General features: G+C 71.4%; 49 protein-coding genes and 1 tRNA gene (2 of these 50 running past the window's edge). 21 read left to right on the top strand and 29 right to left on the bottom strand.

Annotation, left to right across the window (positions count from 1 at the left end):
• A protein-coding gene (locus tag EDF63_RS12525) for a hypothetical protein (RefSeq protein ID WP_123313361.1) crosses the window boundary here: on the top strand, nt 1–209 show its 3' portion. It extends 94 nt beyond the left edge of the window; 209 of the gene's 303 nt are visible here — the last part of the coding sequence; its start codon lies off the left edge, out of view; the stop codon is at nt 207–209.
• 17 nt (nt 210–226) lie between these two features.
• Here the strand turns inward: EDF63_RS12525 and EDF63_RS12520 are convergent, their stop codons facing one another.
• The 5 genes from EDF63_RS12520 to EDF63_RS12500 all read right to left on the bottom strand — a co-directional run bounded on the left by EDF63_RS12520 (nt 227) and on the right by EDF63_RS12500 (nt 6479).
• A complete protein-coding gene (locus tag EDF63_RS12520) occupies nt 227–1459 on the bottom strand; it encodes a hypothetical protein (RefSeq protein ID WP_123313360.1) in 1233 nt (410 codons plus the stop codon).
• A 48-nt stretch (nt 1460–1507) separates the two neighbouring features.
• Nucleotides 1508–2449, bottom strand: a complete 942-nt coding sequence (locus EDF63_RS12515; protein ID WP_260233097.1) for a glycosyltransferase family 2 protein — start codon at nt 2447–2449, stop codon at nt 1508–1510.
• Nucleotides 2446–3267 carry a CDP-alcohol phosphatidyltransferase family protein gene (locus tag EDF63_RS12510; RefSeq protein WP_123313359.1) on the bottom strand — a complete coding sequence of 274 codons (822 nt, stop codon included), beginning with the start codon at nt 3265–3267 and terminating at the stop codon, nt 2446–2448. Before EDF63_RS12510 ends, EDF63_RS12515 begins: the two co-directional genes overlap by 4 nt.
• A 5-nt stretch (nt 3268–3272) precedes the next feature.
• Nucleotides 3273–4316, bottom strand: coding sequence for a glycosyltransferase family 2 protein (locus tag EDF63_RS12505; RefSeq protein ID WP_123313358.1), 1044 nt, complete (start codon nt 4314–4316; stop codon nt 3273–3275).
• 183 nt (nt 4317–4499) lie between these two features.
• A complete protein-coding gene (locus tag EDF63_RS12500; protein WP_260233096.1) occupies nt 4500–6479 on the bottom strand; it encodes a S1C family serine protease in 1980 nt (659 codons plus the stop codon).
• A 191-nt stretch (nt 6480–6670) separates the two neighbouring features.
• Between EDF63_RS12500 and EDF63_RS12495 the strand changes: the two genes are divergently transcribed.
• Entirely contained in the window at nt 6671–7873 is a 1203-nt protein-coding gene (locus EDF63_RS12495; RefSeq protein ID WP_123313357.1) for an aminotransferase class I/II-fold pyridoxal phosphate-dependent enzyme, read from the top strand.
• Nucleotides 7874–7927: 54 nt separating this feature from the next.
• Here the strand turns inward: EDF63_RS12495 and EDF63_RS12490 are convergent, their stop codons facing one another.
• From EDF63_RS12490 to EDF63_RS12475, 4 genes are all read right to left on the bottom strand, one after another.
• The gene (locus EDF63_RS12490; RefSeq protein WP_123313356.1) at nt 7928–8827 is read right to left on the bottom strand and encodes a carbon-nitrogen hydrolase family protein; all 900 of its coding nucleotides are present in this window, start codon (nt 8825–8827) and stop codon (nt 7928–7930) included.
• Between the two features lie 110 nt (nt 8828–8937).
• Nucleotides 8938–9014 (bottom strand) — tRNA-Met (locus tag EDF63_RS12485).
• Nucleotides 9015–9077: 63 nt separating this feature from the next.
• Nucleotides 9078–12056 (bottom strand): UPF0182 family protein, encoded by a 2979-nt coding sequence (locus tag EDF63_RS12480; protein ID WP_185021412.1) that lies wholly within the window; start codon nt 12054–12056, stop codon nt 9078–9080.
• Between the two features lie 165 nt (nt 12057–12221).
• Nucleotides 12222–13331 carry a PDZ domain-containing protein gene (locus EDF63_RS12475; RefSeq protein WP_260233095.1) on the bottom strand — a complete coding sequence of 370 codons (1110 nt, stop codon included), beginning with the start codon at nt 13329–13331 and terminating at the stop codon, nt 12222–12224.
• A gap of 152 nt (nt 13332–13483) precedes the next feature.
• Here EDF63_RS12475 and EDF63_RS12470 point away from each other — a divergent pair, with 152 nt between their 5' ends.
• Together EDF63_RS12470 and EDF63_RS18430 are read left to right on the top strand one after the other, a co-directional pair.
• Nucleotides 13484–14941 carry a zinc-dependent metalloprotease gene (locus EDF63_RS12470; RefSeq protein ID WP_123313354.1) on the top strand — a complete coding sequence of 486 codons (1458 nt, stop codon included), beginning with the start codon at nt 13484–13486 and terminating at the stop codon, nt 14939–14941.
• Between the two features lie 75 nt (nt 14942–15016).
• Nucleotides 15017–15874: a hypothetical protein gene (locus EDF63_RS18430; RefSeq protein ID WP_148061776.1), complete on the top strand. Its 858-nt coding sequence runs from the start codon at nt 15017–15019 to the stop codon at nt 15872–15874.
• Here the strand turns inward: EDF63_RS18430 and EDF63_RS12460 are convergent.
• Nucleotides 15765–17606 carry an ATP-dependent helicase gene (locus EDF63_RS12460; protein WP_260233094.1) on the bottom strand — a complete coding sequence of 614 codons (1842 nt, stop codon included), beginning with the start codon at nt 17604–17606 and terminating at the stop codon, nt 15765–15767. The genes EDF63_RS18430 and EDF63_RS12460 overlap by 110 nt on opposite strands.
• On the bottom strand, nt 17603–18538 hold the full coding sequence (nudC, locus tag EDF63_RS12455) for an NAD(+) diphosphatase (RefSeq protein ID WP_123313352.1): 936 nt from the start codon (nt 18536–18538) through the stop codon (nt 17603–17605). The genes EDF63_RS12460 and nudC overlap by 4 nt, the downstream gene beginning before the upstream one ends.
• Nucleotides 18539–18655: 117 nt before the next feature.
• Between nudC and EDF63_RS12450 the strand changes: the two genes are divergently transcribed.
• A complete protein-coding gene (locus tag EDF63_RS12450; RefSeq protein WP_123313351.1) occupies nt 18656–19654 on the top strand; it encodes a phosphotransferase in 999 nt (332 codons plus the stop codon).
• 155 nt (nt 19655–19809) lie between these two features.
• On the opposite strand, the gene EDF63_RS12445 is transcribed toward EDF63_RS12450, so the two are convergent.
• Both EDF63_RS12445 and EDF63_RS12435 read right to left on the bottom strand, forming a co-directional pair.
• Nucleotides 19810–23100 (bottom strand): ATP-dependent DNA helicase, encoded by a 3291-nt coding sequence (locus EDF63_RS12445; protein ID WP_260233093.1) that lies wholly within the window; start codon nt 23098–23100, stop codon nt 19810–19812.
• Nucleotides 23097–26252: a UrvD/REP family ATP-dependent DNA helicase gene (locus EDF63_RS12435; protein WP_185021411.1), complete on the bottom strand. Its 3156-nt coding sequence runs from the start codon at nt 26250–26252 to the stop codon at nt 23097–23099. The genes EDF63_RS12445 and EDF63_RS12435 overlap by 4 nt, the downstream gene beginning before the upstream one ends.
• A gap of 127 nt (nt 26253–26379) precedes the next feature.
• On the opposite strand from EDF63_RS12435, the gene EDF63_RS12430 reads away from it, so the two are divergent.
• Together EDF63_RS12430 and EDF63_RS12425 are read left to right on the top strand one after the other, a co-directional pair.
• Nucleotides 26380–26604, top strand: coding sequence for a DUF3107 domain-containing protein (locus EDF63_RS12430; protein WP_111084998.1), 225 nt, complete (start codon nt 26380–26382; stop codon nt 26602–26604).
• Nucleotides 26605–26608: 4 nt separating this feature from the next.
• Nucleotides 26609–26905: a hypothetical protein gene (locus tag EDF63_RS12425; RefSeq protein WP_123313349.1), complete on the top strand. Its 297-nt coding sequence runs from the start codon at nt 26609–26611 to the stop codon at nt 26903–26905.
• Here the strand turns inward: EDF63_RS12425 and EDF63_RS12420 are convergent.
• Nucleotides 26902–27615, bottom strand: a complete 714-nt coding sequence (locus tag EDF63_RS12420) for a ferritin-like domain-containing protein (protein WP_260233092.1) — start codon at nt 27613–27615, stop codon at nt 26902–26904. The genes EDF63_RS12425 and EDF63_RS12420 overlap by 4 nt on opposite strands.
• Before the next feature lie 93 nt (nt 27616–27708).
• Here EDF63_RS12420 and EDF63_RS12415 point away from each other — a divergent pair, with 93 nt between their 5' ends.
• Nucleotides 27709–29211, top strand: coding sequence for a DEAD/DEAH box helicase (locus EDF63_RS12415; protein ID WP_123313348.1), 1503 nt, complete (start codon nt 27709–27711; stop codon nt 29209–29211).
• 189 nt (nt 29212–29400) lie between these two features.
• Here EDF63_RS12415 and EDF63_RS12410 read toward each other — a convergent pair whose 3' ends face one another.
• Entirely contained in the window at nt 29401–30273 is an 873-nt protein-coding gene (locus tag EDF63_RS12410) for a PHP domain-containing protein (RefSeq protein WP_123313347.1), read from the bottom strand.
• Nucleotides 30274–30342: 69 nt separating this feature from the next.
• Between EDF63_RS12410 and EDF63_RS12405 the strand changes: the two genes are divergently transcribed.
• Nucleotides 30343–31827 (top strand): aminopeptidase P family protein, encoded by a 1485-nt coding sequence (locus tag EDF63_RS12405; protein ID WP_123313346.1) that lies wholly within the window; start codon nt 30343–30345, stop codon nt 31825–31827.
• A gap of 9 nt (nt 31828–31836) precedes the next feature.
• Nucleotides 31837–32325, top strand: coding sequence for a GNAT family N-acetyltransferase (locus EDF63_RS12400; protein ID WP_123313345.1), 489 nt, complete (start codon nt 31837–31839; stop codon nt 32323–32325).
• Between the two features lie 32 nt (nt 32326–32357).
• Here EDF63_RS12400 and EDF63_RS12395 read toward each other — a convergent pair whose 3' ends face one another.
• Nucleotides 32358–33275: a general stress protein gene (locus tag EDF63_RS12395; protein ID WP_123313344.1), complete on the bottom strand. Its 918-nt coding sequence runs from the start codon at nt 33273–33275 to the stop codon at nt 32358–32360.
• 84 nt (nt 33276–33359) lie between these two features.
• Between EDF63_RS12395 and EDF63_RS12390 the strand changes: the two genes are divergently transcribed.
• From EDF63_RS12390 to EDF63_RS19070, 5 genes are all read left to right on the top strand, one after another.
• Nucleotides 33360–34679 carry a magnesium transporter MgtE N-terminal domain-containing protein gene (locus EDF63_RS12390; RefSeq protein ID WP_123313343.1) on the top strand — a complete coding sequence of 440 codons (1320 nt, stop codon included), beginning with the start codon at nt 33360–33362 and terminating at the stop codon, nt 34677–34679.
• A gap of 52 nt (nt 34680–34731) precedes the next feature.
• Nucleotides 34732–35232: a DUF1003 domain-containing protein gene (locus EDF63_RS12385; protein WP_111085044.1), complete on the top strand. Its 501-nt coding sequence runs from the start codon at nt 34732–34734 to the stop codon at nt 35230–35232.
• Nucleotides 35225–36385, top strand: coding sequence for an Mrp/NBP35 family ATP-binding protein (locus EDF63_RS12380; protein WP_123313342.1), 1161 nt, complete (start codon nt 35225–35227; stop codon nt 36383–36385). The genes EDF63_RS12385 and EDF63_RS12380 overlap by 8 nt, the downstream gene beginning before the upstream one ends.
• 10 nt (nt 36386–36395) lie before the next feature.
• Nucleotides 36396–37244, top strand: a complete 849-nt coding sequence (locus EDF63_RS12375; RefSeq protein ID WP_123313341.1) for a bifunctional 2-polyprenyl-6-hydroxyphenol methylase/3-demethylubiquinol 3-O-methyltransferase UbiG — start codon at nt 36396–36398, stop codon at nt 37242–37244.
• Nucleotides 37245–37414: 170 nt separating this feature from the next.
• Entirely contained in the window at nt 37415–38701 is a 1287-nt protein-coding gene (locus tag EDF63_RS19070) for a carbohydrate-binding protein (RefSeq protein ID WP_221180562.1), read from the top strand.
• Between the two features lie 94 nt (nt 38702–38795).
• Here EDF63_RS19070 and EDF63_RS12365 read toward each other — a convergent pair whose 3' ends face one another.
• Complete coding sequence (locus tag EDF63_RS12365; protein ID WP_123313339.1) at nt 38796–39170, bottom strand: twin-arginine translocase TatA/TatE family subunit; 375 nt, start codon at nt 39168–39170, stop codon at nt 38796–38798.
• A gap of 64 nt (nt 39171–39234) precedes the next feature.
• Between EDF63_RS12365 and EDF63_RS12360 the strand changes: the two genes are divergently transcribed.
• Nucleotides 39235–39867: an O-methyltransferase gene (locus EDF63_RS12360; RefSeq protein ID WP_123294100.1), complete on the top strand. Its 633-nt coding sequence runs from the start codon at nt 39235–39237 to the stop codon at nt 39865–39867.
• A 27-nt stretch (nt 39868–39894) separates the two neighbouring features.
• Here the strand turns inward: EDF63_RS12360 and EDF63_RS12355 are convergent, their stop codons facing one another.
• Entirely contained in the window at nt 39895–40623 is a 729-nt protein-coding gene (locus tag EDF63_RS12355; protein ID WP_123313338.1) for an AAA family ATPase, read from the bottom strand.
• A 77-nt stretch (nt 40624–40700) separates the two neighbouring features.
• Entirely contained in the window at nt 40701–40871 is a 171-nt protein-coding gene (locus tag EDF63_RS12350; protein ID WP_017887054.1) for a DUF3117 domain-containing protein, read from the bottom strand.
• A gap of 127 nt (nt 40872–40998) precedes the next feature.
• On the opposite strand from EDF63_RS12350, the gene EDF63_RS12345 reads away from it, so the two are divergent.
• Nucleotides 40999–42225 (top strand): AI-2E family transporter, encoded by a 1227-nt coding sequence (locus tag EDF63_RS12345; protein WP_260233090.1) that lies wholly within the window; start codon nt 40999–41001, stop codon nt 42223–42225.
• Here EDF63_RS12345 and EDF63_RS12340 read toward each other — a convergent pair.
• Both EDF63_RS12340 and dapE read right to left on the bottom strand, forming a co-directional pair.
• Nucleotides 42204–43448: a hypothetical protein gene (locus EDF63_RS12340; protein ID WP_123313624.1), complete on the bottom strand. Its 1245-nt coding sequence runs from the start codon at nt 43446–43448 to the stop codon at nt 42204–42206. The genes EDF63_RS12345 and EDF63_RS12340 overlap by 22 nt on opposite strands.
• Entirely contained in the window at nt 43433–44515 is a 1083-nt protein-coding gene (gene dapE / locus EDF63_RS12335) for a succinyl-diaminopimelate desuccinylase (protein WP_123313337.1), read from the bottom strand. Before dapE ends, EDF63_RS12340 begins: the two co-directional genes overlap by 16 nt.
• A 132-nt stretch (nt 44516–44647) precedes the next feature.
• Between dapE and dapD the strand changes: the two genes are divergently transcribed.
• The gene (gene dapD, locus EDF63_RS12330; RefSeq protein ID WP_123313336.1) at nt 44648–45631 is read left to right on the top strand and encodes a 2,3,4,5-tetrahydropyridine-2,6-dicarboxylate N-succinyltransferase; all 984 of its coding nucleotides are present in this window, start codon (nt 44648–44650) and stop codon (nt 45629–45631) included.
• Nucleotides 45632–45709: 78 nt separating this feature from the next.
• On the opposite strand, the gene EDF63_RS12325 is transcribed toward dapD, so the two are convergent.
• The 7 genes from EDF63_RS12325 to typA all read right to left on the bottom strand — a co-directional run bounded on the left by EDF63_RS12325 (nt 45710) and on the right by typA (nt 53790).
• Nucleotides 45710–47008 (bottom strand): citrate synthase, encoded by a 1299-nt coding sequence (locus tag EDF63_RS12325; protein WP_123313623.1) that lies wholly within the window; start codon nt 47006–47008, stop codon nt 45710–45712.
• A 107-nt stretch (nt 47009–47115) separates the two neighbouring features.
• The gene (dapC, locus tag EDF63_RS12320; protein ID WP_123313335.1) at nt 47116–48270 is read right to left on the bottom strand and encodes a succinyldiaminopimelate transaminase; all 1155 of its coding nucleotides are present in this window, start codon (nt 48268–48270) and stop codon (nt 47116–47118) included.
• A gap of 13 nt (nt 48271–48283) precedes the next feature.
• Nucleotides 48284–48601, bottom strand: a complete 318-nt coding sequence (gene fdxA, locus EDF63_RS12315) for a ferredoxin (protein WP_123313334.1) — start codon at nt 48599–48601, stop codon at nt 48284–48286.
• Nucleotides 48602–48636: 35 nt separating this feature from the next.
• Entirely contained in the window at nt 48637–49827 is a 1191-nt protein-coding gene (locus EDF63_RS12310; RefSeq protein WP_123313333.1) for a PIG-L family deacetylase, read from the bottom strand.
• A 19-nt stretch (nt 49828–49846) separates the two neighbouring features.
• On the bottom strand, nt 49847–50389 hold the full coding sequence (locus EDF63_RS12305; protein ID WP_123313332.1) for a hypothetical protein: 543 nt from the start codon (nt 50387–50389) through the stop codon (nt 49847–49849).
• A 218-nt stretch (nt 50390–50607) separates the two neighbouring features.
• Nucleotides 50608–51801 carry an amidohydrolase gene (locus EDF63_RS12300; protein WP_185021410.1) on the bottom strand — a complete coding sequence of 398 codons (1194 nt, stop codon included), beginning with the start codon at nt 51799–51801 and terminating at the stop codon, nt 50608–50610.
• Nucleotides 51802–51867: 66 nt separating this feature from the next.
• Nucleotides 51868–53790, bottom strand: a complete 1923-nt coding sequence (typA, locus tag EDF63_RS12295) for a translational GTPase TypA (RefSeq protein WP_123313330.1) — start codon at nt 53788–53790, stop codon at nt 51868–51870.
• A gap of 121 nt (nt 53791–53911) precedes the next feature.
• Here typA and EDF63_RS12290 point away from each other — a divergent pair, with 121 nt between their 5' ends.
• From EDF63_RS12290 to EDF63_RS12280, 3 genes are all read left to right on the top strand, one after another.
• Nucleotides 53912–54661 (top strand): CPBP family intramembrane glutamic endopeptidase, encoded by a 750-nt coding sequence (locus tag EDF63_RS12290; protein ID WP_123313329.1) that lies wholly within the window; start codon nt 53912–53914, stop codon nt 54659–54661.
• 21 nt (nt 54662–54682) lie between these two features.
• Nucleotides 54683–55162 (top strand): peroxiredoxin, encoded by a 480-nt coding sequence (locus EDF63_RS12285; protein ID WP_123313328.1) that lies wholly within the window; start codon nt 54683–54685, stop codon nt 55160–55162.
• Nucleotides 55163–55378: 216 nt separating this feature from the next.
• Nucleotides 55379–55930 carry a PH domain-containing protein gene (locus EDF63_RS12280; protein WP_123313327.1) on the top strand — a complete coding sequence of 184 codons (552 nt, stop codon included), beginning with the start codon at nt 55379–55381 and terminating at the stop codon, nt 55928–55930.
• 91 nt (nt 55931–56021) lie between these two features.
• Here EDF63_RS12280 and EDF63_RS12275 read toward each other — a convergent pair whose 3' ends face one another.
• Nucleotides 56022–57671, bottom strand: partial view of an ABC transporter family substrate-binding protein gene (locus EDF63_RS12275; protein ID WP_123313326.1) — the 3' portion only. The gene runs 69 nt beyond the window's last position; only the last 1650 of its 1719 coding nucleotides appear in the window; its start codon lies beyond the right edge, outside the window; it ends in the stop codon at nt 56022–56024.

Raw genomic sequence — 57671 nt, 5'->3', positions numbered from 1 at the left:
CGGTCGACGGACTCACCCTCACGCACCTGGGCACCGGCTACAGCCCACCACTGGCGGTCCGCCGGCTCGAGCCCGGTCGACACCTGTCCGTCGCCGTCTTCGGCGCCGATCCGCAGGACACCGGCGTCGTCATCGTCCGCTGGCGTCGCCCGGACCGGTCCGAGTACCTCTGGCGGATGTCACTCGTCGGCCCCGGCCTGCACCCGTGACCACGTCGAGACGGGGGTCAGCGCTCTCCGCGCTCGGCGGCGACGGTGCGCCAGCGCTCGAGCAACCACTCGACGGCGGCGTGGAACCGGGCCGTCGCGGCGCCGGGCGTGGTGTCGCCGAAGTACTGCGCCACCCAGTGCTGCAGCTTGGCGAGCTCGGCGGCGTCGCCCACGGCTGCGTCGATCCGTGCGAGCACCGACGACGCATCGCCCGCGGTCAGCCAGTTCGCGTCGCTCAGGTACCCGCGCTCGTCGACGTCGGCCTCCGGCGACACCGGCCGGGTCACGATGAGCGGCTTGCCGACCGCCAGTCGGTCGTAGATCATCGCGCTGATGTCGGTGATCGCCACGTCGGCGTCCGCCAGCTGCCAGCCGAGTTCCCCGCCGGTGTCGTGGACGTGGTGGGCGGACGGGTCGGCCGTGTTCGCCGCCGTGATCGCCGCGACGATGCGCTCGTGCGCGGCGCGGTAGGTCGGCTCGAGCACGCCGCTCCGCGGGTGGGGTCGGTACACCAGGCGGTGCCGGGGCGATGCGAGCACCTGCTCGGCGATGGTGGTGCCGTGGGACGCGATCGACCCGTAGGCAGCGGCGCCCCGGTCGCCCTCCCACGTCGGCGCGTACAGCACGACGGTGCGTTCGTCGTCGGGGTAGGGGGCAGCGCCGGCGAAGTGGTCGGCCTGGGGACGACCGATCGCGATGGTCCTGGCGTCGAGGTCGTAGTCCCACAGGGCCTCGGCGAGCCGACCACGCGCGGCGTCACCCGCGATCAACGCGTAGTCGTACGCCTTGAACTGGTTCGTCGTCATGTACATCTTGTCGCTCTCGCCGTGGTTGACGAAGACGTGCCACATGCGCCCGTACCGCATCATCTGGAAGTTGCGGGCGTTCTGGTTGACGTACAGCACCACCTTCGGCGCCTGCGTCTCGACGAAGTGCTCGAGGTCGACGACCTGGCGGGCGTACACGGCGGGGACGGGCGACTCGTCGATCAGCGTCGTCATCGTGCCGGGGCTGCGCGCGATGATCGCGACCGGGTGGGTCTTCGCCAGTTCGGCCAGCGGTGCGTACCACTGGCGCACCTGGTACATGTTCACGGGGCCGTCGGCGAAGTACACCGCGATCTCGATCGTGCCGGGTGCCGGCACCGCGACCGAGGGCAGACGACGCGCGAGTTCGCGGCGGCTCCGGCGCGAGGCGAGCAGCCGCTGGGCCAGGCGCACTGCGGTCCGCAGGTCACTGGTGATCGGCATGCTCTGTCTCCCGTTCTGCGGTGGCGGTGGCGGTGTGGGTCGGGGTGGTCAGACGACCGGCGGGCGGCCGGCGATGGTCATCCGTGCGACCGTCAGCCAGCTCATCGGCCGGGTCGGTCCGCAGTCGGTGGTCCAGCCCTCGCGGATCCCGGCGAACCACGTCGCCAGGCGTCGCGGGTGCCGCCACCAGCGTGCGACCTGGATCACGGCCCACGAGCCGACGTACAGCGGCCGGAGCGGCGCCGGCAGGTTCCGTCGGGCCAACCAGACGCGGTTGCGGGCGTTCAGGCGGTAGTACTCGGTGTGCCGCGCCGGGTCGATGGCCGGGTGGTGGGCGACCAGGTCGCCCGCGTACCAGGCACGTCGACCGGCGTCCCACACCCGCCACGCGAGCTCGATGCCCTCGTGGGCGTAGAAGTACTCGGCACCCCAGCCACCGACGACCCGGTAGACGTCCATCGGCAGCACCACGGCGCCCTCCCACACCGAGAACACCGGCGACGAGTGGTCCGGCTCACCCTTGCGGATGCGCGGGACCCAGCGACGCGGGTTCGCGGCGCCGGTCGGGTCGACCACGCGTGGCTGGAGCAGTCCGAGCGAGGGGTCGCGCTCGAACCGGGCGACGGCGTCCTGCAGGAACGTCACCGACGGGATCGAGGCGTCGTCGTCCAGGAAGAACACGTAGTCCCCGTCGACGATCTCCGCGCCGGCGTTCCGTCCGGCCGGGATCCCGAGGTTCTCCGGCAGCGCCAGCGTCCGGACCCCGTCCGGCAGACCGGTCGGCTCCCAGCCGTTGCCGACGCAGACCACGTCGAGCTCGACGCCCTGCTGCGCGAGCACACTGTCGAGCCCGCGGCGGAGGTCCTCCGGCCGGGTGCCCTGCGACAGGCTCACGACGGCGACGCGCGGCCGCCCACGGTGCTGCGGGACCGCATGGCGACGCACCGTCCCCGGCGTCACCGGGTCTGCGGTCTCCGCGTCGTCGGTCATGCCTTGACCCGCTTCGACGCGATGATCGCCAGGAAGTGCCCGACGGTCGCCAGCACGGCGAGGGGCAGCAGCGCACCGACCAGGATCCGGCTGGCGAGCGTGTCGCCGATCGCCAGTCCGATGAGCGCGAACAGGAACGCCAGCATGCTCAGCTCGACCGAGTGGTACAGGCGGTGGAACGGCAGGAACCGGGCCAGGCGGCGCAGCGAGGCGAGCTTCCGGCCGGACGGCGCCGTCGAGGCGTCGCGTCGGTCGACGAGCTTGTCGAGCCCCGCGTTCGCGCGGGCGACGTGCACCATGTCGTTGAGTGCCTTGTTCAGAACGATGACCAGACCGAGGGCGCAACCGATCGTCGTCCACATCCAGTCGGCGCCGTGGATCGGCCAGGTGGCCGCACGGATGCCCAGCGCGACCGGGATCAGCCCCTCGGTCGTGTAGTGCCCGACCTTGTCCAGGAACACCCCGGCGGGCGACCGGGTGCCACGCCACCGGGCGACCTCGCCGTCGCAGCAGTCCACGAGCATCTGCAGCTGCCCGAGCACCAGGGCGAGCGCTGCGCCCCAGATGCCCGGGATGAGCAGGGCCGCGGCGATGCTCCACCCGACCAGGATCATCAGACCGGTCACCTGGTTCGCGCTGACGCGGGTCTTCAGCAGCACCCAGGTCAGGTACGGCGAGACGTCGCGCAGGTACAGCGACGCCGTCCAGTGCTCGGCGTTGGCGCGGGCACGGACCTCGTCCGGCTGGGCGACGGCCCGCAGCTCGGCGATCGACGTCGGGCGTGCGGATCCGCGGCCGGGGGTGGCGTGGTCGGTCATGCGTGTCACCGTCCGGTGTGGGTGGTCAACTGGGAGGTGCGGGTGAGGAACCCGATGACGAAACCGAGCCCCCAACCCACGTGGATGCAGGGCAGCACCACGAGCAACCAGAGGAAGGTCGCCACCCCGGACCGACGCGCGACGGCGACCGACCCGACGATGACGAAGAGCAGGTACACGGCGGGCACGGCGAACCCGAGCAGTGCCCAGGCGACCGGGCTGCCGAGGGCCGCACCGATGATGCCGACGATGCCGGCGAGGATCCCGACGGCCATCGCCGCGACCATCGCCGGTGGCACGAAGTACCGCAGGCCGTTGTTCGCGGGGAACCGGCGGGCGAGTTCCCCGCGCCACAACCCGGTCGCGACGAACTGCCGCACCAGGCGCTTCAGGCTCGGTCGCGGGCGGTAGGTGACGACCAGCTCGGGGGTGAACCAGACGGTGCCGCCGGTCTGGCGCAGGCGTCGGTTGAGCTCCCAGTCCTGACCACGCTTGATGCCCTCGTCGAACAGGCCGACCTCGAACAGGCGGTCGCGACGGAACACGCCGAGGTACGCCGTCTCGGCGGGGCCAGCGGTCCCGCCGACGTGGTGCGGGGTCCCGCCGAGCCCGACGCGGCTGCCGTACGCCAGCGCGACGGCCCGCTCGAACGGGCTGCGGCCCTCGGCGCGCATGATGCCGCCGACGTTGTCCGCGCCGGACTCGAGCAGGGTGCGGACGGCGATGCGCGTGTAGTCCGGCGGCAGGACCGAGTGTGCGTCGACACGGACCACGACGGGGTGCACCGACGCCCGGATCGCGACGTTCAGACCCGCCGGTGTGGACCCGACCGGGTTGTCGATCGCCCGGATGCGCGGATCGGCCGCACTCATCTCGGCGACGAGCTCGTTCGTGCCGTCGATCGAGGGGCCGAGCGCGAGGATGACCTCGAACACGCCGGAGTAGTCCTGGTCGAGCAGGCTGGCGACCGCAGCGCGGACCTCGGTGACCTCGTTGAGCACGGGCATCACGTACGAGACGCCCGGCAGGGGCTGTCCGTCTGTCTGCATGCGTACCTCGGGGTGCTGGCTGGGTGCACGGGACGCACCGGGGCGGTGCCGCCCCGCAGAGCGACCATGAGCCTATCAAGACCCGAACCCGGAACCTGCGGTGCGCCCGCGACGCGGCCCGCAGACGGACGGGAGGCCCGGCGCACGTCGTGCACCGGGCCTCCCGTCCTGTCCGTGGTGGCGTCAGCCCTTGCTGTCGTACGTGCCCAGGGTCACGTCCGCCTCGTGGGACTGGCCGTTCCGGATGTAGCTGATCGTCGTCGACGCGCCGCCCGCGAAGTAGCGGACCTGCGCCGTCAGGTCGGTCGCGTCGGAGACGGTCGCCGAACCGATCTTCGTGACGACGTCGCCCTTCTGCAGACCGGCCTTCGCGGCCGCCCCGCCGGACGAGACCGACTTGATGAGGGCACCCATCTGGGTCGCGCTCGCGTCTTCGGATGCATCGCCCACGGTCGCGCCGAGCAGACCGTGCGTGGCCGAGCCCTTGTCCTTGATCTCGTTCGCGACGCGCTCCACCAGGTTCGACGGGATCGAGAAGCCCACGCCGATGCTGCCGGCCGCCGAGTCCGACGACGACGAGCTGCCGGCCGACGCGATCGCGACGTTGATGCCGATCAGCTTGCCCTTCGCGTCGAGCAGCGCACCACCGGAGTTGCCGGGGTTGATCGACGCGTCGGTCTGGATGACCGGCAGCGAGACCGTCGTGTTCGCGGACGAGCTGCTGCCGTTGTCGCCGTTGCCCCAGAAGTCGAAGGGACCGCTGCCGCCGTTGCCGCCCTCGTTGGAGTCGCCGCCCTCGCTGGGAGCGCTCGACGTGACCTGGATGCTGCGGTTCAGGGTCGAGACGATGCCGTCCGTGACCGTGTTCGACAGGCCCAGGGGCGCACCGATCGCGACCGCGGTGTCACCGACGTTGAGCTTCGACGAGTCGGCGAACTCCATCGGCTTGAGGTCGGTCGCGTCGATCTTGATGACGGCGAGGTCGACCGTGGGGTCGGTGCCGATGAGCTTGCCCGCGTAGATCTTGCCGTTCGAGGTCGTCACCGTGATGCGGCCGTTCGAGCTGTCGCCGTCGAGCGTCACCACGTGGGTGTTCGTGACGATGTAGCCGTCCTTGCTCATCACGACGCCCGAGCCGGTCCCGGCCTCGCTGCTCGCCGACACGTTGATCGTCACGACCGACGGTGTCGCCTGTGCCGCGACCGCGGTGACGACGGTCGCGGAGTCGTAGTCGTTCACCGTCAGGTTGCCGCCCTGCGACGATCCGGGCGACGAGGTGACCGTGCCACCCTGCGACGACCCGGCGAGCCAGCCGGCACCGCCGCCGACCAGACCTGCCACGACCAGTCCGGCGATGATCGGCAGGACGAGCTTGCTGCGGCCCGAGCGGGTGCCGGCGGCGGTCGAGGCCGCGCCGGAGGCACTGTCGTCGAAGTAGTGGCCGTTGCGCTGGTTCGCGCCGTCGACGTCGCCGAAGGCGCTCGTGGCGGACTGCGGCGCCTGCGCCGATGCGGTCGCGTACTCCGACGAGGACGCGGGGGCCGCGGCGGAGGCCGGCTGGGCGTACTCGCCGTACCGGGGCTGACCCGCGGTCGGCTGCTGGCCGTACTGCGGCTGCTGGTTCTGGCCGTACGGGGACTGCTGGCCGTACTGGCTCTGCTGGTTCTGCTGGTTCTGGCCGTACTGCGACTGCTGGCCGTACTGGCTCTGCTGGCCGTACTGCGACTGCTGGCCGTACTGGCTCTGCTGGCCGTACTGCGACTGCTGGCCGTACGGGCTCGTCTGGTCGGCCGCAGGCTGCTGCCCGTACTGGGACGCCTGCCCGTACGGCGAGGTCTGCTGTCCGTAGCCGGTCTGCTGCTGGCCGGGGCCGCGCTGCTGGTCACCGGAGAGCGTCGGGTACGGAGCCGTGTAGCGGTCCGTGGGGTGGTCGGTCGCCGACGGGATCACATCGGTGTGGTCGGCGCTTGTGGCGTCGTCGGACGGAGCCGTGTGCGGCGTTGCGGCGTCGGACCGCTCGGCGTCGTTGAACTGCTCGGAGTCGTTCGGCATCGACGTGTTCCCCTTCGTGGCCGCTGCGGCGGCGTCCTCGCTGGCGGCAGGCGATGCCGCATCGTCCGGACGGCGTTCGTCGCCCTGCCCGTTGGGCGTGGTGTCGGTCATGCTGGACGTGCTCCTTTCAAGCTCGTGCAGTCTGTCGCAACCACCTGAGCGGTGCTTCTGGCGACGCTGGAAGCATCCTCTGCCGATCTTATGCGTGGGCTGTGGGTCCGTCCCCGGATCGCCGTCGGACGGCCAGCTAGGTTGGGGTCCGTTCAGCGCGACACGTCGTCGCCGTCACCGGAGGGAACCACATGCGGCAGGCAGGACCCTGGTTGCGAGCAGCCGAGGGAGCGATGCTCCTGGGACCGGACGGCATCCCCGCGCCCACCGTCTTCGCCGAGATGAGCGCCCTCGCCGCGAGCACCGGAGCGATCAACCTCGGGCAGGGCTTCCCGGACCAGGACGGCCCCGCCGAGGTGCTCGAGGCCGCGGTCCGCGCCATCCGGGACGGCGTCAACCAGTACCCGCCCGGACGCGGGACGGCCGACCTCCGCACCGCCGTGGCCGAGCACCAGCAGCGGTGGTACGGCCTCGACGTCGATCCCGAGCGCCAGGTCCTGGTCACCGCCGGCGCCACCGAGGCCCTCGCGGCGACGCTCCTCGCCCTGGTCGAACCGGGCGACGAGGTCATCACGTTCGAACCGTTCTACGACGCCTACGGCGCGCTCGTCCGGCTCGCGGGCGGCACCCACGTCACGGTGCCCCTCACGGCCCCCGACTTCCTGCCGGACGAGGACACCCTGCGGGCCGCGTTCACCGACCGCACCCGTGTCGTCCTCGTCAACACGCCGCACAACCCGACCGGCAGGGTCCTGCCCGACGAGGTCCTGCGCACGATCGTGGAACTCGCGACCCGGTACGACGCCGTGATCGTCACCGACGAGGTCTACGAGCACCTGACGTTCACCGTCCCGCACACGCCCATGGCCACCCTGCCCGGAGCCGCCGAACGGACGGTGTCGATCTCGAGCGCCGGCAAGACCTTCAGCACGACCGGGTGGAAGATCGGGTGGCTGACCGCTCCCCCGACGCTCGTCGACGCGATCACGACGGTGAAGCAGTACCTGACCTTCGTCAACGGGGCGCCGTTCCAGCCGGCCGTCGCCGTGGGACTGCGGTTGCCCGACGCCGTCTTCGCCGGGATCGCCGCCGAACTCGCCGCCAAACACGAACTGCTCGCCTCGGGGCTCCGGTCAGCGGGCTTCGACGTGATGCGCCCGGACGGCGGGTACTTCGTGATCGCCGACACCGCGCCGCTCGGGTACGACGACGCGCGGGCCTTCTGTCTGGAGTTGCCCGCACTCGCCGGGGTCGTCGGCGTGCCGGTGTCGGCGTTCGTCCGACCGGACCACGCCGCGGGCTACCGGTCGCTCGTGCGGTTCGCGTTCTGCAAGCGGCGCTCGGTCCTCGAGGACGCCGCTGACCGCCTGGCACGCCTCCACGCGCCGTCCTGAGCCCGATCCCGCCACCGGCGCAGCCGCGACCACGCACCGGACGGGACGCACGCGTCAGGGGCGAGCCGCGCCTCCGGGCAGGGCGCGCAGCGCGACGTCGTACCGCCGGAGTGCCAGCGACGGGTTGACCTGCCGGACCGCCGCGGTCACGGCGGTGTCGACGGTCGCGACGAGTGCGCCGGGTGTGGACCCGGCGGCGGCGACCGCGACGCCGGAGGGGTCGAGCACCACCGAGGCGCCGATGCCGATCGGCGGCGTCTGGCCGACGCCGACGACCCACACGGTGTTCTCGATCGCCCGCGCCGTGAGCAGCGTCCGCCAGTGGTGTTCCTTGCCCGGGCCGCGCACCCACTCGGCCGGCAGCACGACGACGTCGGCCGCACCGTGCTCCGGTGCGGCCAGCCGCCGGGTGACCTCGGGGAAGCGCAGGTCGTAACAGGTCTCGAGTCCGATGCGGACGCCCTCGAGCTCGAAGACCGGCAGCTGCTCCGGATCGCCGGACTCGATGCGGTCGGACTCCCGCGACCCGAAGGCGTCGTAGAGGTGCACCTTCCGGTACGTCGCCGCGAGCTCGCCGGTGGGGAGCACCGCCACCAGGGTGTTGCGGAAGCGCGCGGGGCCCGCCGTGGTCGCCGCGCCCGTCGTCGCTGCTTCTGTCGTCGCTGCTTCTGTCGTCGCTGCTTCTGTCGTCTCGGCGATCCCGACGACCAGGGCGACACCGGTGTCGCGGGCGATGTCCTGCAGCCCGGACACGAAGGGGCCGTCGAGCGGTTGCGCTGCGGCGACGAACCGGTCGTCGATCTCGGCCGTGAAGTACGACGAGTACTCCGGCGTGACGAGCAGGGCCGCTCCCCGCGCGGCGGCGTCGACGGCCGCGGCCCGGACGGTCTCGAGGTTCGCGGCGCTGTCGTCCGCGGGAGCGAACTGCGCGGCGGCGATCGTGAGGGTGCCCATCCGCCGAGCGTACCGGCGCGCCGCGGCGCACCGCGGCGCGCTCCCGCGTGCACGAGTCCGGAAACGAGGAAAGCCCCGGTCCTTTCGGACCGGGGCTTTCGTGTGACGCTTGGTTGCGGGGGCAGGATTTGAACCTACGACCTCTGGGTTATGAGCCCAGCGAGCTACCGAACTGCTCCACCCCGCGGCACGTTGAATAGCCTACACACGGTCGTGGCGGGGCACAAATCGTGTGCCCCGCCACGGCGTGTCAGCTGCCGTCTTCGGCTGCGGTCGCGGCCTCGATCGCCTCTTGCAGGCGCTTGTCGGCCTCGGCCGCGGCGACCAGGTCGTTGTCGGCGTAGGCCTGCTGGCGGTCCTGCAGGGCGTCGTTCGCGTCGGACAGCGCCTGCTGCAGCGCGTCGTTGCCCGTGGCACCCGATCCGCTCGTACCGCCCGTCGAACCGGACCCCGTGTCGGAGTCGGAGCCGGAGCCGGACGAACCCGAATCCGAATCCGACGAGCCGGATCCACTCCCCGAGCCGCTGGCATCGGAATCGCCGGCAGCAGCACCGGAGTCACCGCCGAACAGCGAGTTGAGCGCCTCGTCGAGGGTGTCCTCGAACGCGATCTTGTCGCCGAACGCGACCAGCACCTTCTGCAGCAGCGGGTACGAGCCGCTCGACGTCGACTGGACGTACACGGGCTGCACGTACAGGAAGCCGCCGCCGACCGGCAGCGTGAGCAGGTTGCCCTGCTTCACCGTCGAGTTGCCGCGCTTCAGGATGTTCAGCTCCTGCGACACCGTGGTGTCCGAGTTGAACAGGTTCTGCACCTGCGCCGGGCCCGGGATGTTGTCGGTCTTCGGCATCGTCAACAACGTGAGCTTGCCGTAGCCCGACGCCTTCTTGCCCTTGCCCGCACCTCCCGCGTCGGAGTCGGCCGCCAGGTACCCCGTCAGGACGTTGCGGTTGTTCGCGCCGGCGGACTGCTGCGGGATGTAGGTCGTGTACAGGTTGTACGCGGTCTCCTGCCCCGGCACCTTCATCGTCAGGTAGTACGGGTCCTGCAGGTTCGCCTTGCTCGCGGTCGTCGTCTGCGCGCCCAGGGCGTTCGTGGTCGTCGACGTGTCCGCCGCGCTCGCGTCGCTGTCCGTCCCACCGGTCGTGGTGGGCTCCTGCGGCGTGTTCCACGCGTCGTCACCCGAGTAGAACGAGTTCGCGTTCGTCACGTGGTACGTGCCGAGGATCGACCGCTGCACCTTGAAGAGGTCCGTCGGGTACCGGACGTGGTCCAGCAGCTCGGCGCTCATGCTCGACACCGACTTGACCGACGTCGGGAAGATCTTCTCCCAGGTCTTCAGCACCGGGTCCTTGGTGTCCCACGCGTAGAGGGTCACCTTGCCCGTGTAGGCGTCGACCGTGGCCTTCACCGAGTTGCGGATGTAGTTCACCTGGTCGGTGCGGTACGCCGAGGACTCCGAACCGGCGATGCTGTCCGACAGGCTCTGGCTCTGCGAGTACGGGTAGGCGTCGCTCGTCGTGTAGCCGTCCACGACCCACTGGATGCGGTGGTCGACGATCGCCGGGTAGGCGTCGCTGTCGACCGTCAGGTACGGAGCCACCTTCTGCACACGCGTGATCGGGTCGCGGTCGTAGAGGATCTGGGAGTCCTTGTTGACGGCGTCCGACAGCAGGACCTGCTCCGACTGGAACTTCGCCGCGTAGACGAGTCGGTTGAAGAAGTTGCCCACACTCGGTCCGCCGTCGCCGGAGTACGTCGTGGTGGCGTTCCCGCCGTTGTCGTCGTCGGACCCGGAGGGGTAGTCGAGCTCGACGTCCTTCGAGCCCTTCGGGGCGCCGACGATCGAGTACGCCGGCGAGGTCTCACCGAAGTACACGCGCTGCTGGAAGTCCCCCAGCGCACCGTTCGACGGGATGCCCGACTCGAGGAACACCGGCTTGCCGTCGCTCGCACGCTGGTTGCCGAAGGCCGCGGTCACGCCGTAGCCGTGGGTGTACACGAACGCCCGGTTGTACTGGGTGTTCGCGGCCGAGCTCAGCCCGTCGAGGTCGATGTCGCGCACCGCGATGACGGTGTCCTCGGTCTCGCCCTTGACGTCGTAACGGTCGACGTCGAGCTCGTCCGGGAACTGGTAGTACTGCCGGTACTGCTGCAGCTGGCTGAAGGTGTCGGAGACGATCTTTGGGTCGATGAGGCGGATGTTCGCCGTCGTCTGGGCGTCCTGCGCGAGGGCGCCGGAGCTGGCCTCGGTCGTGGCGTCGTAGTTCTGTTCCTTGACGTCGGAGACACCGTAGGCGTCACGCGTGGCCTTGATGTTCCGCTCGATGTACGCGGACTCGTACGTGCGCTCCGAGGGCTTGACCTGCAGGCGCTGGACGATCCAGGGGTAGATGCCCCCGATGACGATCGCGGCGACGAGCAGCAGCCCGGTCCCGACGATCGAGATGCGCCAGCGGCCGATGATCGCCGTGACGATGAACAGGATCGCGACGATCGCGGCGATGCCCGCCATGATCTCGCGGCCCGGGATGACCGCGTTCACCTCGGTGTACTGGGCACCGGTGATGAGCGAGTTCGACTTCGTGAGCGCCGCGTACTGGTCGAGCCAGAGGCTCACGGCCTGCAGCGCGATGTAGAGCGCTGCGGTGACGGCGAGCTGGATGCGCGCGGCACGCGAGATGCGGACTTCACGTCCCCCGAAGCGCAGCGCGCCGTACAGGTAGCAGGCAGCGAGGGCGGCGAGGCCGGCGATCAGCACCACGGCCGACGAGTACGCCACGATCGAGCGCCAGAACGGCAGCTCGAAGACGTAGAAGCCGATGTCGAGGCCGAACTGCGGGTCCGTCTTGCCGAACGGCGTCCGGTTGAAGTACTCGAGCACCATGCTCCAGCGCCCCGAGGTCGACAACCCGGCGAAGATGCCGAGCACCACCGGGATGCCGATCATGACGGCGCGACGCAGCGGCTCGATGACCTGCTGGTACCGGTCCAGCTGCGAGTTGAGCTTCGCGTAGACCGGGCGGTACCGGAAGGCCAGCCCGATGCTCAGGAAGACCGGCACCGCCATGCCGAGGAAGCCCGCCAGGAACATCAGGGTCCCTGCGATCCACCGCGTCGTGAGGACCTGCTGGAACCCGAGCTGCGCGAACCACGCGTAGTCCGTGTACAGGCTGGCGAAGATGAAGAAGCCGATCACCAGTGCGGCCAGCACGATGATCGTGACCACGATCGGGACCCGCGGCGAACGCCGCCCCGAGGTGGACGAGGTTGTCGTCACTTGATGTGCTCCAGACGTGTCGGACCGGCGGGCCCGGCTCGCGGCGGGCCGTCAGTGCACTGATCCTATTGGACCGGGCGGAGTGTGAAACTGTGCGAGGACTCAGGAAACCGGTCAGGAACCGCAGCGGGCGAGCTTCGCGGTGCTCTTCCCGTCGGCGATGGTCTGCAGGTCGGTGACGGCTTGGTCGAGCGTCGACACCTTGTAGACGTCGAGCCCGTCCGGCACGTGCCCGACGACCTCGTCGCAGTTGTCGGCCGGGGCGAGGAACACCGTCGCGCCCGCCTCCCGTGCCCCGTAGAGCTTCTGCCGGATGCCGCCGATGGCCCCGACCTCGCCGTCTGCGGTGATCGTGCCCGTGCCCGCGACGTGCTTGCCGCCGTTGAGCTTGCCGGGCGTGATCTCGTCGATGATCCCGAGCGCGAACATCATGCCGGCCGAGGGGCCGCCGACGTCCTGCAGCGTGATCGAGACGTCGAACGGGAAGTCGTACTTCTCGGTGACGCCGACGCCCAGGAGCGCGGTGCCCTGCTCGTCGCGCGGGGTCACCCGGACGTCCTTCGTCGCACCGTCGCGCTCGATGGTGACGGTCGCCGGGGTCGACGTGCCGTGCTTCGCGACGAGTTCGCGCAGCGAGGTGGCGTCGGCGTTCGTCGTGAGCGAGGTGCCGTCGAAGGCCGTGATGACGTCGCCCTTCTCGATCGGACCGTCGGCAGCCGAGCCGGGCTGCACGGTGCCGACCTCGAGTTCGGTCGGCAGGTCGTTCCCCTGCTGGATCAGCGCCGCGGCCACGGCGGACTGCTGCGACGCCTGCATGTCGGCGGAGTCCTGCTGGTTGACCTGCTCGGTCGTGGTGCCGGTCGGGTAGATCGCCTCGACCGGGATCACGGCCTCGGACTTCGTGAAGATCGCGCGGACGACGCTGGTCCACGACGGACGGTTCGTCGCGTCGCCCTGGATGCCGACCGTCAGCATGTCGAGCGCCCCGGCGGTGGGGTAGGTCTCGTGCCCGGAGACCTGGATCAGCTTGACGTCCTTCGCGTCCTTGCCCGTCCCCTGCTCCTGCGTCCCGATGGTGTTGTAGACCGGTCCGGGGACCTCGATCAGGTACGGACTCGGCAGCACGCTCGCGAGGATGCCCAGCACCACTGCCCCGATCACGAACGCCCACCCGACGGTCCTGGCACGCGAACGACGACGGGGCGCGGGGGCGAAGAGGGTCACGCGGGGTCCTTCCAGGGGCGGTCGCCGGGCCTGGCGGCGGGGCGGTCGTCCTCGCCGTACGGCGGGACTGTTCGCCCTCGGCGCAGCGGTTCGGGCGTTCCCACGGGGGCATCCCAGGTGCGGCCCCGTGAGCAGCGATTAGCGTAGTCGGCATGCCTGATGAACCACAGCCGGGGCCGGACGACGACTTCCAGGAGATGCTGCGCAAGCTGCTCTCGGGCGAGGGCCAGATCGACCCGTCGCAGCTCGCCGGGGCGGCTGGCCTGCCGAACGACCCGGCCTTCGTCGCGAACCTCATGAGCCAGCTGCAGCGTGCCGCGCAGTCCGGCGGGGACGGCATCGACTTCTCCGCGACCGCCGAGCGCGCGACCGCGATCGCCCGCGAGGGCGGCCACGCCGTCGACCCGGTGGCCTCGCAGGCGGCCGACCAGGCGTTCCAGGTCGCGGCGCTCTGGCTGGACGAGGTCACGACGGTCGCCGAGCTCACCGCCACCCCGAGCCTCTACACGCGTGAGCAGTGGGCGAAGGCGACGGTGCCGGTGTGGACCCAGATCGCCGAGCCCGTGGCGTTCAGCATCGCCGACGCACTGACCGAGGCCATCGACCAGCGGGCTCCCGAAGAGCTCAAGGCGATGCTCGGCGACGTCTCGAAGGCGATGCGCGGCGTCGGCGGTGCGCTGTTCGCCATCCAGCTGGGCCAGGTCGTCGGCCAGCTGTCGAAGGAGGTCGTCTCCGGCGGCGACGTCGGCGTGCCCCTGCTGGACGAGCAGGTCGCTGCACTCCTGCCGCAGAACGTGGCGGAGTTCGCCGAGGGACTCGACGTCTCCGAGGACGAGGTCCGCATCTACCTGGCGGTCCGGGAACTCGCCCACGCGCGACTCTTCCGCTCCGCGCGGTGGCTGCGTCTGCACATCATCTCGTCGATCACGGACTACGCGCGGGGCATCCACATCCCGTTCGACCGCGTCGAGGAGCTCGCGGCGGACATCGACCCGACCAACCAGGAGCAGCTGCGGGACGCGCTCGCCTCCGGTGCGCTCATCCCGCCGAGGACGCCCGAGCAGGACGCCGCGCTGGCACGACTCGAGACCATGCTCGCCCTCGTCGAGGGCTGGGTCGACACGGTGACCGCCGCCGCCACCGTCCGGCTGCCGAAGAGCGGCGCCATCGCCGAGATGGTCCGCCGTCGCCGGGCGGCCGGCGGGCCCGCCGAGTCGGCCTTCGCGACGCTCGTCGGCCTCGAGCTGCGCCCCCGCCGTCTGCGCGAGGCCGCCGCGATGTGGCAGCGGGTCACGGACGAGCTCGGCGCCGAGCAGCGTGATGCCCTCTGGTCGCACTTCGACCTGGTGCCCACGTCCGACGACGTCGACGCACCGGACGCCCTGGTCGCCCGGCTGCGGAACCCTGCGCAGACGGAAGAGGACGACGCGTTCGACAAGGCACTCGAGGACCTGCTCAACGACGCCACCGGTTCCCGCCCGCACGAGGACGAGTCCGGTCGGATCGACGACGGCGCCCCGGGCACCGACGACAGCGGGACGGGCACCGACGAGACCGGCACCGACGAGACCGGCACCGACGGGGACCACCCCGGCGACCAGCCCCGCTGACGCCGCCACCGACGAGTTCTCCACAGATCCACCTCATGACCCCACGCCTGCCCCCGACTCGGGCAGCGTGGGGTCATGGGCATCCGCATCGATCCGACACTCGAGTTCGTCTGGCGCGACCCGGCCACGGTGCAGCTCGGGGTCGATCCGCCCCGTGCCGTCGTCGCCGTCCCGACGACGGGCGAAGAGCGGTTCCTCAGCGCCCTCCGGCGTGAGACGGGGCGCGAGGCCCTGAGCGGCCTCGCCGTCACGTCGGGCTGCCCACCGGACGTCGCCGCGCGGGTGCTCGGTGCGGCGTCCCCCGCGGTGATCGACGTCCTGCCCGAACCGCTCGAACGGATCGAGGTCCACGGGTCCGGTGGGCTCGCGGACACGATCGCGGCCCACTTGTCCGGTGAGGGCGTGACCGTCGCCCGGACGTCGTCCCCGCGGGGCGGCCCGGTCGTCCTGCCGGAGCACGAGCCCCGGCTCGCCGTGGTGGTCGCCGACCACGTCGTCGACCCGGCGCTCCGCGCCGCCTGGACCCGCAGGGGCGTGCCGCACCTGGCGGTCGTGGTGGGCGACGGACGCATCCGCCTCGGGCCGTTCGTCGTGCCGGGGGCCGGCCCGTGCCTCCAGTGCGCGGAGTTCGCTCGCGTGGACGACGACCCGGCGTGGCCGGCGATCGCGTCGCAGCTGTGGGGACGACCGCCGTCGCCCCTGTCACCCTGGCGGACCGCCGCGGTGGCCGCTGCCACGACCCGACTGCTCGTGCAGCGCCTGCCCCTGCGGACGCAACGCGCCGACCCCGACCAGGTGGTCTTCGACCGCGACGACCTGGCCGTCAGCCGGTGGTCGGTGCCGCTCCATCCGCGGTGCGCGTGCCGAGCGCTGCCAGGAACCGACTCGGAGCACGGGCTCCCCCACGTGTGGAGCCCTGTCGCGACCACGTGATGGTCACGGTTCGCCGAGCACGGGTGAGTCCGACGTAGAACAGGCGTCGTTCCTCGTCGACCTCGGTGTCGGTGGTGGCGTGGGAGATCGGCAGGAGCCCCTCGGCGGCGCCGGCGATCACGACGTTGGGCCACTCCAGGCCCTTCGACGAGTGCAGGGTCGCCAGGGTGACGGCGTCGACCTCGGGCTCGTGGTGGGTCGCCGCACGGTCCACCAGGTCCTGGGTGAACTGCTGCATGGTCGTGCCGGCGGGGGCGTCCTCGGCCAGGCCCATGATCGCCTGCAGGGCTTCCCACTGGTCACGGACGGCGCCCGTGCCCTCGGGCGCGGTCGGCGTCCACCCGCTGACCTGCAGCACGAGACGGACACGGCGGGTCAGTTCGTCGTCGGTCTGCCGGATCGCTTCACCGCGCATGTGGTGCACCGCGAGCTTCACCTCGGGGCGGTTGAAGAAGCGCGTGCCACCCTGCACGCGGTAGGGGATGCCGTTGCGGCCCAGCGCGGACTCGAGCGCCGCGGACTGCGCGCCGACGCGGAACAGCACCGCGCAGTCGCCGTACTTCGCCCCCGCGGCGACGAGTTCCGCGATCCGCCGGGCGATGGTCTGCGCCTCGTCGCCGTCGTGCACACACGGCACCACGACGGGGTCGGGTCCGGGTTCCTGGGTCTGGGCGACCAGGTCGAGGGCGCCCGGCTGTCCGCGCATCAGCGCGTTGGCGGCGTGCACGACCTCGCGGGTGGAGCGGTAGTTCCGTTCGAGTCGCAGGACCGAGCCGCGCGGGAACTCCGAGCCGAACCCGAGCAGGTAGTCGCTCGAGGCACCGGCGAACGAGTAGATCGTCTGGCTGGCGTCACCGACGACGCACAGGTCGTCGCGGCCGCCGAGCCAGGCGCGCAGCAGGTCGTGCTGCACGGGCGAGACGTCCTGGTACTCGTCGACGACGAAGAACCGGTACTGCTGCCGCACGTACGACGCCACCCGCGGCTCCGACTCCACCATGCCGAGGGTGGCGAGCAGGACGTCCTCGAAGTCGAGCTGTCGGCGGTCGTCCTTGAGGCGTTCGTACGCCTTCATCAGGTCGATCACCCGGCGCGGCGAGGTGTCACGCGGCATGACGCGTTCGGCGGCGGCGGCCTCGTACTCCTCGAGCGAGAGCATCTGCACCTTGCGCCACTCGACCTCGGCGGCCAGGTCGCGCAGCACCGGTGTGTCGACCGACATGCCGACGGTGTCGGCGGCGTGCGCGATCATCCGCCCCTTGGACTCGACGATCTTCGGAGCGTGCCCGCCGACGGTGTCCGGCCAGAAGTAGCTGAGCTGCGCCATCGCCGCGGCGTGGAAGGTGCGGGCCTGCACCGTCCCGGCGCCGAGCGAGCGGAGCCGCGATCGCAGCTCACCGGCGGCGCGGGTGGTGAACGTCAGCGCGAGGACGTGGTTCGGCGCGTAGGTGCCGGTCGCGACCCCGTAGGCGATGCGGTGGGTGATCGCCCGGGTCTTGCCGGTGCCGGCTCCCGCCAGCACCGCGACGGGGCCGAGCAGGGTCCGGGCGACGGTGCGCTGCTCCGCGTCGAGGGCGGCGAGCAGTTCATCGGGTGACGGCGGACGGACCTCGGCGGGAACACCCGGACCGGCGGAACCGGCCGGACCGGCGGAACCGGCCGGACCGGCGGAACCGGCCGAACCGGCCGAACCGGCGCCAGCCGACACCGGCCCACGACCAGCGTTGCTCACGGCAGGTCCAGGGGCCCGCCGTACCACTCCTCGATGATGGCGCGGGCGATCGACGTCCGGCCGGGCAGCAGCAGGGTGTCCCCCGCGCGCTCCCGGATGTCCTCGCGCGAGAACCAGCGCACGTCGAGGATCTCGACGCCGTCGGGCCGCGCCGTCGACGGGTCGCCGTCCACCGCGCGGGCGCGGAAGCCGACCATCAGCGACGCGGGGAACGGCCACGGCTGCGAGCCGAGGTACTCGGGCTCCTCGACGTGCACGCCGGACTCCTCGAAGACCTCGCGGCGGACGGCGTCCTCGAGCGACTCGCCCGGTTCGACGAACCCGGCGAGCAGCGAGTAGCGGTTCGCGTCCCACGCCGCGTTCGAGCCGAGCAGGATGCGGTCGTCGGCGTCGACGACCCCGACGATGATGGCGGCGTCGGTGCGCGGGAAGTGCTCGTGCCCCTCGGGGTCGCGGCGGACCCAGCCGCCGGTCACGACGTCGGTCGCCGACCCGGTGCGGGGCGAGAAGCCGTGGACGGCGTGCCAGTTCGCCATCGCCACCGCCTCGACGGCCAGGCCCTGGTCGCGCGGGGACAGCTCGGTGCCGAACATGCGCAGGCTCTCCCACGCGTCGTCGGACGGCTCGATGGCCGCCGCGGTGCCGTCGTCGACGAGGGCGGCGACGAAGCGGGTGCCGGCGGGAGCGTCGGCAGCATCGGCGACCGCGCGGCCGAGGTACAGGGTCACGGTTCCGGCCGGGACCTCGGACGCGGTGACGAAGCGCAGGGTGCCGTCGGCGTTCCGGAGCATCTCGGACCCGTGCACCGGCAGGTACCGGGTCGCGGGGTCCTCACGCAGGACCCGGTCGAGGTCCGGCGTCGAGCGGAACTCGGCGTCGCGGTCGAGTTCGTTGCGGGACAGCGGGAGCCGGGAGGCGAACTCGACGGTCACGGCAGAGGGCTCCTCGGTTCAGGTGCAGGGACGGCCTGCGGGCATGGCGTGCTGGGAAGGCTTCGGGAACAGCGTGGCGTGCACCGGTGCAGGCGCCGCGCACCTACCCTGAGGGGCATGGCGGGATCCCAGTTCACTCTAGCCGCGTTGGCGACGACGGCCGTGCCCGGTCTCCTCGTCACGGGCACGCGCACGCTCGGCTCGGCCGCGGCCGGCGACTACGAGTCGGCTCTCCTCCGCGACGCCGACGGCGTCGAGACGGTCATCCGACGTCCCCGGAACCAGCGGGCGGAAGCCCGGCAGTCGGCCGACCTCGTCGCGATCCGTGCGCTGAGCGCCGGGATCCGTACGCGCCTCCCGTTCGGGGTCGCCGAGTACCGCGGACAGGCGCCGATCGGATCGACCCGCGCCATCGTCACGACCCGCCTGCCGGGCGCGCACCCGACGCTCGCGTCGCTCGCCGAGCGGCCGGAGCTCGCCACCAGTGTCGGCCGCGCCGTCGCCGCGATCCACCAGCTGCCCACGAGCTTCGTCTCCGACGCCGGCCTGCCGTCGCTCACCCCGTTCGAGGTGCTGCGTTCCGCCGTGTCCGTGATGGACCGCGCCGTCGCCACCAAGCTCGTGCCCGCCGCGCTGGTCGAACGGTGGGAGGGCGCCGCGCGCGACCAGCAGCTGTGGCAGTTCACCCCCACCGTCGTGCACGGCTCGATCGGCACCGGCGTCCTGCTCGTCGACGGCGATGCCGTCAGCGGCATCCTCGACTGGGGCGAGCTCCGGCTGGGCGACCCGGCGAAGGACCTCGCCTGGGTGCTCGCCGGCCGACGCGACGCCTTCGACACCGTCCTGAGCGCCTACGAGGCGAACGGCGGCGGACGCGACCGCCAGCTCGCCCAGCGAGCTCGTGTGCACCACGAACTCGAGACGGCGCACTGGCTGCTGCACGGCGTGCAGGCGAAGAGCACCGAGGTCGTCGACGACGCGGTCGCGATGATGCACCGACTGGTGGACGCGGTGCACGCGCCGAGCGCGGAGCCGCTGCAGTCGGTGTCCCCCGAGACGATGGAGATCGGCGAGGTCGAGCAGCTGCTGTCGTCGACCGAACGCCGCCACGGCTGACGCCGCCCGCGCGCAGAGCGGTCCACGCCGGTCGCGTGGGTCGCGGTGCACGCAACCGTCTGGAGGCCCGGTGCCGATCCGGCGGACCCGCTCCGGGCCTCCGGTGCGTCGCCGGACGGGCGCGGGGCGCTCCGCCGAGCGGTCGCGTCCGCCGGTCAGCTGATCGCGGCCGTCCAGGCCCGCTCGAGTCCGGCGCGGTCCAGCAGCTCGGTCGGACGCACCTCGAGGTCGTCCGCGACGAAGTAGAACACCGCGTCGACCTGGTCGAGCGGCCGTCCGGTGAACTCGGCGTACGCCACCCGGTACAGGGCGAGCTGCAGGGTCCGGCGGGCCAGGTCGTCGGCACCGGACGGCGCCTTGCCCGTCTTCCAGTCCACGACCTCGGCCCGCCCGTCGATCTCGTAGACGGCGTCGAGCTTGCAGACGACGCTGTGCCCGAGGAACGGGATGTGGATCTCCCGCTCGACCTCCACCGGTGTGCGACCGGCCCACCGGGAGCGCGCGAAGGTCGCCTGGAAGTCGGCCAGCCGTCGGGCGTCGTCGTCCGTGACCACGGCGTCGGGCGAGGCGTCCACCAGGTCGTCGGCGTCGAGGTCGAGCTCGTCGCCCCACACGTCGAGGGTCTCGAGCGACCCGCCCGTCCGGGCGCGTTGCTCGACCCACTGGTGGAACAGCGTGCCGAGCCGTGTCGCGCGGTACGGACGCTCCGGCATCGGCCGACGCAGGCGCTCGGCCACCTTGTCCGGCTCGGTCAGGTAGTCCTTGAAGCCGGAGGCCGGCACACGGTGCGGGACCACGACCGCGTGCTTCGCGTTCCGGGTCGCGCGTCGTTCGGCGAGCAGCAGGTCGATGTCGGCGGCGTACCGCCCGGAGGCGCCGGGGTTGGCGTTCCGCACCCGCTCGGCCGCCGCGAGCACCCGGGGCGCCCGCTGGCCGAACGGCACGTGCGGCCAGAGCTGCGTCGCACCGTCCTCGCCGAGGGGGTTCTCGTCGTGCACGGTGGTCTCCGGGATGGCGGTGTCGTCGACGACCCCGGCCTCGACCAGGTCGTGCAGGTACCGGCTCGGCTCCGTGGGGCGCACGCCGCCGGCCCAGAACGAGCCGGACACGAGCAGGTCGTGGCGGGCACGCGTCAGCGCGACGTACGTGAGTCGGCGTTCCTCGTCCTCGTTGCGGGCCTTCACCTGCTCCTTGAAGGCGTCGATCGCGGTCGTGACGTCCTTCTGGGTCTCCTGCCCGCGCCACGCCAGGTTCGGCAGCTCGGCGCCGTCCCCCCGGAACTCGTACGGCAGACGGCCGAAGCCGAGCCACCCGGACGAACCTTCCTGCGGGCGCGCCGGCAGTCCGCCCTCGACCATGCGCGGCACGGCGACGGCGTCCCACTCGAGGCCCTTCGATCCGTGGATCGTCAGGATCTGGACCGTGCCCGCTTCGGGTTCCTCGGAGCGCGGGCCCATGTCGTCACGACGGGCCGCGGCGTCGATCCACCCCAGGAAGGACCCGAGGTCGGCGCGGTCGTCGGTGGACACGAACCCGGCGAGTTCGTCGATGAAGGCGTCGAGGTACGCCCCGCTGCCCTGCTCGTGCGCCGCGACCTCGATGTCGAGCCGCATCTCCTGCACCACGAGCGTCACGAAGTCGACCAGGTCGCTGCCGGCCCGCGACCGCAGCATCGCGAGCTGCGCGCCGAGCGCCCGCATCCGGCTGCGACCGGCGGGCGTGATGCCCTCGAGCGCACCGTGGTCGTCCGGCGCCGTCGCCACGAAGTCCAGGGCGTCGACGATCGAGCCGTGCTCCCCCGCAGCGACCGAGGCGCGGAAGGCCGCCGTCAGTTCGTCGTCGAGGCGCTGCTGGGTGTGGTCGCGCTGGAACAGCCAGCGCGCGAGGTGGTGCAGGGCGACGACGTCCGCCGCGCCCACCCGCCACCGGGCGCCCGCGAGCAACCGGATGAGGTCGTTGCCGGCGGCCGGGTCGTGCAGCACCCGCAGGCAGGCGACGAGGTCCACGATCTCGGGGCGCTGCAGCAGGCCGCCGGTCCCGAGCACGTGGAAGGGCACCGCGCGCGCACCGAGTGCAGCGGTGAACGACGCCAGGTCCTTGCGGGCACGGAGCAGCAGGGCCATCGACCCGGTCGGGTTCCGCTTCCGGTGGTCCTGGAACCACGCGGCGACCTCGTCGGCCTCTTCCGGCAGGGTCTCCGGGAACACCGCACGGACCGTCCCGGTGTCGGCGCCGGGTCGCGGTGACAGGCGCTCGACGTCGACCTCGGACGCTTCGGACAGCGGCGCCACGATCGCGTTCGCCCCCGCGAGGACGTCGACCGGGTTCCGCCAGCTCGTCGACAGCGCGAACGTGACGGGCCGCGCCGCGTCCGGCTCGGTCCCCCCGAAGTCGCGTGGGAAGCGGGCGAGGTTCGCGGCGCTCGCACCGCGGAACCCGTAGATCGACTGGTGCGGATCGCCCACTGCCATCACCGAGTGCCCGCGGAACAGCCGGGCGAGGAACCGGGTCTGCACCACCGAGGTGTCCTGGTACTCGTCGAGCAGCACGACGCCGAACCGCTGCCGCAGGTCCGTGACCACGCGCGGCGCGGACTCGGCCGCGGCGAGCGCCAGCGCGATCTGGTCGGAGAACTCGACGAAGCCCCGGTCGACCTTCTGCCGCCGGAACTCCGCGACCAGGTCGGCGAGGGGTTCGAGTGCACCGATCGCGGCGACGGCGTCGGTGATCGCCTTGTACGGCTTGCCCCGGTTGCCGGGCAGCTCGAGCAGGTCGGAGAACTCGACGGCGAAACGACGGAGGTCCTCGGGTTCGACGAGGTGCTCGGACGTCGCACCGGCGAGCGCCACCACGGCCGCGGTGAGGGTGTCGACGTCGCGGTCGAGTCCGGCCAGCCGGTCGTCACGCGCGGCCACCACGACGCGGCGGGCCAGCTGCCAGGCGGAGGGCTCGGTCAGGACCTGGGACTCGCCGTCGCGGCCGACGAGCAGGGCGTTCTCGCGGAAGACGGCGTTCGCAAACGCGTTGTAGGTCGACACCGTCGGCGCTTCGAAGGCGTCGCCCGGGGTGATCAGGCCGACGTCCTCGAGCGCACGGATGCGGTCGTTGATGCGGACCGAGAGCTCGCCGGCGGCCTTGCGGGTGAACGTCAGGCCGAGGACCTCGTCGGGGCGGACGAGGCCGTTCGCCAGGAGCCAGACCACGCGCGACGCCATCGTCTCGGTCTTGCCGCTGCCGGCGCCGGCGACGACCAGGGCGGGGGCGAGCGGGGACTCGATGACGGCGCGCTGCTGCGCGGTCGGGCGAGGACGGCCGAGGGCGTCGGCGATGGCGTCGGCGCCGTGCCGGATCGCGGGCGCGACAGTCCCTGCCGTGTCGGTCACGTCGGTCGTGTCGGTCACGTCGGTCGTGTCGGTCGTGTCGGTCGTGTCGGTCGTGTCGGTCACCAGGTCACCTCCGCGACCACGTGGATGCGGCACTCGACGCCGGTCCGGGCCTTCTCGCAGTGGTCGTCCACGTTCGCCAGGAACGTGCGCCCGGCCATGCCGCGCGCGACCCCGTGCAGGCGCTCCCGGTAGGCGTCGCGCGCCTCGGCATCGAATGCGTGCTGGGTCCGCTCCGAGTAGGCGTGCCCACCGCGCGGGTTCTGCACGAACACCAGTCGGGCGTCCGTCATCACCGAGCCGGCCGGCACCCCCTCGACCGCGCCGTCCTCGACCGCCAGTTGGTAGGCGCCGAGCTGCGGGTGCTCCGGCATGTCGCTCTTCTCGCTCGGCATCGACCGGCCGGTCTTCAGGTCCACCACGCTGACGCGGCCCTCGGGGTCGACCTCGATGCGGTCGATGCTGCCGCGCATCCGGGCGGGGCCGGTGACCAGGGCGAACGAGGTCTCGGCGCCGAGCAGTCGGCGGCCGGCCCCGGCGAAGGTCCGCAGGTAGTCGCTGAGTCCCTCGATCATCCGCCGGGTGCGCGCGCGTTCACGGTCGGCGACCCACGGCGACTCGAAGGTCAGTTCGTCCCACCGGGCCTCGACCCGCTCCCACAGCGACTCGACGTCGATCTCGGTCGCGTGCTCCATGGCCTCGTGCACGATCGTGCCGATCCCCATGGCCGGGCTCGGTGCGCCGCCGCCGAAGGTCTGCACGAACCAGTGCACGGGGCACTCCTCGAACGTGCCGATGCGCGACGGCGAGACGGACACGGTCGGCGCGACGGGTTCACCGCCCTCGACCTCGGGGGCCGGATCGGCGTCGAGGTCGACCAGGGGCTCGTCGGTGGTCGGTTCGGCGAGGCCGTACCAGTCGTCCGGTGCGGCGCCGGGAACCTCGGCCTCGGCGAGGCGGGCCAGTGCCGAGGCGGCCTCGTGGTCGCCGGACAGCACCACCCGTCGGCGCAGTGAGCCGGCCAGCCCCCGCAGGGACAGTGGGTGCACGGTCGGCTGCCGGTCCGGCGGCACCGGCACCAGCCGGACGAACGGCGACGGGGACTCGTCGTCGTTGGCGACGGTGCCGATCACGACCTGTGTGGTGGCGCGGGAGACGGCACGGGCGAACAGGCGGAGTTCGTCGGCGACGACGGCGGCCCGGTCGTCGATCGGCGAGCGCTCGACGCCCGATGCCGCCCGGACCAGCCCGTCAGGGTCGAGCAGGCTGCCGCGCACCCGGGTGTTCGGCCACACGCCGTCCTGCAGGCCGAGCACCACGACGACGTCGCACTCGAGGCCGATCGTCGCCGAGGGGGTGAGCACCCGGACGCGGCCGGCCGTGCGGTCGGGGCCGATGGAGTCCTCGGGCAGGTCGGCGCCGAGCAGGTCGTCGACGAACACCCGGGCCGGGGCGTCCGGGGTGCGTTCGACGAACCGCTTGGCGGCGGTGAACAGGCCGACGACGGCGTCGAGGTGCCGGTCCGCCTCGCCCGCTCCGACCCCGCCGGCCGCGGACTGCCCACCCCACGACTTCGCGAGGCCGCTGCGCTCCCAGAGCCCCCAGAGGATCTCCTCGATGCTCGACCCGGCCTCGGCGTCGGCGTGCGCCTGCACCAGGCTGCGCGCGAGTCGGGTCGCCCGCCTGGCGAAGCCGGCGTCGAGGGTGGCCAGACGTTCCGGGGCGCCGAGCGCGTCGATCAGGAGCTCGTCGGCGGTGCGGGTGCCGTCCCCGGCGAGTTCCTCGCGCCGCAGGGCGAGTCGGAGCCGGCGCATCGCCAGGGTGTCCAGGCCACCGAGCGGGCCGGTGGCGAACGCCGTGGCCAGGGCGGCGTCGAGCGGCAGCACCCCGAGGGCGACCGCTGCGGCGTCGAGCAGCGCGCGCGCTGCCGAGTCATCACGCGGACGGACGGGCGCGGCGCCGGCGGTCGCCGGGACCTCGGCCACCGAGAGGGCACGCACGAGCTCGGGGATGGCGGCGCCGCTGCGGGTGACGACGGCCATCCGGTGCCACGGCACACCGTCGAGCAGGCGGTGCTCGCGGAGCCGTCGGGCGATGGCGACGAGCAGCGCCGACCGGCTCGCGGCCTCGAGGTGCACGACGGCGTCGGCTCGGGCGTCCTCGTCGCTCGCCGTCGCCGCGCGCTGCCGACCGGCCGCCGCCGTGCCGATGCGCCCCGTGATCCCCGAGACCAGCGACCGGATCGGCGCGGGGTACCGGTGCACGGTGCCCAGGACGAGTTCGTCGACCCGGTCCACGCCGAGTCGGACCGCCAGGCGACCGAGCACGTCCGGTTCGGCGCCGCGGAACGCCGAGGCGGCGATGTCCGGGTCACCGAACGCGACGACCTGCACGCCGGACCGGGCGAGCGCGCCGAGCAGCGCCACCTCGCCCTCGACGAGTTCCTGGGTGTCGTCGACCACGATCAGCCCGAGGGCCGCGATGCTCGCCGGCAGCTCCCCCCGCAGCACGGCGGCGGTGGCGAACGCGACGAGCTCACCGGAGTCGAGGCTGGTCGCACGGAACGCCGTGACCGACGCCCGGTACTCGTCGACGAAGTCGCCGACGGCCCGCCACTCGGGTCGACCGCCCTCGTCGGCGAGCTCGCGCATGTCCTCGGGTTCGACACCCGCCGCCACCGCACGCATCATGACGTCGCGCAGCGCGGTCCGGAACCCGGCGCGCTCGCGCACCACCGCGGTGATCGGCTCGGGCCAGTCCGGACCGGTACGGTCGAGCTCGTGGCCGGCGAGCAGGTCGGCGATGATGCGGTCCTGCTCACCACCGGTGAGCAGCGTCGGCGCCTCCTGCCCCTGGACGGCGGCGGCGTGCGCGACGATCTGGAAGGCCAGCGAGTTCACGGTCCGGGCGAGCGCACCCGGCACGACGCGGTCGACGGCGGCCGCGAGTCGGTCACGCAGCGCGGTGGCAGCGGTCCGCGCCGAGGTCAGCGCGAGCACCGTGGCGTGCCCGTCGGGACTGATCGCGTCCGGTCGGTGCAACCGGTCGGCGACGAGCCGGGCGAGCGTCGTCGTCTTGCCCGTGCCGGGCGCCCCGATGACCGCCGCGTGTCGACCGTCCGGCAACGCGAGCACGGCCGCCTGGGACGGGTCGTCGACCAGGGCACGTGCGACGCCGGCGTCTGCGGGAGCTGGCGTCAGCGTGGTCTGCGGCACGCTCGTACGGTACCCACGACCGCCGACACCACCCGGTCGGGCGCGGGCGCGGCGTGCACCCCGGCCGTCGAGTGCGCCCGCGGCGAACGTCCGATGTCCTCCGGGACGGCTCGGATACGCTGTGCTCGTGGACATCAAGATCGGCATCATCAACAGCCCGCGCGAGATCGCGTTCGAGACCGCCCAGACCGCCGACGAGATCGAGAAGGCCGTGTCGGAGGCCCTCGCGTCGAAGGCGACGCACCTGTCGCTCCAGGACGAGAAGGGCCGCCGCTTCATCGTGCCGGTCGCCGCCCTGGCGTACGTCGAGGTCGGCGCGGAAGAGGCACGCCGCATCGGCTTCGTCGCCTGACGACGTGGAACTGCTCTTCGCCGTCCTCGGCGGCCTGATCATCGGCGGGATCGCGCACGTGGTCCTGCCGTGGCGCGCCAGTCGTGGCGTCCTGATCGGGCCCGCCGTGGGCGGCATCGCCGCTGCCGTCCTGTGGGAGGCACTGACCTGGGCCGGCTGGCAGTACGACGCCACCTGGATCTGGGTGGTGGCCCTGGTCGGTGCGGGCGTCGTCGCCCTCGTCGTCGAGTGGCTGCTCGGGACGCGCCGCGACAAGAGCGACGTCGAGTACTACGAACGACTCAAGGCCCGCGGGGCCTAGGCCGTCAGGCCGAGCGCGTCCATCCGGCGTGTGTGCGCGGCGATGAGCTCCGTCCAGACCGGCTCCAGCCGCTCCTGGTCCTCACGCGCGTGCGACGCCAGGGCCGACCGCGCCACCAGCAGGGTGTCCCCGACGAGCCGTCGGCCCCACATCGCCAGGCGCGAACCGACCTCGGGGTCGTCCTCGATCCGGGCGGTCAGTTCCTCGACGACCGCGGGTTCCTCACGCGCGTCGAACACGGAGCGCAGCCGTTGCCGCACGTCGTTCGGCAGCGAGCGCAGCAGGTTGCCGAACAGGTCGTTCAGGATGCCGGCCGTGACGTAGCCGGTCAGCATCGACTCGTACCAGTCGGCACCGCTCGTGCGTTCGAGGAACCGGTCGATCGCCTCGCGGTGCGGCGCCATCAGAGCCGCCGGGTCCGAACCGTTGCGCTCGATCTCGGCGACGATGGTGCGGTGCCGGTCGAGGGCCGTCGTCGCGAGCACGCCGGTCACCAGGCGACCGGACAGCGTCGGCGCCGAAGCACCGGCGCGACCCATCGTCTCGTAGACGGAGAGCTGCAGGTACGCGGCCTGGCCCAGGTACACGTCCAGCTCCGGGGTGACGTCGTCGAGCGCCAGGCGCTTGACCTGGGCTGCGCCTCGCGGGTTCCGCGACGCGAGCCACGCTGCTGCGAGCTGCGCCGCGCGCTTCCGGTTCCACCACGACACCACCCGGAGAGCATAGCGGGAACCGCCTCGCGCCCCGCTCCACCCGCCCATCGGTAGACTGGCCGGGACTTCCACCAGAACTAAGGTGATTCTTTGACTTTCGCAGACCTCTCCATCGAGCAGGACATCGTCGACGCGCTCGCGGGCAAGGGCATCCTCGAGCCCTTCCCGATCCAGCAGCAGACGATCCCGCTCGCCCTCACCGGCCAGGACATCATCGGCCAGGCCAAGACCGGTACCGGCAAGACCTTCGGGTTCGGCCTCCCCCTCATCCAGCGTCTCGGGGCCGACCCGGCACCCGGCGTCAAGGCACTCGTCGTCGTCCCGACCCGCGAGCTCGCGGTCCAGGTGACCGAGGACCTCGAGGTCGCCACCTCGAACCGCCCGACCACCATCGCGGCGATCTACGGCGGCAAGGCGTACGAGGGCCAGATCGAGCAGCTCAAGGCCGGCGCCCAGATCGTCGTCGGCACGCCCGGGCGACTCATCGACCTGCAGCGCCAGCGGCTCCTCGACCTGTCCCACGTGCAGGAAGTCGTCCTCGACGAGGCCGACCGCATGCTCGACCTGGGCTTCCTGTCGGACATCGAGCGCATCTTCCAGGCCATCCCCGAGGTGCGGCACACGATGCTGTTCTCGGCGACGATGCCCGCGCCGATCGTCGCCCTCGCCCGCCGGTTCATGAGCCGTCCGGTGCACATCCGGGCGACCGACCCGGACGAGGGCCTCATGCAGGCCAACATCAAGCACCTCATCTACCGCGCGCACTCCCTGGACAAGGACGAGGTCATCGCCCGCATCCTCCAGGCCGAGGGCCGCGGCAAGACCGTGATCTTCACCCGCACCAAGCGCGCGGCGGCGAAGCTCGTCGAGGAGCTCAAGGACCGCGGGTTCAACGCCGCGGCGGTGCACGGCGACCTCAACCAGGAGCAGCGCGAGCGCGCGATGGCCGCCTTCAAGGCCGGCAAGCGCGACGTGCTCATCGCCACCGACGTCGCCGCCCGCGGCATCGACGTGGACGACGTCACGCACGTCATCAACCACACGATCCCGGACGACCCGGACACGTACCTGCACCGCGCCGGCCGCACCGGCCGTGCGGGCAAGACCGGCATCGCGGTCACGTTCGTCGACTGGGACGACCTGCACAAGTGGACGCTGATCGACAAGGCCCTCGAGTTCGGCATCCCCGAGCCCGTCGAGACCTACTCGTCGTCGCCGCACCTGTTCGAGGAGCTCGACATCCCGAAGGGCACCAAGGGCCGTCTGCCCGGTGCCTCGTCGCACGCAGCGTCGGCGGGTGCCCCTGCCGAGAAGCGCAGCAGCGACCGTCCGGCCTCCGGTCCGCGTGACGCCTCGCGTTCGCGGTCGCGCAGCCGCACCCGGTCAGGAGGCGCGGAGCAGCCCGCCTCGCAGGCCTCTGCCTCCGAGTCCGCGGCTCCGACCTCCGCGCCCACCGACGACACGTCGGCCACCGAGGGTGGGACCACCGACGGCGCCGCGAAGCGTCGTCGCCGTCGCCGCCGTCGCGGTGCCGGCACCGGCGATGCCTCGGCGACCGCCTCGGCACCGCAGGGTTCGTCGGACGGCGAGTAGCGCCTCCAGTCCGAAGGGTCCGTCGCTGACGCGACGGGCCCTTCGTCGTCTCCACCCGCCGACTGCGCCCGCGAAAGCGACAGATCGCCGCGAACCGTCGGCGGGAATCTGTCGCTTTCGCGGATCGGTCAGGCCGCGCCGCGCGAGATCTGTCGCTTCGGTGAGACGGCGCGACGGGTCAGGACTGCGTCAGGACAGGCGTGAGCCGGGGCCGACCACGGGTGCGCTGCCGGTGGCCTCGGACAGGATGGTGTCGAACGCGGCCCGAGCGGTGCGGTGCTCGCCGAGCCGGTTCGGCTTGCCGGTGCCGTGGTAGTCGCTCGAGCCGGTGACGAACAGGCCGTAGCGCGACGCCCAGTCGAGCAGGGTGCGTTTGCCGTGCGCGAGGTTCTCGCGGTGGTCGACCTCGAGCCCGCCGAGCCCCGCGTCGACGAGGTCGCGGAGCATCGGCTCGTCGATGACGATCCCCCGCGACGACGCCGCCGGGTGCGCGATGACCGGCACGCCGCCGGCCTGTCGGATGAGTTCGACACCGCGCAGGGGCGACGGCGCCTCGTGCGGTTCGTAGTAGCCGGACGCCGGGTGCAGGATGCCGCGGAACGCCGCGCTCCGGTCGGACTCGAGGCCCCGGGCGACGAGCGCGTCGGCGATGTGCGGGCGGCCGATGGTGGCCCCGGGACTCGCCTGCGCCAGCACGTCGGCCCAGGTGATCGGGTGGTCCTCACCGATGCGGTCGACCATGCGGTGTGCACGCGAGAGGCGGCCGTCGCGGATGCGGTCGGTCTCCTCGACCAGGCCGGGGTCCTGCGGATCGACCAGGTAGCCGAGGACGTGCACGCTGCGGAAGCCGATGCGCGTGCTCAGCTCGAGACCCGGCAGGAGCGTCAACGGCAGCGCACGTGCGGACTCCGACGCGTCGGCCCAGCCGGCGGTCGTGTCGTGGTCGGTCAGCGCGACGGCGTCCAGGCCGGCGGCCGCGGCCGCTCGGACGAGCTCCGCGGGTCGCTCGGTGCCGTCGGAGACACTCGAGTGCGCGTGCAGGTCGATGAACGGGTCGGGCACGTCGACAATGCTATCCACAGGTGCGGGGCCGCAGAGGACGCCGGGGCAGCGCGGTGCGATGATGGAGCCATGGCCGACACGACTCCCCGCGCGACGAGCAACCGTTCCACGACCCCCGGGTCCTCGACCTTCAAGGACTTCATCGGGTCCCAGTGGGCCGACCGTGAGCAGACGATCCCCGCGCCCCGCGAGCAGGCCGCCTTCGCCGCCGAGCGTCGTGCGCGCATCTCCGAGCTGCACCCGGGCCGCACGATCGTGGTCCCCGCCGGCCAGGCCAAGGTCCGCTCGAACGACTGCGACTACCCGTTCCGCCCGCACTCCACGTTCGCCCACCTGACCGGGTGGGGCACCGACACGGTCGTCGGTTCCGTCCTCGTGATGACGCCGAACGGCTCCGGGCACGACGCCACGCTCTACTTCCGCGCCACGGCCGGTCGTGAGTCGGAAGAGTTCTACGCGAACCCGGAGATCGGCGAGTTCTGGGTCGGCCCGCGTCCCTCGCTCGACGCCGTCGCCGCCGACCTCGGGCTGGCCACGGCCGACCTCGGTGCCTTCCCGGCCGTCGCCGACGGGCTCGACGCCTCGGCGCTGCTGGTGCGCGAGGCCGACGACGACCTGACCCGCACCCTCGACGCACGACTCGGCAGCGCCGTCGGCGGCGCGCCGGAGACCGACGACGCACCGGCCACCGACGACGTCCTCGCCCGTGACCTGTCCGAGCAGCGCCTGGTGAAGGACGCGTACGAGATCAACGAGCTCCGCAAGGCCGTCGACGCCACGAAGCACGGCTTCGACGACGTCATCGCCGACTTCGACGCCGTCCTCGCGCATCCTCGCGGTGAACGCATCGTCGAGGGCACCTTCAACCGCCGGGCCCGCGCCGACGGCAACACGGTCGGCTACGACACCATCGCCGCCTCGGGCCACCACGCCTGCATCCTGCACTGGACCCGGAACGACGGTGCCGTCCAGCCGGGTGACCTGATCCTCATCGACGCCGGGGTCGAGGTCGACTCGTTCTACACGGCCGACATCACCCGCACCCTGCCGGTCAGCGGCACGTTCTCCCCCGTCCAGCGCATGGTCTACGACGCCGTGCTCGAGGCGGCGGACGCCGCGTTCGCGATCGTCAAGCCGGGCATCACGTTCCGCCAGGTGCACGCCACCGCGATGGAGGTCATCGCCCGCAAGACCGCCGAGTGGGGCTTCCTGCCGGTCTCGGCAGCAGCATCCCTCGAGCCGGACAACCAGTTCCACCGCCGCTACATGGTGCACGGCACGAGCCACCACCTCGGCCTCGACGTGCACGACTGCGCGAAGGCCCGTCGCGAGATGTACATCGACGGCGTCGTGCAGCCCGGCATGGTGTTCACGATCGAGCCCGGCCTGTACTTCCAGCAGGACGACCTGACCGTGCCCGAGGAGTTCCGCGGCATCGGCGTCCGGATCGAGGACGACATCCTGGTCACCGAGGACGGCGCCGAGAACCTGTCGGTCGGCATCCCCCGGACCCCCTCGGAAGTGGAGGGGTGGATCGCCCGCTCCGGCCGCTAGCCTGAGCGGGTGACGACGCCCGACGCCTCCACCGACGCACGCACGCCGCAGTTCTCGATCGAGGTCGAGCACTTCGACTCCCCGGACGCGCAGCGACTCCGTGCCGCGCAGCGTCTGGAGATCGACCGCGCCTACGGCGGCGACACCGAACCCGGTGAGAAGCCGACGGCCGACTCCATCGCGGTGTTCTTCGTGGCGCGCGACGAGGCGGGCACCCCTCTGGCGTGCGGCGGTCTCCGGGTCGTCGCCGACGGCATCACCGAGATCAAGCGGATGTACGTCCGGCCGGAGTCCCGCGGCTCGGGTGTGGCAGCCGCGCTGCTGCGCCGGCTCGAAGAGGCCGCGCTCGACCTCGGGTCACCCGCGCTCGTGCTCGAGACGGGGAACGAGCAGAAGCGCGCCGTCGGGTTCTACGAGCGCGAGGGCTTCACGCGCATCGCCAACTTCGGCCCGTACGTCGGTGCCCCGCTGTCGATCTGCTACTCGAAGGTCTTGTAGGACCCAGCCGGCAGACCCGGGGGTCGCAGGGGTCAGGCGCGCTCGTCGTCCTTCGGGGACGACGCGGACGACGGGGACGACGCGGACGACGGTGCCGACGGTGCCGACGGCGTCGCACCGGGCACCCGCTCGCCGTACTGCGGCGGGTCCTGCGGACGACGCTCGGGGATCGCCGGCCCGCCCGAGGTGGGTCGGTCGGCGGGGGCGGCAGCTGCCGGGTCCGCGTTCTCCCCGTACCGGGGCCCGTCGTTCGTGCCGTACCGCGGCGGGGCGGTGGGCGCATCCGGCTGCCCGCCGGGGGCCGACGTGCCGGACTGCTGCGGGCCTCCCGGCTGCTGGTGGGGTGTGGCGTGTCCGCCGTACGGCGACTGCTGCGGCGGGGCGGGACGCCACGGCTGCTGTCCCTGCACGGGCGCACCGGGAGCGCCCTGCTGGGGCTGCTCGTTCCAGTGCGTGGACGGCGTCGCGCCGTGCTCGCCGAGGATCCGCTGCGCCTGGCCGGTCAGCTGCGGGTTGACGACGATCTGGTAGTTCGTGGCGAGCACCTGGTGGACGCTCGTGAAGTCGCGCTGGCGCTTGGTGATCGCGAACGAGACGATGCCGTAGAGCATGCCGAACGCGGCGCCGATGATCGCTGCGGCGAGGATCAGGCCGCCGGCGCTCGGCGAGAACAGGGTGAGCACGATGCCGAAGAAGATGCCGAGCCAGAGCCCGGACAGCGCTCCGGCGATCGCCGCACGGCCGTAGGTCATCTTGCCGGTGACGCGCTCGACGGTCTTCAGGTCGTTGCCCACGATCGAGAGCTGGTTGACCGGGAAGTCGGCGTCGGCGAGCTTCGCCACGACGCGCTGGGCGTCGGGGTAGCTGTCGTACGTGCCGAGGACGTCGCCCTTGGGCAGCGTCGGGAAGGCCTGGGCGGTCCTGCCGGCGAAGGGACTCTGATTGCTCACACAGCCATCATTCACCGCACACCTTGCAATCGCACGTGCACCGCCGGGGAAGCGCCACCACGCACACCGACTACGCTGGGTCGGGTGAGCGCCACGAAGGTCTTCGTCGCCCGCCTCGCCGGGTGCTCCGTCTTCGACCCCGCGGGCGACCGCGTGGGCAAGGTCCGGGACGTCCTGGTGGTCTACCGCCGGGCCGATCCCCCGCACGTCGTGGGGTTGATCGTCGAGGTGCCGGGCAAGCGCCGCATCTTCGTCAGCGTCGGGCGCATCACCTCGATCGGTGCCGGCCAGGTGATCACCACCGGGCTCGTCAACATGCGCCGCTTCGAGCAGCGCGGCGGCGAGGTCCGGGTGATCGCCGAGATGCTCGGCCGCAAGGTGCTCATCAAGAACCAGCGGATCCGCGCCACCATCGAGGACGTCGCGATCGAGGACCGCGGGCAGGGCGACTGGGAGGTCGCGCAGCTCTTCCTCCGCAAGCCGAAGACCACGCCGTCGCCGTTCGGCAAGGGCCCGACGACGTTCGCGACGTGGAACGAGGTCACCGAGGACGAGCTCCCCGGCGAGGCCCAGTCCGCCGAGCACGTCATCGCCGCGTACTCCGACCTCGTGCCCGCCGACCTGGCGAGCACCCTCCTCGACCTGCCGGAGGAACGCCGGTTCGAGGTCGCCGAGGAACTCCCGGACGACCGGCTCGCCGACGTGCTCGAGGAGATGCCCGACCAGGAGCGCGTCGAGATCCTGTCGCGGCTCGAGGACGCCCGCGCGGCGGACGTGCTCGACCAGATGCAGCCCGACGACGCCGCCGACGTGCTCGCGCAGTTCTCCGACGAACGGAGCGAGGCGCTCCTGCAGCTCATGGAGCCGGAGGAGGCGCAGGACGTCCGCATGCTCCTGGAGTACGAGCCGGACACCGCCGGTGGTCTGATGACCACCGAGCCCGTCATCGTCTCCGCCGACGCGACCGTCGCCGAGGGGCTCGCGCTCGTCCGCCGCCACGACCTCGCCCCGGTGCTCGGTGCCGCGGTGTGCGTCACGCTGCCGCCGTACGAGCCGCCGACCGGCCGGTTCCTCGGGCTGGTGCACTTCCAGCGCATGCTCCGCTACCCGCCGAACGAACGGCTCGGCACGCTCATCGACCAGCAGACCGAACCGGTCCGGGTCGACGCGAGCGCCGCCGAGGTCACCCGCGTGATGGCGACCTACAACCTGCTGTCCGTCCCCGTGGTCGACGACGCCCACCGCCTCGTCGGGGTGGTGACGATCGACGATGTCCTCGACCACGTCCTGCCGGACGACTGGCGAAGTCAGGGCGAGGGGGAACCCTCACCGCTTCCACGCCAACGCCCGCGCAAGACACCCGTGACGACGGGAAGGAGGACCACCCGTGGCCCGAACGGATGAGAACCGTCGCGATCGCGAGCGCTCCGACGTCCGCCTCGACTCCCCGAAGGGCATGCGCACGCGCGTGCTCCCGACCCGCCGTCGCGGCGGACGCGGTGACACGTTCGGTCGCGCGACCGAGGGCATCGCACGTGGCATGGGCACGCCGTGGTTCCTCATCGGCCTCACCCTGTTCTGCGTGGTCTGGATGGGCTACAACACCCTCGCGCCGAAGCCGTGGCAGTTCGACTCGGCAGCGATCGGCTTCACCGCGCTGACCCTGGTGCTGTCGCTCCAGGCCTCGTACGCCGCGCCGCTCATCCTGCTCGCGCAGAACCGGCAGGACGACCGCGACCGCGTGCAGTTCGAGCAGGACCGGCAGCGCGCCGAGCGGAACCTGGCGGACACCGAGTACCTGGCGCGCGAGGTCGTCGCGCTCCGGCTGGCGATGCGCGACATGGCGTCCAAGGACTTCATCCGCGCCGAACTCCGGTCGCTGCTCGAGGAACTCGACCGGCGCGACGCCGACGACGCCGGGTACGCGAACGAGCCCGGCAGCTCCACCCGTGGCTGACGCGGCTCCCGCCGACGAGCAGCTGGGCACGGCGGTCCTCGCTGCGCTCGGCCGCGTGATCGACCCCGAGATCCGTCGGCCCGTCACGGAGCTCGACATGATCCGCGGGGTGGACGTGCAGCCAGGAGGCGCGGTGCGCGTCGACCTGCAGCTCACGATCGCGGGGTGCCCCGCCGCCGACACCATCGAGCGCGACGTGCGCGTCGCCGCCGGTTCCGTGGACGGGGTGTCGTCGGTCGAGGTCGACGTCTCGGTGATGGCCCCCGCGACGCGTGCCGCGCTCACCGAGCGCCTGCGCGCCGGACGGCCGAACGGCATCCAGTTCACGGCGGACTCGCTCACCCGGGTCATCGCCGTGACGAGCGGCAAGGGCGGTGTCGGCAAGTCGACGGTCACCGCCAACCTCGCCGTCGCGCTCGCCCGACGGGGCCTGCGGGTCGGGATCGTCGACGTCGACGTGCACGGCTTCAGCATCCCCGGGCTGATGGGGCTCACCGACGAGCACGGCGTCGCGCCACGTCCGACCCGCGTGGACAGCATGATCCTGCCGCCCGTCGCCCACGACGTGAAGGTCGTGTCGATCGGCATGTTCGTCGACGACGCCTCCACCGCGGTGTCCTGGCGCGGCCCGATGCTGCACCGCACCGTGAACCAGTTCCTGACCGACGTGTTCTTCGGTGACCTGGACGTCCTCCTGCTCGACCTGCCGCCCGGCACCGGCGACGTCGCGATCTCGGTCGGCCAGCTGCTCCCGCACGCCGAGGTCCTCGTCGTCACGACTCCCCAGGCCGCCGCAGCCGACGTCGCCGAGCGCAGCGGGATCGTCGCTCGGCAGACCGGCCAGCGGGTGATCGGGGTCATCGAGAACATGGCCGGGCTCGTGCAGCCCGACGGCTCGGTCCTGCACCTGTTCGGCGAGGGCGGCGGCGCCGAGACCGCGGCCCGGCTGTCCCGTGGCCAGGACACCCCCGTCCCGGTGCTCGGCAGCGTGCCGTTGTCCGTGCCGCTGCGCGAGGGCGGGGACACCGGCCTGCCGGTCGTGCTCGCCGCGCCGGAGGACCCCGCGGCCGTCGCACTCGCCGCGATCGCCGACGGCATCACGACCATGGGGCGCGGACTGGCCGGACGGAAGCTCGGTCTGTCGCTGTCCTAGGCTCGTTGCCATGAGCATGGATCACGTCAGCGTCGACTGGGACCGCGCCCGCGACACGAACCGGGCGAACTGGGACGACCGGGTCCCCATCCACGAGGGTGCCTACGCGATCGACGAACTGACCGACCCGACGCACCGCTCCGACGTCGTGCGCGACGACCTGCCGGCGCTGACGCCCTGGCTGCCGAACGGATCGCTCGCCGGCCTGGACGTCTGCCACCTGCAGTGCCACATCGGCACCGACACCGTGTCGCTCGCCCGAGAGGGCGCCCGGCTCACCGGGGTCGACTTCTCCCCCGCGGCGCTCGCCTCCGCCGCCGGCCTCGCGACGCGGCTCGGCCTCGACATCACCTGGGTGGAGACCGACGTGCTCGACGCCCGCGCCGCGGTCACCGGCGACTTCGACGTCGTCTACACGAGCATCGGGACGATCACCTGGCTCCCCGACCTGGACCGCTGGGCCGCACAGGTCGCCGGCCTGCTGCGCCCGGGCGGGGTGTTCTTCATCCGCGACGGCCACCCCGCGCTCTACGCCCTCGACGAGACCGCCGACGAACTCGTCACCCGGTACCGCTACTTCCCGGACGGCACCGCGCAGCAGTGGGACGACGCCGGGACCTACGCCGGCGACGGCACCGTCGCGAACACCCGGACGTTCGAGTGGCCGCACCCGCTGTCCGAGATCGTGAACGCCCTGCTCGGCGCCGGACTCCGACTCCGCCGCCTGGACGAAGGGCGCACCCTGCCCTGGCGCTTCAGTCCCCGCATGGAGGACACCGGCGACGGTTCGTGGGCGTGGCCGGACGTCGATCGTGACCGGATCCCGCTGACCTACACGATCGTCGCCACCCGCGACTGACGGCTCGGGCATCCGCCCGTCCACCTGACGCACGCCTGTACGTTCGTTCATGGACAGGTCGTTCCACCCCGGAGCATTATGCAAGGGCATTGCACAATGCCCTTGCGGAATGTGACCGTCAGGGCTCCACCCGTCGGACGAGGACGTCCGGCCGAGGACAGGAGAACCGTGTGAACCAGAACACCCGCGTGCGATCGGGCCTCGTGGCCACCATCGCCGCCGTCATCGTCGCCGGAGGCTCGCTCGCAGCAGCGCCAGCCCTCGCCGCGACGACCTGCGCCACCGCCTGGAGCGCCGGCACCGCCTACAACGGCGGAGCCACCGTCAGCGAGAACGGAACGAACTACACCGCGAACTGGTGGACGCAGGGCGACGACCCGGCGACCCACTCGGGGGCGACGGGCAGCGGCCAGCCGTGGACCTCCGCCGGGGCCTGCACCGGTTCCGGCGGCGGCACCACGCCGCCCGGTGGGGGGACGACGACCCCGGGCACTGGCGGGAGCGGCGGAACCGCCAAGGGACTGGTGTTCAGCCCGTACAAGGACATCACCGTGAACCTCGACTGGAACACGAACGTCATGAACACCGCCGTCACCGGCACCCGCATCCCGGTCGTCGGGTCGAGCAACAGCCTCGTGTCCACCCGCGAGCCCGGTCTCAAGGCGATCACCCTCGCCTTCGCGACCGGCACGTGCGGCAGCGAGAACTGGGGCGGTGTCGCGGCGGATGCCTTCGCGAACGCCAACATCCCGAAGCTCGACGCCGCCGGGGTGGACTACATCGTGAGCACCGGCGGCGCGGCGGGCTCGTTCAAGTGTTCTGGCGCGGCGCTGCAGAGCTTCATCGCCCGGTACGCCACCCCGCACATGATCGGCGTCGACTTCGACATCGAGAGCGGCCAGTCCGCCACGGACGTGCAGAACCTGGTGAGCGCTGCTGCCCTCGCCCAGGCGAAGTACCCCGGCATGCGCTTCTCGTTCACGCTCGCGACCCTGGCCGCCAGCGACGGCTCGTACGGCGGGCTGAACAGCACCGGCGACGCCACCGTGAAGGCGATCAAGGCGTCGACCCTGACGAACTACACGATCAACCTCATGACGATGGACTTCGGCCGCGCGACCGCCGCGAACTGCGTGCTCTCCGGCTCCACCTGCCAGATGGGCAAGTCGGCGATCCAGGCCGTCACGAACCTGCAGCACACGTACGGCATCGCGTCGTCGAAGATCGAGGTCACCCCGATGATCGGCGTCAACGACACCACCGACGAGGTCTTCACCCTCGCCGACGTCGACACCCTGTCCGCTTACGCGAAGGCGAACGGCCTCGCCGGGATCCACTCCTGGTCGCTCGACCGGGACACGCCCTGCGCCTCGACCACGGCGTCGCCGACCTGCAGCTCCGTCCCGAGCGCACCGGCGCTCGCCTGGACGGACCGGTTCCTCGCCGACCTGCGGTAGCCGACATGCAGTAGTCGTCACCACACGGACGACGGGAGGCCCGGTGCCAGCTGGCACCGGGCCTCCCGTCCGCCGTGTGGTCACGTGACGGGCGTCAGGTCGCTTCCGCGTCGAAGGGTGGCGCTTCCCCCACGGCCAGTGGCACGACGGGAGCCGTCGCGCGCACCTTGGACGCGGTCACCTGCGCGGTCTGGACCGCTGCGGCGCTGCTGGCGCCGCCGGAGTCGAGGAGTGCATCGCGGATGATCCGGCGGGGGTCGTACTGTCGCGGGTCGAGCTTCTGCCACTCGATGTCGTCGAACTCGGGGCCCATCTCGTCGCGCATCCGCTCCTTCGCGGTGTCGGCGAACCGGCGGACGGCCTTCACGAACTCGGCCAGTTTCTGGGCGTACATCGGCAGGCGCTGGGGCCCGAGCAAGAGCACGGCAATGATCCCGATGATCAGGATCTTGTCGAGCGGGATGTTCACGTGAGCGAGCCTAACCCGTGCGGCTCGGATGCACCCCTAGAGTTGTCATCCGAACGGAGTGTGCGTGTCAGAGAAAGAGTCGAACTGGAAGTTCGCCGAGGACATCGTCTCGGAGTCCGAGGCGATCGCCCGCGCTCGTGAGCACTCCCTGGAGCTCGGTGTCGAGGCGATCTCGCCCGCGATCGGCGCACAGATCGGCGTCATCGCCGCAGCGTCCCGAGCCACGAGCATCATCGAGATCGGGACGGGCCTGGGAGTCTCCGGGCTGTACCTGCTCGGCGGCGCGCCGGACGCGACCCTGACCACGATCGACGTCGAGGTCGACCACCAGCAGTTCGCCCGTGACGCCTACATCAGTGCCGGCACCGCCCCCGCCCGGATCCGGCTCATCCCGGGCCGCGCGAACCAGGTGCTCCCCCGGATGAACGAGGCGTCGTACGACGTCGTCCTGGTCGACGCCGACCCCGAGCACGTCATCGAGTACGTCGAACACGGACTGCGGCTCGCGCGCCTCGGCGGGACCGTCCTGGTGCCGCACGCGCTGTGGCGCGGACGTGTGGCCGATCCCGTCAAGCGGGACCGGGCGACCACCGACTTCCGGCTGCTGCTCACCGAGGTGTCGACGTCGGGCGCGGTGCGGAGTGCGCTCTCGCCGGCGGGCGACGGTCTGCTGCAGCTGACGAAGGTCACCGCGTAGCGCACGCTGCGTCATCCTGACCGTCGGTCACTCGAGGTGCCGGAGGTACCGCTCGGGTGATTCGAGGAACGAGCGCTGGTTGCGCACCAGGTCGAGCTCTTCCCACTCGGTGCGCCGGAACCCCCACTCGCCGACCTCGTGGATCGTCGCGCCCGGGAACGCCGCCAGCACCGGCGAGTGCGTCGAGAGCACGACCTGTCCCACCCCGCTGTCGACGATCGACCGCAACAGCGCGATGAGCGTCAGGCACCCGGAGAAGGACAACGCCGACTCGGGTTCGTCGAGGATCCAGAGCCCCGGCCACTGCGCGCGGTCGATGACGAAGTCGAGGAACGCCTCCCCGTGGCTGCGTTCGTGGAACACCGGCTCCGGGCGGGAGTGGTTCGGGTGGTCCTCGAGGTAGGTGAAGAAGCCGTGCATGGTCTCGGCGCGCAGGAAGAAGCCACCGCGGGGCGCACCGAAGTCACGGCGGAGGACGATGTGCTCCCACAGGTCCGACTCGGACGGGCGCGTCGAGTGGTTCGCCAGGGTGGAGCCGCCCTCCGGGGACATCCCGAAGCGGAGCGCGATGGCCTCGATCAGAGTCGACTTGCCGACACCGTTGTCGCCGACGAACACCGTCACGGGGTCGAGGTCGAGCCCCTCGTCGAGCAGCTGCCGCACCGGGGGCAGCGTCGCCGGCCAGACGTCGCGCGGCATCGGGTCCGGGTCGCGGTACTCCTCGACGCGGCGGATCGGCATGTGGGTCCTCGACACGAGGCCATCCTGCCGGACGCAGACGACGGGCCCGGCGCGTACACGCTCCGGGCCCGTCGTTCTGGTGCTTTCGACTACTAGGCCGAGACGACCTCAGCGAGTGCGTCATGGAGTTCCTTGGCCTCGGCATCGTTGACCGAGACGACCAGGCGGCCTCCTCCTTCGAGCGGAACCCGCACGATGATGAGTCGACCCTCCTTAACAGCCTCCATCGGCCCGTCACCGGTCCTCGGCTTCATGGCTGCCATCAGATGTCCCCTTTCGTGCAGTACATGCCCGCTCATTATCTCGTATTGATGGGGCAACTGCGAAACCGCCCAGGTTGGGGGTGTCGGATCGGCGGATCTTCGCGGGTTGCGTTCGTAACCTTGGCGGATGCCGAACATCCGCTCCACGCGCCGTCAGTCCCCCAGCGGACGACCCGAGCGGACCGCGCGGCCCGACGACGCCGTGCCCGCCGGCCTGCGGATCGGCGCGGCGTTCACCTGGCGCATCCTCGTCGTGGGTGCCGGGCTCGCGGTCCTCGTGGCCCTGGTCGTGCTGCTGCAGGACATCGTGGTGCCGTTCCTCATCGCGCTGCTGGTCTGCGCGCTGCTCATGCCGATGTCGTCGTTCCTGCAGCGGCACCGGTGGCCGAAGTGGACGGCGGTGCTGTCGAGCCTGGTGGCCCTGGTGCTGGCACTCGGCGGGCTCGCGCTGCTCGTCACCGAGCAGGTGCGGTCCGACCTTCCGTCCCTCGAACGCCGACTCCACCACAGCGTGCAGTCGCTTCGGACCCTGCTCGACAGTGAGCCGTTCGGGATCACGGCGAAGGACGTCGACGGATGGGTGTCGAACGGCTTCGACTACCTGCAGGCGCACGCCTCGACGATCCTGTCCGGGTTCCAGGCCGCCGGCACCGGCGCCGTGCACGTGCTCGAGGGGCTGTTCATCATCGTGTTCACGACGCTGTTCGTGCTCATCGACGGTCCGCGCATCTGGGGCTGGGTCGTCCGGCTCTTCCCGCGCCGTGCCCGCGCGCGCATCGACGTCGCCGGGCATGCCGGATGGAAGACCCTGACGAGCTTCATCCGGGTCCAGCTGGTGGTCGCCGTCACCGACGCCCTCGGCGTGACCATCGGCGCGCTCGCCCTGCAGATCCCCCTGGCGATCCCCATCGGCGTCATCGTGTTCTTCGGTGCGTTCGTCCCCGTCGTCGGCGCGATCGTCGCCGGTGCGGTCGCGGTGCTCATCGCCCTGGTGTTCAACGGGTGGGTACCCGCGCTCGTGATGCTCGGGATCGTGGTCGTGGTGCAGCAGCTCGAGAGCCACGTGCTGCACCCGTTCCTGACGGGCACCGCCGTGAAGGTGCACCCGCTCGGGGTCGTCCTCGGGGTCACGGCGGGCACGACCATCGCCGGGGTCGTCGGCGCGTTCTTCGCCGTGCCGTTCATCGCCACCGTCAACGCGATGGTCGTGGCGGCGGCGAACTGGCGGCCGGGTGACCCCGAACCGATGTCAGCGACGGTACCGAAGCGCGAGCGGAGCGGCCCCGCTGCACGACTCCTGGCCCGCGCCCAGGCTCGGGAGCGCCGCGCCGATCACGGCGGGGTCCAGTCGTAGCCGTCGATCCACCAGCAGGAGTACAGCCAGACCCACTGCAGCCCGACGAAGGCCACCACGACGGCCACCCGGTACACGCGCGACCGCGGCAGCGCCACGATGCCGAGCAGCGGCGCGATCGGCATCAGAATCCGCCACGTGCTCGACTGCGGGAAGAACACGGCGAGCAGGTACACGACGTAGGCGATGCCCCAGAGCCGCAGCTCGATCCCGATCCGACGTGCCGCGGGCATGCAGACGAACGCCGCGAAGCCGACGACCACGACGGCCAGCAGGATCCCGCCGGCCGGCTGGTGGAACCACCAGCCGAAGCCCTGGATCCACGGCGCGAACGGCACGAGCTCCTGCCACCCGACGTACGACGACCGCCAGGCGAGCTCGGTGTCGGTGTACGCCTTCGGGACCCCCGTGACGGCCCAGGCGATCGCCGGCCACGCCAGGCCCACCAACCCGGACACCACCGCGACCACGGCGGGCGGCACGAGCCGGCGCAGGGTGAGCGGCTCCGACGACCGCACCCACGCGGGCCGGATCGCCCATGCGCCGACGAACAGGACGACGAGCAACGAGAAGGCGAGCCCGGTCGGCCGGGTCATGCCGAGCAGCAGCACGACGGGCAGCATCGTCCACCACCGCCGGTCGACCATGAGCAGGAGCGCGACGAGCAACAGGAACAGCCCCATCGACTCGGCGTACGCCACCTGGAACATCGCCGACACGGGCGCGACGCAGAACAGCACGGTGGCGAAGGTCGCCCGAGCCGGGTCGAGGAAGCGCCCCATCAGGCGGCGGAACACGAGCGCAGCGCCGAGTCCGGCGAGCAACGACACCGACACCGCGACGAGTTCGAACGACGCACCGGTCAGCAGCATGAGGCCGCGCACCAGGAACGGGTACGCCGGCATGAACGCCCACGCGTTCTCGGTCACGTGCCCCGCGGCGTCCACCGGCAGGGTCGACGGGTAGCCACCGGTCGCGATCACGCGGTACCAGGCGCCGTCCCAGACGGACGCGAACGACAGGTACCCCGGGTGCTGGACGGTGAACGAGTTCGCCGCCTGCACGCTCGCGAACGCCTGCATCATCAGTCCGGTGACGAACCGGGCGAGCACGTAGACGACCGTGATGCGGACCCACCACGGCACGACCCGGTACCGGGCGCGCCAGCGGGTGCGTGCAGGGGTCGGCCGGGAGACCCCGGCCGTCGTCAGGCCGTCAGCCACCGACGGAGGCCGGCCTCGACCGCGGTGATCTGCGCGACCGGGACCTGCTCGTCGTCGTGGTGGGCGAAGACGGGTTCACCCGGGCCGTAGTTGACCGCGGGCACCCCGAGCGCCGAGAACCGCGCGACGTCGGTCCAGCCGTACTTCGGACGGGGCTCCGGACCACCGACCGCGGCCACGAAGTCCTGCGCGAGCGGGGCGTCGAGGCCCGGTCGGGCCCCGGCGGCCAGGTCGACGATCGTGACCTCGTACCCGTCGAAGAGTTCGCGGATGTGTGCGACGGCCTCGTCGGCGGAGCGCGAGGGCGCAAAGCGGTAGTTCACGTGCACCATCGCCTCGTCCGGGATGATGTTGCCCGCGATGCCGCCGCTGATGCCGACGGCGTTCAGGCCCTCGCGGTACTCGAGCCCGTCGACCGTGACCGTGCGGGGCTCGTAGGCGGCCAGGGTCGCCAGGATCGGCGCCGTCTTGTGGATCGCGTTGTCGCCGATCCAGCTGCGGGCGCTGTGCGAACGCTTGCCGAACGTGCGGATCTCGGCGCGGAGGTTGCCGTTGCAGCCACCCTCGATCTGCGCGCCGGACGGCTCCCCCAGGATCGCGAAGTCGGCGGCCAGCAGCTCCGGACGGGTCCGGGCCAGACGACCGAGGCCGTTCAGCAGGTCGCTGACCTCCTCGTGGTCGTACCAGACCCACGTGACGTCGACGGAGGGCGCAACCAGGTCGTACGCGAGCTTGAGCTGGACCGCGCAGCCGGCCTTCATGTCCACGGTGCCGCGACCCCAGAGGATCTCGGTGCCGTCCTCGGCGGTGCGGAACTCGGTCGGCAGGTTGTCGTTGAGCGGCACGGTGTCGATGTGCCCGGCGATCACGACGCGGCGGTCGCGCCCGAGGTTCGTGCGTGCCACGATCGCGTCACCGTCGCGGATCACCTCGAGGTGCGACAGCGGCGTGAGCACCGCCTCGATCGCGTCGGCGAGGGCCTGCTCGTTCCCCGACACCGATTCGATGTCGCAGATGGCACGGGTGATGTCGATGGACGAGGCGGTGAGGTCGAGCTGCTCCGGCATGCGGTCACCTTATCGGCCGCCGCTTGCGTCGCGCTGGCCGACGGCACGGCGGTCCGGGAGGCACGGTGCCGGTCCGCAGCGTCCGTCCGGTCGGTCCGGTGCTCCCGTCCAGGGCGTCGGTACCCTGGTGCGGTGACCGACACGACCGCTGCCACCGACCCGACCGCCGCCGACCGCCCGACGCACGCCTGGGGCCACGGCCTCGCGACGATCGCCGCCGACGGCACGACGCTCGACACCTGGTACCCGGAGACGCACCTCGGCGCGCTGCCGACCGACGCGGAGTTCCCCGCCGAGCTGCAGGTGCACGTGGGCGACGACCCCCGCCGCGAGGTCCGGATCGAGGCCGTCACCACCGAGGTCACCATCGACGCCGCACCGACCAGCACCGAGGACGCGTACCTGCGCCTGCACCTGCTCAGCCACCTGCACGTGCGTCCGAACACCATCAACCTCGACGGGGTCTTCGGGTACCTGCCGATCGTCGCGTGGACGAACGCCGGACCGGTGCACCCGGAGTCCCTGACCCGCCTGCGCCCGTCGCTGCAGCGCGCGGGCATCGCCGTGCACGCCATCGACAAGTTCCCCCGCCTGCTGGACTACGTCGTGCCCGACCGCGTCCGCATCGGCGACGCCAACCGCGTCCGCCTCGGCGCGCACCTGGCACCGGGTACGACCGTCATGCACGAGGGCTTCGTGAACTTCAACGCCGGCACCCTCGGCGACGCCATGATCGAGGGCCGTGTCTCGCAGGGCGTCGTCGTCGGACACGGCACCGACATCGGCGGCGGGGCGTCCATCATGGGCACGCTCTCCGGCGGTGGCACGCACCGGGTCTCCCTCGGCGACCGCGCACTGCTCGGCGCGAACGCGGGCCTCGGCATCTCGCTCGGCGACGACTCCGTGATCGAGGCCGGCCTGTACGTCACAGCCGGCACGAAGGTCGTCCTGGTCGGCGCCGCCCCGAACCCGGACGGCACGCCGAAGACCGTCAAGGCGGCGGAGCTCTCCGGCGCCCCGAACGTCCTGTTCCGCCGCAACAGCCTGTCCGGTGCGGTCGAGGCCCTGCAGCGCGCGGGCGAGGGCATCCAGCTCAACACCGCGCTGCACGCGTAGGCCGACCCCACCGCGAAAGCGACAGGACCCCGCGAACCGTTCGCGGGGTCCTGTCGCTCTCGCGGAGTGGAGCGTGCGTCAGCGCGCAGGGAGATCCCGCTTCGGGGCACCCACGTAGAGCTGCTGCGGGCGACCGATCTTGTTGAGCGGGTCGTTGTTCAGCTCGCGCCACTGCGCGATCCAGCCGGGCAGCCGGCCGATCGCGAACAGCACCGTGAACATGCGCGGCGGGAAGCCCATCGCCTTGTAGATGATGCCGGTGTAGAAGTCGACGTTCGGGTAGAGCTTGCGGTCGATGAAGTACTGGTCGCTCAGCGCGATCTGCTCGAGCTCCTTCGCGATGTCGAGCAGGTCGTCCTGCACGCCGAGGGACTCGAGGACCTCGTCCGCCGACTCCTTGACGAGCTTCGCGCGGGGGTCGTAGTTCTTGTAGACGCGGTGTCCGAAGCCCATGAGCTTCACGCCGCGCTCCTTGTTCTTCACCCGCTCGACGAAGCGCTGCACGGGCTCGCCGGAGTCCTTGATCTGCTGCAGCATCTCGAGCACGGCCTCGTTCGCGCCGCCGTGCAGCGGGCCGTACAGGGCGTTGATGCCGGCGGAGATCGACGCGAACATGTTCGCCTTCGTCGAGCCGACCATGCGCACCGTCGCCGTGGAGGCGTTCTGCTCGTGGTCCTCGTGCAGGATGAGGAGCCGGTCGAGGGCCTTCGACAGCACCGGGTTCGGCTGGTACGTCTCGGCCATGGTGCCGAAGTTCAGGCGCAGGAAGTTGTCGACGAACGACAGGCCGTTGTCCGGGTACAGGAACGCCTGGCCGATGGACTTCTTGTGCGCGTAGGCGGCGATCACCGGCAGCTTCGCGAGCAGCCGCACGGTCTGCAGCTCGACCTTCTCCGGGTCGTCGACGTCCATGTCGTCCTCGTAGTACGTCGACAGGGCACTGACGGCGCTGGACAGCACGGACATCGGGTGCGCCGAGTGCGGGAGGGCGTCGAACAGGCGACGGAGGTCCTCGTGCAGCAGGGTGTGACGACGGATGCGGGCGTCGAAGTCGGCGAGCTCGGACTCGCTGGGCAGCTCGCCGTAGATCAGGAGCCACGCGACCTCGAGGAACGTGCAGTTCGACGCGACCTGGTCGATCGGGTAGCCGCGGTACCGCAGGATGCCCTGGTCGCCGTCGATGTAGGTGATGGCGCTCTTGGTGGACCCGGTGTTCACGAACCCGTAGTCGAGCGTGTTCATGCCGGTCTGCTTCTTGAACGTCGAGATGTCCATCGTGGACGCGCCGTCGACGCTCGGCAGGATCGGGAACTCCGCGCTGCCGCCCGGGTACGTCAGCGTCGCGGTCTCGCCCGTCTGTTCGGCGGCGGGACTCACGGGCACGGGCGTCGTGGGCGGTGTGGCCGTCTTCTGAGCGTCGTTGGCAGTGTCAGTCACGATGACAGCCTAATCGCGGCGTCTGTCGCTCGTGCACACCTCGGAGGTCACGACTTGGTGGGAACCACCGATTGCGCTCCGGGCTGGGCGGTGCCGAGCCGTCGGCTGCTGGCGAGCCGCTGTGCCGCAGCTGCGATGCGCTCGTCGGTCGCCGTCAGGGCCACCCGGACGTGCTCTCCCCCGGCCACACCGTAGAACGTGCCCGGCGCGACGAGGATCCCGCGGTCGGCCAGCCACGACACGGTGTCGAGCGCGGGTTCGCCGCGGGTCGCCCACAGGTACAGCCCGGCCTCGCTGTGGTCGATGCGGAAGCCGGCGCCCTCGAGTGCCCGTCGGAGCATGTTCCGGCGCGCACGGTAGCGGGCCTTCTGCTGCTGCACGTGGGTCTGGTCCGCGAGCGCCACGACCATGGCTTCCTGCACGGGCAGGGGCGGCATGAGCCCGGCGTGCTTCCGGACGGCGAGCACGTCGGCCAGGATCTCGGCGTCACCGGCGACGAAGGCCGCGCGGTACCCGGCCAGGTTCGACTGCTTCGACAGCGAGTACACGCTGAGCACGCCGTCGACCGAGTCGCCGACGACACGGGGGTCGAGGATCGTCGGGGTCGGGGTGGTCGCGTACTCCGGGTCCCATCCGAGCTCGGCGTAGCACTCGTCGCCGACGATCACGGCGCCGAGCTCGCGGGCCCGGGCGACCGCGACGCGCAGGTCGTCGATCGAGAGCACGCGGCCGTCGGGGTTGCCGGGCGAGTTCAGCCACACCAGCTTCGTCGTCGACGGCCACGCCGCCGGGTCGTCCGAGGCGAGCGCGTCCGCGCCGACCAGGGCGGCCCCGAGTTCGTAGGTCGGGTAGGCGGCCGCCGGGAACACCACGGTGTCGCCGGTGCCGATGCCGAGCCAGAGCGCCAGACCGGCGATGAACTCCTTCGAGCCGATCGTCGGCAGCGTGTGCGCCTCGGTCAGGGTCACCCCGTGCCGGCGGCCGTACCAGTCGGCGATGGCCTGCCGCAGCGCCGGGGTGCCGGCGACCTGCGGGTAGGCGTGCGCGTCGGTGGCGTCGGCGAGTGCCCGTCGGACGACCTCGGGCGTCGGGTCGACGGGCGAACCGACGCTCAGGTCGACGATGCCGCCCTCGTACTCCGCCGCACGTTGCTTGAACGGGACGAGCTGGTCCCAGGGGAAGTCGGGCAGGTCGAGCGCCACGTGCGTGTCCGGCTCAGCCGCGGGGCGGTTCGGCCATGATGACCGGGTGGTCCTTGTGGATCACACCGACCTTCGCGGCACCACCGGGCGAGCCGACCTCTTGGAAGAACTCGACGTTGGCCTTGTAGTAGTCGGCCCACTCGTCGGGCAGGTCGTCCTCGTAGTAGATGGCCTCGACCGGGCAGACCGGCTCGCACGCACCACAGTCGACGCACTCGTCGGGGTGGATGTACAGCGACCGGTCGCCCTCGTAGATGCAGTCGACGGGGCATTCGTCGATGCAGGCGCGGTCCTTGACGTCGACACAGGGCTGGGCGATCACGTAGGTCACGGTTCGGGTGCTCCCTTCGACGAGCGGGTTCGAGTCTACTCGCGGCCCGGGGCCGTCCGGGACCGCAGCCCCGACAGGTCCGGCCACGCGAGCACCAGGGCGGCGATGACGGCGGGTGCGAACGTCCAGACGTACCCGGCGGCGTTCGCCAGCACGAGCGGCGAGCCCTGCCCACCGACCGAGACGAGCACCTGCGTGGCGACGAGGATGCCGATGCCGATCGCGGCGACCATGGCCCGCGACCGGTACAGCAGCCGGATGCCCACCGTGAGCCCGACCACGAGCAGCGTGGTGATCACCATGCCGATCGGGAACGCGGCGGCACCGATGGTCTGCTGGTGCGTCACCGTGCCGAGCCCACCGGTGACGAGCCCGAGCACGAGCGCGACGGCGACCGCCGCGACCTTGCCCTGGCCGGACATCTCGGCGTAGGTCTGCGGTGCCGGGGGCTGCGGGTCGGCGTCGTGCCGGAAGGCCTCGACCGCGGGGGCGTGCTGGCGGACGCCGTGCGGCATCACCCACGACAGCGCCGTCGGGTCGGCTGGGTCCACCGGGTCGACCGTCACCTGCGAGCGGTACTGCTCGACGGCGGCGCGCACCTTCGCCCGCACCGGCAGGACGTCGACGGTGACGTCGGCGTCTCCGTCGTCCGGGGCGACGATCATCGAGAACGCGACCTCCTCCGCCCGGGCTGCGTACCGGGCCGCGTGGTGCACGCGCACGTGGTCGGGGTGTCCGTACCCGCCGTCGTCGGCGTAGCTCACGACCGCGTCCGCCCCGGTGGAGCGGATCGCGGCACGGACGTCGTCGACGACCTCGCCGAGGTCGGCGGCGGTCAGCGAGTCGGCGGGGGCGTCGTCGGCGGCGGTCGCCCGGCCGTCCGGTCCCCACTGCATGCCGGAGTCGACGTACCGGCGTTCCGGCAGGTCGGTCGGACGCGCCCCGCGACCGCCGAGCCACAGGTGCACGGGGCCGCCGAGGGCCGCGAGCGCCGCGTCGATCTCGGTCTCGCGGTGCGCGGCGACGCGCTGCGCGTCACCGGCGAGGGGCGCGAGCCGCTCGGTGAGCATCTCGCCGCGCTCACCACGGGTCGCCGTCAACACGGTGACCTCGGCGCCGAGCTCGAGCAGGGTGGCGATCGTCCCACCGGACGACAGGGTCTCGTCGTCGGGGTGGGCGTGCACGAACAGGACGCGCTCGGGGCGCGTGACGGAGGCCTTCGACATCGCCCCCAAGGGTACGGGACTAGCGGGCCGTGACGATGTAGGTCGCGGTGACGCCGTCGTCGCCGTCCGAGAACGTGAGCACGACGCGGTACCCGTCGCTGCGGAACATCCCGAACGCACTCGACGAGTCGGCGCGCTTCGCCGACTCGGTGTACCCGGCGTCGGCGAGCTGCTGGGCAGCGGCGGTGAAGTCGTCGACCGACCCGGCACGCACCTGCACGACCCACCCGGAGCCGTTCGGACCCGCTCCCCCGCCGAGCACCGTGCCGTCGACGAGCGGCACGTCGGACGACGGGAAGCCGTCGGGTACCTTGCCGTCGGAGGTCACGTTCGCGCCCTTGAGCGCGGTGTCGAGCGCGCCGTCGATGCCGCCCGCGACCGAGGACATGCCGTCCTGGATCGCCTTGCCGTCGATGCCGGCGACGCCGTCCGCGACCGTCGAGGCGACCGAGGACCCGAGGTCCGTCGCCTGCTCGACGGCGTCGGACGAGCAGCCGGTGAGTCCGGCCAGGGCGATGCCGGCGGCGACGGCGGCGATCAGCGGGGTACGGAGGGAACGCATGCGCCGACGGTAACGGGTGAGCCGGGAGGCACGGCGCGAGTTGGCTGTGAACGTCCTGTCCCCGGGACGGTCACCCGCGCGGCGGGGCCGCCCCGCGCCTCCCGTCCGCCCTTCGCGCCCGTCGCGCGTCCTTGGCCGGAACGGGCGTACCTGGTCCTTCGTTTCGACCAGGTACGCCCGTTCCCGCTTCCTACTGCCCGCGCAATGGGAAGGAAGCGTCAGGCGACGTAGGCGCGCGTCGCGGCGACCAAAGCGTCGACGCCCACCGGGATCGCGGTCTCGGCCTGCGGGGCGTAGAACGGCGAGTGGTTGCTCGGGATGTCCTCGCCACGGCGGAACAGCTCCGGGTCGGTGATGCCCGTGAACCAGTACACGAGCGGGACACCCGCCGCCGTCGCGAGCTGACCGACGTCCTCCGACGCCATCGCCAAGCCGATCTCGAGCTCGCGCGCTCCCGGCACGGCAGCGCTCACGGCCGCGAGCACCCGAGCGGCGGATTCGGCGTCGTTCACCGTCACCTCGGCACCCGGCGACCGCACGATCGTCGGCTCGGGGAGGCCACCAGCGTCGCTCTCCGCCCGGACGATCCGCTCGATCGACGCGATGATCCGAGCGCGGGTCTCCTCGTTGCGGGCACGCGTCGAGATCTCGATGACGGCCTGGTCGGGGATGATGTTGGCGCGGGTGCCGGCGTGGAAGCTGCCGACGGTGACGACCCCGGCGTCGCTCGGCGAGACCTCGCGCGACACGACGGTCTGCAGCCGGACGACGGCGGACGCGGCGGTGACGACCGGGTCGAGGGACGCCTGCGGTGCGGAACCGTGGGCCCCGCGGCCGTTGAACGTGACCGTCAGTCGGTCGCTCGACGCCATCACCGGACCGGAACCGATCGCGACGATGCCGACGGGCGCAGGAGCGGAGTGCTGACCGAGCACCACGTCGGGCTTCGGGAACCGGTCGACCAGGCCGTCCTCGACCATCGCGCGGGCGCCGGAGATGACCTCCTCCGCCGGCTGGAAGACCGCCACGACCGTGCCGTGCCAGTCGTCCGTGGTCGCCGCCAGGCGCTCGAGCGTGCCGAGCAGCCAGGTGACGTGGATGTCGTGGCCGCAGGCGTGCATCGTCGGGACGTCGTTGCCGTCCTCGTCGGTACCGCGGTGCTGGCTGGCGTAGGGCAGACCCGTGCGCTCCTGGACCGGCAGGCCGTCCATGTCGGCGCGGAGCCACACCACCGGGCCCTCGCCGTTCGCCAGCACGCCGACGACCCCGGTGCCGCCGACGCCGGTGGTCACCTCGATGCCACCGATCTCGGCGAGCCGGTCGGCCACGATGCCCGCGGTGCGGTGCTCCTGGAAACCGAGCTCGGGGTGGGCGTGCAGGTCCTGGTACAGCGAGAGGAGGTCGAGAGTCACGGCATCCACCGTAACCCCCGACCTCCTCAGGTCGTGCTCTTGCTGACGCGACGCGTCGCTTGCTGCTTACGCGTCCTGACGCTTCAGGCGGGCGTACGAGCGCTGGCGGGCCTGCGCGTCGAGCTCGACCTTGCGGATGCGGACGACGGCCGGGGTGACCTCGACGCACTCGTCCTCGCGTGCGAACTCCAGGCACTCCTCGAGGGAGAGCTGGCGCGACGGCGTCATCGACTCGAAGGAGTCGGCGTTCGCCGAACGCATGTTCGTGAGCTTCTTCTCCTTCGTGATGTTGACGTCCATGTCGTCGGCGCGCGAGTTCTCACCGATGACCATGCCCTCGTAGACCTCTTCGGTGGGGTTGACGAAGAACGTCATCCGCTCCTGCAGGTTCGTGATGGCGAACGGCGTGACGACACCCGAGCGGTCGGACACGATCGAGCCGTTGATGCGGGTCTGGATCGGGCCGGCCCACTCGTCGTAGCCGTGCGAGATCGCGTTGGCGATGCCGGTGCCGCGGGTCTCGGTCAGGAACGACGTGCGGAAGCCGATCAGGCCACGCGACGGGACGATGAACTCCATGCGCACCCAGCCGGTGCCGTGGTTCGTCATGTTCTCCATGCGGCCCTTGCGCGCCGCCATGAGCTGCGTGATCGCGCCGAGGTACTCCTCCGGCGTGTCGATCGTCATGTGCTCGTACGGCTCCTGCAGCTTGCCGTTCTCGTCACGCTTCGTGACGACCTGCGGCTTGCCGACGGTGAGCTCGAAGCCCTCACGACGCATCTGCTCGACCAGGATGGCGAGCGCGAGCTCACCACGGCCCTGGACCTCCCAGGCATCGGGGCGACCGATGTCGAGGACCTTGAGCGAGACGTTGCCGATGAGCTCGCGGTCGAGGCGCTCCTTGACCATGCGGGCGGTCAGCTTGTGGCCCTTGACCTTGCCGACGAGCGGGCTGGTGTTCGTGCCGATCGTCATCGAGATCGCCGGGTCGTCGACCGTGATGGTCGGCAGCGGACGGACGTCCTCGGGGTCGGTCAGCGTCTCACCGATGGTGATCGTGTCGAAGCCGGCGACGGCGACGATGTCACCGGGGCCCGCCGACTCGGCGGGGTAGCGCTCGAGCGCCTTGGTGATGAGGAGCTCGGTGATGCGGGCGTTCGCGACGGTGCCGTCGTGCTTGACCCACGCGACCGTCTGGCCCTTCTTCATCGTGCCGTGGAAGATGCGCAGCAGCGCGAGGCGACCGAGGAACGGCGACGCGTCGAGGTTGGTGACGTGGGCCTGCAGCGGGTGCTGGTCGTCGTACTTCGGCGCGGGGACGTGCTGCAGGATCGCCTCGAACAGCGGCTCGAGGTCGTCGTTGTCGGGCAGCGAACCGTCGGCCGGCTTGTTGCGCGACGCGGCACCGGCACGGCCCGAGGCGTAGACCACGGGGACGTCGAGGATCGCGTCGAGGTCGAGGTCGTCGACCTCGTCCGACAGGTCGGACGCCAGGCCGAGGAGCAGGTCCTGCGACTCGGAGACGACCTCGCCGATGCGGGAGTCGGGGCGGTCCGTCTTGTTGACGAGCAGGATCACCGGGAGCTTGGCGGCGAGCGCCTTGCGGAGCACGAAGCGCGTCTGGGGCAGCGGGCCCTCGGACGCGTCGACCAGCAGCACGACGCCGTCGACCATGGACAGGCCGCGCTCGACCTCGCCACCGAAGTCGGCGTGACCCGGGGTGTCGATCACGTTGATGGTGATGGGGCCGTCCGCGCCGAACTCGGTCGCGTGCTTGCCGTTGTAGAGCACCGACGTGTTCTTCGCGAGGATCGTGATGCCCTTCTCGCGCTCGAGGTCGTTCGAGTCCATCATGCGGTCTTCGCCCTCGAAGTGGGCGTCGAACGAGTTGGTCTGCGTGAGCATCGCGTCGACGAGGGTGGTCTTGCCGTGGTCGACGTGTGCCACGATGGCGACGTTGCGCAGGTCGGACCGGGTGGCGAGCGCCATACAGGACATCCTTCAATTTCTGGGAGAGTGTCGGGCCAGTGATTTGACAGCACCGCACCCGTGGGCAGAACGCCCGACACGCCAGTCTACCGGTAGTTCGCAACCGACAGGAGTACTCCGCATGAGCCGACGGCGAACGTGGGTCGAGATCACGATCGTGCTGCTCCTGTCGCTCGGTGCCAGCGCGCTGTACTCGATCCTGCAGATCATCGACGACCTGTCGCAGACGACCGCGCTCGGTGAGCAGTCGACGGCGCTCAACACCTCGTCGACGACGGTGCAGTACGTCGACCTGGCCCGGCAGTTGCTCGGCATCGCGGTGGACCTGGCGCCGGTCGCGCTGGTCTGCTTCCTGCTGTGGAGCACCTCGCGCCCGCACCTGGCCCGGCTCGGCATCGACCGCTTCCGCGTGAAGCCCGACCTGGGCGGCCCGGCGCTCATCGCACTCTGCATCGGGATCCCGGGGCTCGCCCTCTACTTCGCCGGGCGCGCCCTCGGCATCACGGTGGACGTCGACCCGGCCGCCCTGAACTCCTACTGGTGGACGGTGCCGGTCCTGCTGCTGTCGGCGATCCGCTCCGGCCTGCAGGAAGAGGTGATCGTGATCGGGTACCTCTACGCCCGGCTCGGTGACCTCGGGTGGGGCCGATGGCAGGTGATCCTGTCGACGGCACTGCTGCGCGGCAGCTACCACCTGTACCAGGGCTTCGGTGCGTTCGTCGGCAACGCCGTGATGGGCGTCGTGTTCGGCTGGATCTACACGAAGTGGGGCCGACTGATGCCCCTGATCGTCACGCACTGCCTGCTCGACGCCGCGGTGTTCATCGGCTACCCCTGGGTCGCGAACGCGTTCCCCCAGCTGTTCTCCTAGACGCACCCCTACCGTGAGCACATGAGCATCCCCGAGGTCGGCGAGTCCGCGCCGACGTTCACCCTGCCGGGCATGATCGTCCGCGACGGGGTACGGACCGACGACGAGTACGACCTGTCGTCGGAGATCGGCCGGACCGTGGTGCTCGCCTTCTACCCCGGCGACGCGACGGCCGTGTGCACCGCACAGCTCTGCAGCTACCAGGCCGAGCTCGACGAGTTCGACGACCTCGGCGCCGTGGTGTGGGGCATCAGCCCGCAGGCCCTCAACTCGCACGAGACGTTCGCGCGCGGTTCCTCGCTCACGTTCCCCCTGCTGAGCGACACCGCCGGCTCGGTGATCCGCGACTACGGCGTGCGTGCGCCGGGGATCGGACTGCGCCGGTCGGTGTTCGTGATCGGCCCGGACGGGGTCGTGCGCTGGCGGCACGTCGGCCTGGTCGGCCTCCGGTTCCCGAAGGCCGAGACGATCCGCGAACAGATCGAACTGCTCGTCTCGTGACCGGATCCCGCGACTGACGCCGTTCCCGGCGTGGGGGTTTCCCGAATCCGTCGCCATGGGGTATTGACACCCGAACTGGGGGCGACGACCATTGTCCGCACGAGAGGTCCGAACAGGATCTGCCTCCCCGGGGAATCGGGTCGTCCGGAGATACGCGCTGGTGTGTCACACCCGCTCCCCGGGCGTTCCCGGGGAGGCATCTCGTAACCTCGTCCGGTGCACACCACCATCGTCGCCCCGGGTCTTCGCCGCCTCGCCCTCGTCCTCTGGGTCGTCGCGGTGGCGCTCGTCCCCCTGGCGCTGCTCGGTGGCAGTAACCCCTGGCTCGTGCCGGTCCCGAGCATCTGCATCGCGTTCGTGGCGTGGGCCGCGCTCTGGCGTCCGCGCATCGAGCTGACGCCCGAGCACCTGCGGATCGTGGACGTCCGCCGCACCAGCACCTACACGTGGTCGCGCGTCACCGAGGTGCGCACCAAGTACGGCATCGAGGTCGTCTCGAGCGAGGGCGTCCGCCGCGTGTGGATCGCGACCCGCCCGACCGCGCGGCTCACCGCGCAGGTCCAGGGCCGACCGGGAGGCCCGGATCACCTCGACGTCGACGCTGCGGCCGCGCTGGTGCTGGCCCTCGTGCCCGCACCGGCACCGCAGGACGGCCCGCCTCCGGCGACCGTCGTCGCGGCGCCGATCACCCACCGGGTGCACGGGTGGACGATCCTGGCGTTCGTCGTGCTCGGGATCGCGGCGTCGCTCGCCGCGGCCCGGCTGTAGATCCCGACGCCCACTCCCCCGCCGACGCAGAACGACACCCCCGACGTCGTGCGACGTCGGGGGTGTCGTTGCGGGTCGTGCGACCGCGGGACTACTTGGTGTAGCCCACGTCCTGCCACTTGACCGAGTACTGCTGGAACTGCGCGGGCCCGTAGTTCACGAGGTCCTTGCGGACACCCCAGGCGTACGGCTCGGCAAACAGCGGGATGGTGCCGGCGACGGCGACGATCTTCTTGTCGATCGCCTGCGCGTCCTTGATGCGGGCATCGGGGTCGAGCTCGGCGTTCGCCTTGTCCCATGCCGCGCCGAGCGAGTCGTCCGTCACACCGGTGTAGTTCTGGCCGGCGTCGGCGGGGTAGTAGATCGACTTGAGCGACGAGATCGGGAACGGCGTGCCCTGCCACGCGAAGTACGTGGCGTCGAAGTCACGGCCGTCGGTGGTGATGTACTTCGTGAAGAAGTCGTCCGAGGGCACGGTGTCGATCGTGACCTTGAAGCCGGCGAGCTTCGTCTGCTGCTGCACGAGCTGCGCGACGTTCGCCGAGTTCGGGTTGTCCGACGGGATCACGAAGCGGACGTCGAGTTCCTTGCCGCCCTTGGTCGCGTAGCCGTCCGAACCGACCTTCCAGCCAGCGTCCTCGAGCTTCGACTTCGCCTTGTCGGTGCTGTAGCCGTAGACACTCGACACGTCGTCCTGGTAGCCCTCCTGGCCGGGCAGGTACGTCAGGTTGTTGAGCACGTCACCCGGGCTCTTCACCGGCGACAGGATCGCCTGGGCGAGGACCTTGCGGTTGATGGACTGCGCGAACGCCTGGCGGACGTCCTGGTCCTTGAAGACGTCGGAGGTGCCGTTCAGCGTGATCTGCCGCTGCGTGGTGCCGAGGGAGCGCTCGATCTTCGAGTCCGAACGAGAGTTCGCCGTCTTGAGGTTGTCGGCGCTGCCGTTCAGGTTGAACGCGTCGAGTTCCTTGTTGCCGTACGCCTGCGCGACACCGTCACGCGAGACCGTCTTGAAGACGATGGTGTCGAGCTTGCCCTCGTCGCCCCACCACTTCGGGTTCTTCTCGAAGGTGAGGACGCCGCCGTTGGCGTCGAAGGACTTCACGATGTACGGGCCACCGGAGACGTAGGTCTTGCCGTCAGCGGCGTACGGACCCTTGGCCCAGGCCGTGTTGAAGTGCTCGGGGGTGTCGACGGCCCAGTACGGGTAGATGGAGCCGAGGACGCTCGCCCAGTCGGCGTTCGTCTTCGAGAACGTCATGATGACGTCGCGCTCGTCCGAGCCCTGCTTGACCGAGTCGACGTCCTCCCACACGTTGGTGGCGAGGGGCGCGAAGGCCTTGTTCGTGCCGTTCAGCGCCTTCCAGTTGGCGATGACGTCCTTCGCGCTGATCGGGGTGCCGTCGGACCACACGGCCTTCGGGTTGATCTTGATCTCGACGGTCTGGGGCGAGTCCTTGGTCAGCTCGACCGAGGTCGCGAAGTCCTTGTTCGCCTCCCACTCACCGTTCTCCTTGAACTGGATGAAGCTCGGCAGGTAGGTCCCGGAGATCGCCTGGTCGTCGACGGTACCGGAGTCGAGGTTGTTGATCTGGAAGTTCGCCGGTGCGGTGTCGATCGGCAGGGTGATCGACCCGCCGTCCTTGACGTCCGCGCGGTCCGCGACGGTCCAGCCGGTCGACTTCAGCGACGACTCGGCGACTGCGGAGCTGCTGTTGCCCGCCTGTCCACCGCCGGAGCA

It is taken from the genome of Curtobacterium sp. JUb34, from assembly GCF_003755065.1.
GTDB lineage: Bacteria > Actinomycetota > Actinomycetes > Actinomycetales > Microbacteriaceae > Curtobacterium.
This window is presented reverse-complemented; position numbering and strand designations above follow the sequence as displayed.

Bases quoted from the DNA above. Each gene is read 5' to 3' on its own strand.
- EDF63_RS12520 (WP_123313360.1), bottom strand. From the start codon at position 1,459: ATGCCGATCACCAGTGACCTGCGGACCGCAGTGCGCCTGGCCCAGCGG.
- EDF63_RS12515 (WP_260233097.1), bottom strand. From the start codon at position 2,449: ATGACCGACGACGCGGAGACCGCAGACCCGGTGACGCCGGGGACGGTG.
- EDF63_RS12510 (WP_123313359.1), bottom strand. From the start codon at position 3,267: ATGACCGACCACGCCACCCCCGGCCGCGGATCCGCACGCCCGACGTCG.
- EDF63_RS12505 (WP_123313358.1), bottom strand. From the start codon at position 4,316: ATGCAGACAGACGGACAGCCCCTGCCGGGCGTCTCGTACGTGATGCCC.
- EDF63_RS12500 (WP_260233096.1), bottom strand. From the start codon at position 6,479: ATGACCGACACCACGCCCAACGGGCAGGGCGACGAACGCCGTCCGGAC.
- EDF63_RS12495 (WP_123313357.1), top strand. From the start codon at position 6,671: ATGCGGCAGGCAGGACCCTGGTTGCGAGCAGCCGAGGGAGCGATGCTC.
- EDF63_RS12490 (WP_123313356.1), bottom strand. From the start codon at position 8,827: ATGGGCACCCTCACGATCGCCGCCGCGCAGTTCGCTCCCGCGGACGAC.
- EDF63_RS12470 (WP_123313354.1), top strand. From the start codon at position 13,484: ATGCCTGATGAACCACAGCCGGGGCCGGACGACGACTTCCAGGAGATG.
- EDF63_RS18430 (WP_148061776.1), top strand. From the start codon at position 15,017: ATGGGCATCCGCATCGATCCGACACTCGAGTTCGTCTGGCGCGACCCG.
- EDF63_RS12450 (WP_123313351.1), top strand. From the start codon at position 18,656: ATGGCGGGATCCCAGTTCACTCTAGCCGCGTTGGCGACGACGGCCGTG.
- EDF63_RS12405 (WP_123313346.1), top strand. From the start codon at position 30,343: ATGGCCGACACGACTCCCCGCGCGACGAGCAACCGTTCCACGACCCCC.
- EDF63_RS12385 (WP_111085044.1), top strand. From the start codon at position 34,732: ATGCGCACGCGCGTGCTCCCGACCCGCCGTCGCGGCGGACGCGGTGAC.
- EDF63_RS12375 (WP_123313341.1), top strand. From the start codon at position 36,396: ATGAGCATGGATCACGTCAGCGTCGACTGGGACCGCGCCCGCGACACG.
- EDF63_RS12350 (WP_017887054.1), bottom strand. From the start codon at position 40,871: ATGGCAGCCATGAAGCCGAGGACCGGTGACGGGCCGATGGAGGCTGTT.
- EDF63_RS12345 (WP_260233090.1), top strand. From the start codon at position 40,999: ATGCCGAACATCCGCTCCACGCGCCGTCAGTCCCCCAGCGGACGACCC.
- dapE (WP_123313337.1), bottom strand. From the start codon at position 44,515: ATGCCGGAGCAGCTCGACCTCACCGCCTCGTCCATCGACATCACCCGT.
- EDF63_RS12310 (WP_123313333.1), bottom strand. From the start codon at position 49,827: ATGTCGAAGGCCTCCGTCACGCGCCCCGAGCGCGTCCTGTTCGTGCAC.
- EDF63_RS12305 (WP_123313332.1), bottom strand. From the start codon at position 50,389: ATGCGTTCCCTCCGTACCCCGCTGATCGCCGCCGTCGCCGCCGGCATC.
- typA (WP_123313330.1), bottom strand. From the start codon at position 53,790: ATGGCGCTCGCCACCCGGTCCGACCTGCGCAACGTCGCCATCGTGGCA.
- EDF63_RS12290 (WP_123313329.1), top strand. From the start codon at position 53,912: ATGAGCCGACGGCGAACGTGGGTCGAGATCACGATCGTGCTGCTCCTG.
- EDF63_RS12285 (WP_123313328.1), top strand. From the start codon at position 54,683: ATGAGCATCCCCGAGGTCGGCGAGTCCGCGCCGACGTTCACCCTGCCG.